This is a genomic window from Pseudomonas sp. 05L36, from assembly GCF_056398125.1.
The window spans coordinates 1-56446 of the sequence record NZ_JBFTOU010000014.1 but is presented as its reverse complement, the minus strand read 5'-3'; the positions used below and the strand labels follow the sequence as shown (position 1 = coordinate 56446).

The 56446-nt window shown below is 60.4% G+C and carries 54 protein-coding genes (1 of these 54 cut by a window edge); 27 read left to right on the top strand and 27 right to left on the bottom strand.

The window, feature by feature from the left end; translation table 11 throughout:
• The 4 genes from eutC to exaC all read right to left on the bottom strand — a co-directional run.
• On the bottom strand, positions 1 to 237 hold the 5' portion of the coding sequence (eutC, locus tag AC1DKH_RS16300; RefSeq protein ID WP_477798657.1) for an ethanolamine ammonia-lyase subunit EutC. It extends 588 nt beyond the left edge of the window; 237 of the gene's 825 nt are visible here — the first part of the coding sequence; its start codon is at positions 235 to 237; its stop codon lies beyond the left edge, outside the window.
• Positions 238 to 245: 8 nt separating this feature from the next.
• Positions 246 to 1640 (bottom strand): ethanolamine ammonia-lyase subunit EutB, encoded by a 1395-nt coding sequence (locus AC1DKH_RS16295; protein ID WP_477798656.1) that lies wholly within the window; start codon positions 1638 to 1640, stop codon positions 246 to 248.
• A 191-nt stretch (positions 1641 to 1831) separates the two neighbouring features.
• Positions 1832 to 3202, bottom strand: a complete 1371-nt coding sequence (gene eat / locus AC1DKH_RS16290) for an ethanolamine permease (protein WP_477756305.1) — start codon at positions 3200 to 3202, stop codon at positions 1832 to 1834.
• 248 nt (positions 3203 to 3450) lie between these two features.
• On the bottom strand, positions 3451 to 4971 hold the full coding sequence (gene exaC, locus AC1DKH_RS16285; RefSeq protein WP_095965731.1) for an acetaldehyde dehydrogenase ExaC: 1521 nt from the start codon (positions 4969 to 4971) through the stop codon (positions 3451 to 3453).
• A 299-nt stretch (positions 4972 to 5270) separates the two neighbouring features.
• Between exaC and AC1DKH_RS16280 the strand changes: the two genes are divergently transcribed.
• The 4 genes from AC1DKH_RS16280 to AC1DKH_RS16265 all read left to right on the top strand — a co-directional run bounded on the left by AC1DKH_RS16280 (position 5271) and on the right by AC1DKH_RS16265 (position 9609).
• The gene (locus tag AC1DKH_RS16280) at positions 5271 to 7187 is read left to right on the top strand and encodes a sigma-54-dependent Fis family transcriptional regulator (RefSeq protein ID WP_477764475.1); all 1917 of its coding nucleotides are present in this window, start codon (positions 5271 to 5273) and stop codon (positions 7185 to 7187) included.
• A gap of 166 nt (positions 7188 to 7353) precedes the next feature.
• Entirely contained in the window at positions 7354 to 8703 is a 1350-nt protein-coding gene (mpl, locus tag AC1DKH_RS16275; protein WP_477798655.1) for a UDP-N-acetylmuramate:L-alanyl-gamma-D-glutamyl-meso-diaminopimelate ligase, read from the top strand.
• A complete protein-coding gene (ubiX, locus tag AC1DKH_RS16270) occupies positions 8700 to 9332 on the top strand; it encodes a flavin prenyltransferase UbiX (RefSeq protein ID WP_477798654.1) in 633 nt (210 codons plus the stop codon). The genes mpl and ubiX overlap by 4 nt, the downstream gene beginning before the upstream one ends.
• Positions 9325 to 9609, top strand: coding sequence for a YceK/YidQ family lipoprotein (locus AC1DKH_RS16265; protein WP_108216327.1), 285 nt, complete (start codon positions 9325 to 9327; stop codon positions 9607 to 9609). Before ubiX ends, AC1DKH_RS16265 begins: the two co-directional genes overlap by 8 nt.
• Positions 9610 to 9725: 116 nt before the next feature.
• Here AC1DKH_RS16265 and AC1DKH_RS16260 read toward each other — a convergent pair whose 3' ends face one another.
• From AC1DKH_RS16260 to AC1DKH_RS16250, 3 genes are all read right to left on the bottom strand, one after another.
• Positions 9726 to 10367 carry an oxidoreductase gene (locus tag AC1DKH_RS16260; RefSeq protein ID WP_477754618.1) on the bottom strand — a complete coding sequence of 214 codons (642 nt, stop codon included), beginning with the start codon at positions 10365 to 10367 and terminating at the stop codon, positions 9726 to 9728.
• A gap of 27 nt (positions 10368 to 10394) precedes the next feature.
• Positions 10395 to 12113 (bottom strand): C13 family peptidase, encoded by a 1719-nt coding sequence (locus AC1DKH_RS16255; RefSeq protein ID WP_477798653.1) that lies wholly within the window; start codon positions 12111 to 12113, stop codon positions 10395 to 10397.
• A gap of 114 nt (positions 12114 to 12227) precedes the next feature.
• On the bottom strand, positions 12228 to 12683 hold the full coding sequence (locus AC1DKH_RS16250) for a MaoC family dehydratase (RefSeq protein ID WP_477754620.1): 456 nt from the start codon (positions 12681 to 12683) through the stop codon (positions 12228 to 12230).
• Positions 12684 to 12876: 193 nt separating this feature from the next.
• Between AC1DKH_RS16250 and AC1DKH_RS16245 the strand changes: the two genes are divergently transcribed.
• The 3 genes from AC1DKH_RS16245 to AC1DKH_RS16235 are packed head-to-tail and all read left to right on the top strand — an operon-like array spanning position 12877 to position 14554.
• Complete coding sequence (locus AC1DKH_RS16245; protein WP_223453604.1) at positions 12877 to 13239, top strand: CidA/LrgA family protein; 363 nt, start codon at positions 12877 to 12879, stop codon at positions 13237 to 13239.
• Positions 13236 to 13952, top strand: a complete 717-nt coding sequence (locus tag AC1DKH_RS16240; RefSeq protein ID WP_477798652.1) for an LrgB family protein — start codon at positions 13236 to 13238, stop codon at positions 13950 to 13952. The genes AC1DKH_RS16245 and AC1DKH_RS16240 overlap by 4 nt, the downstream gene beginning before the upstream one ends.
• Positions 13953 to 13963: 11 nt before the next feature.
• A complete protein-coding gene (locus AC1DKH_RS16235) occupies positions 13964 to 14554 on the top strand; it encodes an LON peptidase substrate-binding domain-containing protein (protein ID WP_223460883.1) in 591 nt (196 codons plus the stop codon).
• Positions 14555 to 14847: 293 nt separating this feature from the next.
• Here AC1DKH_RS16235 and AC1DKH_RS16230 read toward each other — a convergent pair whose 3' ends face one another.
• From AC1DKH_RS16230 to AC1DKH_RS16215, 4 genes are all read right to left on the bottom strand, one after another.
• A complete protein-coding gene (locus AC1DKH_RS16230; protein ID WP_477798651.1) occupies positions 14848 to 15057 on the bottom strand; it encodes a hypothetical protein in 210 nt (69 codons plus the stop codon).
• An 81-nt stretch (positions 15058 to 15138) separates the two neighbouring features.
• On the bottom strand, positions 15139 to 15342 hold the full coding sequence (locus AC1DKH_RS16225; protein WP_477754623.1) for a cold-shock protein: 204 nt from the start codon (positions 15340 to 15342) through the stop codon (positions 15139 to 15141).
• A 770-nt stretch (positions 15343 to 16112) separates the two neighbouring features.
• Entirely contained in the window at positions 16113 to 17429 is a 1317-nt protein-coding gene (locus AC1DKH_RS16220) for a bifunctional DedA family/phosphatase PAP2 family protein (RefSeq protein WP_477798650.1), read from the bottom strand.
• A 119-nt stretch (positions 17430 to 17548) separates the two neighbouring features.
• Entirely contained in the window at positions 17549 to 18244 is a 696-nt protein-coding gene (locus AC1DKH_RS16215) for a DNA-3-methyladenine glycosylase (RefSeq protein WP_477798649.1), read from the bottom strand.
• A 189-nt stretch (positions 18245 to 18433) separates the two neighbouring features.
• Here AC1DKH_RS16215 and AC1DKH_RS16210 point away from each other — a divergent pair, with 189 nt between their 5' ends.
• From AC1DKH_RS16210 to AC1DKH_RS16150, 13 genes are all read left to right on the top strand, one after another.
• On the top strand, positions 18434 to 19705 hold the full coding sequence (locus tag AC1DKH_RS16210; RefSeq protein ID WP_477754626.1) for a glutamate-5-semialdehyde dehydrogenase: 1272 nt from the start codon (positions 18434 to 18436) through the stop codon (positions 19703 to 19705).
• Between the two features lies 1 nt (position 19706).
• Positions 19707 to 20396 carry a nicotinate-nucleotide adenylyltransferase gene (gene nadD / locus AC1DKH_RS16205; protein WP_477798648.1) on the top strand — a complete coding sequence of 230 codons (690 nt, stop codon included), beginning with the start codon at positions 19707 to 19709 and terminating at the stop codon, positions 20394 to 20396.
• 73 nt (positions 20397 to 20469) lie between these two features.
• Positions 20470 to 20964, top strand: a complete 495-nt coding sequence (rsfS, locus tag AC1DKH_RS16200; RefSeq protein ID WP_008022922.1) for a ribosome silencing factor — start codon at positions 20470 to 20472, stop codon at positions 20962 to 20964.
• Between the two features lie 9 nt (positions 20965 to 20973).
• On the top strand, positions 20974 to 21441 hold the full coding sequence (rlmH, locus tag AC1DKH_RS16195) for a 23S rRNA (pseudouridine(1915)-N(3))-methyltransferase RlmH (protein WP_003185785.1): 468 nt from the start codon (positions 20974 to 20976) through the stop codon (positions 21439 to 21441).
• 10 nt (positions 21442 to 21451) lie between these two features.
• The gene (mrdA, locus tag AC1DKH_RS16190) at positions 21452 to 23347 is read left to right on the top strand and encodes a penicillin-binding protein 2 (protein WP_477798647.1); all 1896 of its coding nucleotides are present in this window, start codon (positions 21452 to 21454) and stop codon (positions 23345 to 23347) included.
• Between the two features lie 31 nt (positions 23348 to 23378).
• On the top strand, positions 23379 to 24482 hold the full coding sequence (gene rodA / locus AC1DKH_RS16185; RefSeq protein WP_477759730.1) for a rod shape-determining protein RodA: 1104 nt from the start codon (positions 23379 to 23381) through the stop codon (positions 24480 to 24482).
• Between the two features lie 17 nt (positions 24483 to 24499).
• The gene (mltB, locus tag AC1DKH_RS16180; RefSeq protein ID WP_477798646.1) at positions 24500 to 25510 is read left to right on the top strand and encodes a lytic murein transglycosylase B; all 1011 of its coding nucleotides are present in this window, start codon (positions 24500 to 24502) and stop codon (positions 25508 to 25510) included.
• On the top strand, positions 25510 to 26517 hold the full coding sequence (locus AC1DKH_RS16175) for a septal ring lytic transglycosylase RlpA family protein (protein ID WP_477798645.1): 1008 nt from the start codon (positions 25510 to 25512) through the stop codon (positions 26515 to 26517). The genes mltB and AC1DKH_RS16175 overlap by 1 nt, the downstream gene beginning before the upstream one ends.
• 183 nt (positions 26518 to 26700) lie before the next feature.
• Entirely contained in the window at positions 26701 to 27858 is a 1158-nt protein-coding gene (locus tag AC1DKH_RS16170) for a D-alanyl-D-alanine carboxypeptidase family protein (protein ID WP_477753833.1), read from the top strand.
• 87 nt (positions 27859 to 27945) lie between these two features.
• Positions 27946 to 28221, top strand: a complete 276-nt coding sequence (locus tag AC1DKH_RS16165; protein WP_007990615.1) for a DUF493 domain-containing protein — start codon at positions 27946 to 27948, stop codon at positions 28219 to 28221.
• Positions 28221 to 28868: a lipoyl(octanoyl) transferase LipB gene (gene lipB / locus AC1DKH_RS16160; protein ID WP_477753832.1), complete on the top strand. Its 648-nt coding sequence runs from the start codon at positions 28221 to 28223 to the stop codon at positions 28866 to 28868. The genes AC1DKH_RS16165 and lipB overlap by 1 nt, the downstream gene beginning before the upstream one ends.
• 25 nt (positions 28869 to 28893) lie before the next feature.
• Positions 28894 to 29892 (top strand): lipoyl synthase, encoded by a 999-nt coding sequence (lipA, locus tag AC1DKH_RS16155; protein WP_162276382.1) that lies wholly within the window; start codon positions 28894 to 28896, stop codon positions 29890 to 29892.
• 172 nt (positions 29893 to 30064) lie between these two features.
• Entirely contained in the window at positions 30065 to 31012 is a 948-nt protein-coding gene (locus AC1DKH_RS16150) for a S66 peptidase family protein (protein WP_477798644.1), read from the top strand.
• 95 nt (positions 31013 to 31107) lie between these two features.
• On the opposite strand, the gene AC1DKH_RS16145 is transcribed toward AC1DKH_RS16150, so the two are convergent.
• The 5 genes from AC1DKH_RS16145 to leuS all read right to left on the bottom strand — a co-directional run bounded on the left by AC1DKH_RS16145 (position 31108) and on the right by leuS (position 37217).
• Positions 31108 to 32430, bottom strand: coding sequence for a lytic murein transglycosylase (locus AC1DKH_RS16145; RefSeq protein WP_477753830.1), 1323 nt, complete (start codon positions 32428 to 32430; stop codon positions 31108 to 31110).
• A 62-nt stretch (positions 32431 to 32492) separates the two neighbouring features.
• Entirely contained in the window at positions 32493 to 32657 is a 165-nt protein-coding gene (gene arfA, locus AC1DKH_RS16140) for an alternative ribosome rescue factor ArfA (protein WP_025108699.1), read from the bottom strand.
• A gap of 183 nt (positions 32658 to 32840) precedes the next feature.
• On the bottom strand, positions 32841 to 33878 hold the full coding sequence (gene holA, locus AC1DKH_RS16135; RefSeq protein WP_477798643.1) for a DNA polymerase III subunit delta: 1038 nt from the start codon (positions 33876 to 33878) through the stop codon (positions 32841 to 32843).
• Positions 33879 to 33917: 39 nt separating this feature from the next.
• Positions 33918 to 34523: an LPS-assembly lipoprotein LptE gene (locus AC1DKH_RS16130; RefSeq protein ID WP_477753828.1), complete on the bottom strand. Its 606-nt coding sequence runs from the start codon at positions 34521 to 34523 to the stop codon at positions 33918 to 33920.
• Positions 34524 to 34610: 87 nt separating this feature from the next.
• Positions 34611 to 37217, bottom strand: coding sequence for a leucine--tRNA ligase (gene leuS / locus AC1DKH_RS16125; RefSeq protein WP_477753827.1), 2607 nt, complete (start codon positions 37215 to 37217; stop codon positions 34611 to 34613).
• A 281-nt stretch (positions 37218 to 37498) separates the two neighbouring features.
• On the opposite strand from leuS, the gene AC1DKH_RS16120 reads away from it, so the two are divergent.
• Positions 37499 to 37819 (top strand): hypothetical protein, encoded by a 321-nt coding sequence (locus AC1DKH_RS16120; protein ID WP_108216349.1) that lies wholly within the window; start codon positions 37499 to 37501, stop codon positions 37817 to 37819.
• Positions 37820 to 37923: 104 nt separating this feature from the next.
• A complete protein-coding gene (locus AC1DKH_RS16115) occupies positions 37924 to 38685 on the top strand; it encodes a YdcF family protein (RefSeq protein ID WP_477764488.1) in 762 nt (253 codons plus the stop codon).
• 82 nt (positions 38686 to 38767) lie between these two features.
• Here AC1DKH_RS16115 and lnt read toward each other — a convergent pair whose 3' ends face one another.
• From lnt to miaB, 5 genes are all read right to left on the bottom strand, one after another.
• The gene (lnt, locus tag AC1DKH_RS16110; protein ID WP_477753825.1) at positions 38768 to 40291 is read right to left on the bottom strand and encodes an apolipoprotein N-acyltransferase; all 1524 of its coding nucleotides are present in this window, start codon (positions 40289 to 40291) and stop codon (positions 38768 to 38770) included.
• A gap of 8 nt (positions 40292 to 40299) precedes the next feature.
• Positions 40300 to 41139, bottom strand: coding sequence for an HlyC/CorC family transporter (locus tag AC1DKH_RS16105; protein WP_027924283.1), 840 nt, complete (start codon positions 41137 to 41139; stop codon positions 40300 to 40302).
• A 5-nt stretch (positions 41140 to 41144) separates the two neighbouring features.
• The gene (ybeY, locus tag AC1DKH_RS16100; protein ID WP_477798642.1) at positions 41145 to 41639 is read right to left on the bottom strand and encodes an rRNA maturation RNase YbeY; all 495 of its coding nucleotides are present in this window, start codon (positions 41637 to 41639) and stop codon (positions 41145 to 41147) included.
• On the bottom strand, positions 41632 to 42639 hold the full coding sequence (locus AC1DKH_RS16095; RefSeq protein WP_008022966.1) for a PhoH family protein: 1008 nt from the start codon (positions 42637 to 42639) through the stop codon (positions 41632 to 41634). Before AC1DKH_RS16095 ends, ybeY begins: the two co-directional genes overlap by 8 nt.
• A 221-nt stretch (positions 42640 to 42860) precedes the next feature.
• Positions 42861 to 44186: a tRNA (N6-isopentenyl adenosine(37)-C2)-methylthiotransferase MiaB gene (miaB, locus tag AC1DKH_RS16090; protein WP_477798697.1), complete on the bottom strand. Its 1326-nt coding sequence runs from the start codon at positions 44184 to 44186 to the stop codon at positions 42861 to 42863.
• Positions 44187 to 44319: 133 nt separating this feature from the next.
• Between miaB and AC1DKH_RS16085 the strand changes: the two genes are divergently transcribed.
• Entirely contained in the window at positions 44320 to 44649 is a 330-nt protein-coding gene (locus AC1DKH_RS16085; protein ID WP_003185742.1) for a DUF1820 family protein, read from the top strand.
• 68 nt (positions 44650 to 44717) lie between these two features.
• Here AC1DKH_RS16085 and AC1DKH_RS16080 read toward each other — a convergent pair whose 3' ends face one another.
• The 4 genes from AC1DKH_RS16080 to AC1DKH_RS16065 all read right to left on the bottom strand — a co-directional run bounded on the left by AC1DKH_RS16080 (position 44718) and on the right by AC1DKH_RS16065 (position 48264).
• Complete coding sequence (locus tag AC1DKH_RS16080; RefSeq protein ID WP_103396533.1) at positions 44718 to 45272, bottom strand: tetratricopeptide repeat protein; 555 nt, start codon at positions 45270 to 45272, stop codon at positions 44718 to 44720.
• Positions 45273 to 45496: 224 nt separating this feature from the next.
• Entirely contained in the window at positions 45497 to 46780 is a 1284-nt protein-coding gene (hemL, locus tag AC1DKH_RS16075; protein WP_477753822.1) for a glutamate-1-semialdehyde 2,1-aminomutase, read from the bottom strand.
• Positions 46781 to 46811: 31 nt separating this feature from the next.
• Positions 46812 to 47435: a thiamine phosphate synthase gene (gene thiE, locus AC1DKH_RS16070; RefSeq protein ID WP_477753821.1), complete on the bottom strand. Its 624-nt coding sequence runs from the start codon at positions 47433 to 47435 to the stop codon at positions 46812 to 46814.
• A gap of 31 nt (positions 47436 to 47466) precedes the next feature.
• Positions 47467 to 48264 (bottom strand): hydroxymethylpyrimidine/phosphomethylpyrimidine kinase, encoded by a 798-nt coding sequence (locus AC1DKH_RS16065; RefSeq protein ID WP_057713171.1) that lies wholly within the window; start codon positions 48262 to 48264, stop codon positions 47467 to 47469.
• Between the two features lie 368 nt (positions 48265 to 48632).
• Between AC1DKH_RS16065 and AC1DKH_RS16060 the strand changes: the two genes are divergently transcribed.
• From AC1DKH_RS16060 to AC1DKH_RS16045, 4 genes are all read left to right on the top strand, one after another.
• Positions 48633 to 51017 (top strand): 7TM diverse intracellular signaling domain-containing protein, encoded by a 2385-nt coding sequence (locus AC1DKH_RS16060; RefSeq protein WP_477798641.1) that lies wholly within the window; start codon positions 48633 to 48635, stop codon positions 51015 to 51017.
• A gap of 74 nt (positions 51018 to 51091) precedes the next feature.
• Entirely contained in the window at positions 51092 to 52741 is a 1650-nt protein-coding gene (locus tag AC1DKH_RS16055) for an acyl-CoA dehydrogenase family protein (protein ID WP_477759721.1), read from the top strand.
• 117 nt (positions 52742 to 52858) lie between these two features.
• Positions 52859 to 54358 carry an AMP nucleosidase gene (gene amn / locus AC1DKH_RS16050; protein WP_477798640.1) on the top strand — a complete coding sequence of 500 codons (1500 nt, stop codon included), beginning with the start codon at positions 52859 to 52861 and terminating at the stop codon, positions 54356 to 54358.
• A 71-nt stretch (positions 54359 to 54429) separates the two neighbouring features.
• Positions 54430 to 55065, top strand: coding sequence for a pseudouridine synthase (locus AC1DKH_RS16045; protein ID WP_477753816.1), 636 nt, complete (start codon positions 54430 to 54432; stop codon positions 55063 to 55065).
• Here the strand turns inward: AC1DKH_RS16045 and AC1DKH_RS16040 are convergent.
• Both AC1DKH_RS16040 and AC1DKH_RS16035 read right to left on the bottom strand, forming a co-directional pair.
• Positions 55060 to 55269, bottom strand: coding sequence for a DUF2788 domain-containing protein (locus tag AC1DKH_RS16040; RefSeq protein WP_003185724.1), 210 nt, complete (start codon positions 55267 to 55269; stop codon positions 55060 to 55062). The genes AC1DKH_RS16045 and AC1DKH_RS16040 overlap by 6 nt on opposite strands.
• 225 nt (positions 55270 to 55494) lie before the next feature.
• Positions 55495 to 55974 carry an Lrp/AsnC family transcriptional regulator gene (locus AC1DKH_RS16035; RefSeq protein WP_007937367.1) on the bottom strand — a complete coding sequence of 160 codons (480 nt, stop codon included), beginning with the start codon at positions 55972 to 55974 and terminating at the stop codon, positions 55495 to 55497.
• Positions 55975 to 56446 lie beyond the last annotated feature (472 nt).

Below are 56446 nucleotides of genomic sequence, written 5' to 3'. Positions count from 1 at the left end.
CGTCGCCGCACTGTGCAGCAAAAGACACTGGCGATCACGTTCGGCCAATTGCGCGCCGAGGGAGGCATGGTCAAACGGTAAGTGCACCGCATCCCGCGCCTGAGCGTGGGCGTATTGGAAGTCCAGTTGTGCGCGAGTGGGAATGCTGGTGCCGGTGCGGCCCAGAGCGATTCGCGCCGGCGTCAGGCGCCGCAGCTCCAGCCAGGGGTTGTGTGGATCGAAGGGTAGTTTATCCATGTCAATGCTCATCCCAGTTGCGCCAAGGCCTGCCGGAAGGCTGGCGGCAGGCTGTCGCCGAAGAGAACCCTGCCATCGGCTTGAGTGAAGATGCCCATTTTTGCCAGCCACTGCTCGAACTCCGGTGCGGGCTTCAGGCCCAGGGTCTGCCGGGCGTAGAGCGCATCGTGGAACGAGGTGGTCTGGTAGTTGAGCATGATGTCGTCGGAGCCGGGGATGCCCATGATGAAGTTGATCCCGGCGACTCCCAGCAGGGTCAGCAGGGTGTCCATGTCATCCTGGTCGGCTTCGGCGTGGTTGGTGTAGCAGATGTCGCAACCCATGGGCACACCGAGCAATTTGCCGCAGAAGTGGTCTTCCAGGCCGGCGCGGATGATCTGTTTGCCGTTGTACAGGTATTCCGGGCCGATGAAGCCGACGACGGTATTCACCAGGAACGGTTTGAAATGCCGCGCGACGGCGTAGGCGCGGGTTTCGCAGGTTTGTTGATCGACGCCGTGATGGGCGTTGGCCGACAGGGCACTGCCCTGGCCGGTTTCGAAGTACATCAGGTTCTTACCCAGTGTGCCGCGATTGAGGCTCAATCCTGCGTCGTAACCTTCCTGCAATAAGTTGAGGTTGATGCCGAAACTGGCGTTGGCCGCTTCGGTACCGGCGATCGACTGGAACACCAGGTCCAACGGCACGCCACGATTGACTGCTTCGATCGACGTGGTGACATGGGTCAGCACGCAAGCCTGGGTCGGAATCTCGTAGCGCTGGATGATCGCGTCGAGCATTTCCAGCATGGCGCAGATCGAGGCGATGCTGTCGGTGGCCGGGTTGATGCCGATCATGGCATCGCCATTACCGTGCAGCAGACCGTCGAGAATGCTTGCGGCGATACCGGCCGGTTCGTCGGTGGGGTGGTTCGGTTGCAGGCGTGTGGACAGTCGACCGCGCAGGCCCAGGGTGCCGCGAAACTGTGTGACCACGCGGATTTTTTGCGCCACCAGCACCAGATCCTGCACACGCATGATCTTCGATACCGCGGCAACCATTTCCGGAGTCAGGCCGGGGGCCAGGGCGCGCAGGACCTGTTCGTCGGCGGCATCGCTGAGCAACCAGTCGCGAAAGCCGCCGACGGTGAGGTGGCTGACGACCGCAAAGGCTTGTTTGTCGTGGGTGTCGATGATCAGACGGGTGACTTCATCGGATTCGTAGGGGATCAGCGCTTCCTGCAGGAAGTGGCTTAGTGGAATGTCGGCCAAAGTCATCTGGGCCGCGACGCGCTCGCCGTCATTGAGGGCAGCGACGCCGGCGAGAAAATCCCCGGAACGCGCCGGGCTGGCCTTGGCCATCACATCCTTGAGGCTGTCGAAGCGGTAAGTCTGGGCGCCGACGGAATGGGCATATACGGCCATGGGGCGGGGCCTCCTGATCAATTTAAAATGCGATTCGCTTTTCTGTGGGAGCGAGCTTGCTCGCGATAGCAGTCTTACATCCGCCACATGTGCTGAATGACACACCGCCATCGCGAGCAAGCTCGCTCCCACAGGGGCCTCTGTGCACTTTGATAAGGCAGGCACCGGCAAAAATCCCGGTGCCGGTGCATTTAGATACCTTCGAGCATAGCGTCTGCCGGTGCCTCGGAACGTTGCTTGGCAGTCAGCTGGAAGTACAGGTAGCCGGCAGCCATGAAACCGAGGAAAATCAGGCCGATCAAGGTGTTGAACCACGCCATCGCCACGAGGCATACCACCGCCAGAAACAGTGCGATCCCCGGCACGATCGGATAGCCCGGGGCGCGGAAGGTGCGTTCCAGGTTCGGTTCGGTTTTACGCAGCTTGAACAGGCTCAGCATACTGATGATGTACATCACGATGGCGCCGAATACCGACATGGTGATCATCGCCGCCGTCAGGGTCATGCCTTGCAGGTTGACCAGGCCATCGCTGTAGATCGCCGCGATGCCGATCACGCCGCCGGCCAGAATCGCCCGATGCGGCGTCTGGAAGCGCGAGAGTTTGGCCAGCCCTTTAGGCAGGTAACCGGCGCGAGCCAGGGCGAAGAACTGCCGTGAATAGCCAAGAATGATTCCGTGGAAACTTGCCACCAGGCCGAACAGGCCGATCCATACCAGCATGTGCATCCAGGTCGAATTGTTGCCGACCACGGCTTTCATCGCCTGGGGCAGCGGATCGTTGATGTTCGACAGTTGACGCCAGTCGCCGACGCCGCCGGCCATCACCATCACGCCGATGGCCAGGAACACCAGGGTCAGAATGCCGCTGACGTAGGCCTTGGGGATGGTGCGTTTAGGGTCCTTGGCTTCCTCGGCGGCCATGGCCGCGCCTTCGATGGCGAGGAAGAACCAGATCGCGAAGGGAATGGCGGCGAAAATGCCGGGAATCGAGCCCATCGTGAATTCATTGGCGCCCGACCAGCCATTGAGCACAAAGTTGCTGAAGCTGAAGCCCGGGGCGACCACGCCCATGAACACCAGCAATTCGGCGACCGCCAGCACGGTAACTACCAGCTCAAAGGTGGCCGCGATGCTGACGCCTAGGATGTTCAGGCCCATGAACACGAAATAGGCGCCAACAGCGGCGATTTTCGGGTCCAGTTCCGGGTATTGCACGTTGAGGTAGGCGCCGATGGCCATGGCGATGGCCGGTGGTGCAAAGACGAATTCGATCAGGGTGGCGATGCCGGCAATCAACCCGCCTTTTTCGCCAAAGGCCCGGCGGCTATAGGCAAATGGCCCGCCAGCGTGGGGAATCGCAGTCGTCAGTTCGGTGAAGCTGAAGATGAAGCAGGTGTACATCGTCGCCACCATCAGTGCGGTGACGAGAAAACCCAGTGTGCCTGCGGTGCCCCAGCCGTAACTCCAGCCGAAGTACTCGCCGGAAATCACCAGGCCGACGGCAATGCCCCATAGATGCAGGGTGCCGAGTGTGGGTTTGAGCTGTGTGGAAGAAGTCATAAGTCCTCTCTGTCTTTTTTATTGTTTGATCTGTTGGACTTTCGGGTATGGCATTTATCTGTGATGCGGGCACGCAAAGCCCGTGCCAGAGCAGCAGGGCTATGTTTGGTATGTGAGTTGGAGCGCTTTACCTGTAGGAGCTGGCGAAGCCTGCGATCTTTTCAATCAGACGACTGGAGCCACCGACAAGCGAAGATCAAAAGATCGCAGCCTGCGGCAGCTCCTACGCCCGATTCAGATTCGTCGGCTTAGAAGAAGCCCAGCGGATTGATGTCGTAGCTCACCAGCAGGTTTTTGGTCTGTTGGTAGTGGTCGAGCATCATCTTGTGGGTTTCACGGCCGACGCCGGACTTCTTGTAACCACCGAACGCGGCGTGTGCCGGGTACAGGTGGTAGCAGTTGGTCCACACACGACCGGCCTTGATGGCGCGGCCCATGCGGTAGGCGCGGTTGATGTCGCGGGTCCAGAGGCCGGCACCCAGGCCGAACTCGGTGTCGTTGGCGATGGCCAGGGCTTCGGCTTCGTCCTTGAAGGTGGTGATGCTCACCACCGGGCCGAAGATTTCTTCCTGGAACACACGCATTTTGTTGGTGCCCTTGAGCAGCGTCGGCTGGATGTAGTACCCGCTCGCCAGGTTGCCCTCGAGTTTTTCCACCTTGCCGCCGGTCAGCAGTTCGGCACCTTCGCCCTTGGCGATTTCCAGGTACGAAAGGATTTTGTCGAATTGCTGCTCGGACGCCTGGGCGCCGACCATGGTGTCGGTGTCCAGCGGGTCGCCACGTTTGATTTGCAAGACCTTCTTCATCACCACTTGCATGAATTCGTCGTAGATCGACTCCTGCACCAGCGCCCGGGAAGGGCAGGTGCAGACTTCGCCCTGGTTGAAGAACGCCAGCACCAGGCCTTCGGCAGCCTTCTCGATGAAGGACGGTTCGGCCTTCATGATGTCTTCGAAGAAGATGTTCGGCGACTTGCCACCCAGTTCAACAGTGGACGGAATGATGTTTTCCGCCGCGCATTTCATGATGTGCGAGCCGACCGGGGTCGAGCCGGTGAAGGCAATCTTGGCGATGCGCTTGCTGGTGGCCAGCGCTTCGCCGGCTTCTTTGCCGAAGCCTTGCACAATGTTCAGCACGCCCGGTGGCAGCAGGTCGCCGATCAGCTCGACCAGCACGGTGATGCCTAGCGGGGTTTGCTCGGCGGGTTTGAGCACCACGCAGTTACCTGCGGCGAGAGCCGGGGCGAGTTTCCAGGCGGCCATCAGGATCGGGAAGTTCCACGGAATGATCTGCCCGACCACGCCCAGCGGTTCATGGATGTGATAGGCCACGGTGTTGCCGTCGATTTCGGCAGCGCTGCCTTCCTGGGCACGGATGCAACCGGCGAAGTAGCGGAAGTGGTCGGCGGCCAGCGGGATGTCGGCGTTAAGCGTTTCGCGCACGGCTTTGCCGTTGTCCCAGGACTCGGTGATTGCCAGCAGTTCGAGGTTCTGTTCGATGCGGTCGGCGATTTTCAGTAGCACCAGCGAGCGCGCCTGGGCGGACGTGGCACCCCATGCGTCGGCAGCGGCGTGGGCAGCGTCCAGGGCCTTGTCGATGTCTTCGGCCGTGGAACGGGGGAATTCGGCAATCGGTTGGCCATTCACTGGCGAGGTATTGGTGAAGTACTGACCTTTGACAGGCGCGACGAACTCGCCGCCGATGTAGTTACCGTATTTGGCTTTGAACGAAACGATAGCGCCTTCAGTACCGGGGTGAGCGTAACGCATGGTGGTCTCTCCTTGCTTTTGTGCTTATAGGGAGTCGCGCATGTGCGCTTGCTTTAAGCGTAGAGCAAGGGACGGGCCAGTGCGCTGCAGCTCAGGCAAATCAAGGCCTTGCGCTTTTTTTGTCGGACGGATGGAACATGCCTGTGACGCTTTCGGTACAGCCGGCGTGACACTTTGTACCGCTTCTGGCACAACCTGTGACTGGGTAGACTTGCAAGCATTGCAATGCAGGCCAGGCTGGAGGATGCTCGGCATCACCTCATGCACGGGACGCCGAGCCCCGGGGAGAATAATAAGAAATGCACGACAACCATTTGAGTCGCCATGCCCAGCAAGTATTGACCGTGACCCAGGGCAAGGCCCACCTGCACGGCCCTGGCAGCGATCCGTCCATCGCCCGTTCCTGGCTGCGTTGCCTTGAGGACTATCACCTCGATCCGGCCCTGAGCATCGCGCCGACGGTGCTGGAACATGGTCGCGTCCTCGAAAGCCGCGAACGCTTGCAGCAAGTGCTGCACATCGCCGGCAATGAAATGACCAGCCTGCACCAGCAGCTCTCCGGTGCCGGCCATGCGGTATTGCTGACCGACGCCCGCGGCGTGATCCTCAATTGCGTCACCGCGCCCGCAGAACGGCAGATTTTCGAGCGTGCCGGGCTCTGGCTCGGCGCCGACTGGAGCGAGGCCTGCGAAGGCACCAACGGCATCGGCACCTGCCTGGTGGAGCGTCAGTCGCTGACCATCCATCAGGACGAACACTTTCGCGGCCGCCACACCGGCCTGACCTGCTCGGCGAGCCCGGTCTTCGATCCCCATGGCGAACTGCTGGCGGTGCTCGACGTGTCGTCGGCGCGGCGCGATGTGTCGCGGCAAAGCCAGTTTCACACCATGGCGCTGGTCAATCTGTCGGCGAAGATGATCGAGAGCTGCTACTTCCTGCGCTGCTTCGACAACCAATGGTTGCTGCGTTTTCACTTGCAGGCCGAGTCCGTCGGTTTGTTCAGCGAAGGGTTGCTGGCGTTCGACGGAGAAGGGCGAATTTGCGCGGTCAACCAGAGTGCGCTGAACCTGCTGGGACATATTCGCGGCGGCTTGCTGGGTAAGCCGGTGGAGGCGTTTTTCGATTGCTCGCTCGATGAGTTGCTCGGTCGCGCGAGCACCAATGCCGCCGCCAGTTGGCCGTTGCGCACCCGCGATGGTCGCAAGCTGTTCGCGGTATTGCGCGGTGAGGCACGGCGGCCGCTGCCGATTCCGATGGTGCCAACTGCCAAGGTTGCACAAGTACCGCGCCTGTCGGGCATTTGCCTGGATGACGCGACGTTGCAGGCGGACTTCCGTAAGGCTTTGCGCGTCTACGAACGCGACGTGCCGCTGCTGATCAACGGCGAAACCGGGTCCGGCAAGGAGGCCTTTGCCAAAGCGGTGCACCACGCCAGCCAGCGGGCGGAAAAAGCCTTCGTCGCCCTCAATTGCGCGGCCATTCCTGAAAGCCTGATCGAAAGCGAGCTGTTCGGTTATCGCGGTGGCAGTTTCACCGGTGCGCGCAAGGAAGGCATGCGCGGCAAGTTGCAACAGGCCGATGGCGGCACGTTGTTCCTCGATGAAATCGGTGACATGCCACTGGCCCTGCAGACGCGCTTACTGAGGGTGCTGGAAGACCGGCAAGTGGTGCCGATCGGCGGCGAGCCGGAAGCGGTGAATGTGCGGATCATCAGTGCCACTCACCGCAACTTGCTGGGTCGCGTGGAGGACGGCAGCTTCCGTGAAGATTTGTATTACCGGCTCAACGGGCTGGAAGTCGCGTTGCCGGCCTTGCGTGATCGTAGCGACAAATCCCGGTTGCTCGACTTTCTGCTGGCCGAGGAGGCAGGCGCAGAAACTGTGTTGATCGACGGGCCGGCGCGGGAGGCCTTATTGGGGTTCGCCTGGCCGGGTAACGTGCGGCAGTTGCGAAATGTGCTGCGTACGTTGGCAGCACTGTGTGAGGACGGGCGGATCGGCCTGGAGGATTTGCCGGCGATGATTCGCCAGGCGCGGCCGGTGGCGGCGCAGGCTATCGAGGAGCCATCAGAGCATCCGCTGGATGATGCCGAGCGGCTGGCGTTACTCAATGCGCTGGAGCAGACGCGGTGGCACATGACGCATACGGCTGAGCAGTTGGGGGTCAGTCGAAATACCCTCTATCGGAAGCTGCGTAAACACGGCATCGCTCGGTAATTGCTACGTCGACCTGTAGGAGCCGGCTTGCCGGCGAAGGCGGTCTGGAGATTGTCTTCGCCGGCAAGCCGGCTCCTACAGGTTTTGCGCTGAGCGCCATTGAAACATCAGGTGCGATTTTCCCCTCCCTAAGCTAACCTGCGGCCATGTTTTACGAGGTCGACTAATGCACATTCATATTCTTGGTATCTGCGGCACTTTCATGGGGTCAATGGCGGTTCTGGCCAAGGAGCTGGGCCATCACGTGACGGGCTCCGATGCCAACGTCTATCCGCCGATGAGCACTCAGCTGGAAGCCCAGGGCATCGAATTGACCCAAGGCTACGACCCGGCGCAACTCGATCCGGCCCCCGATCTGGTGGTGATCGGCAACGCCATGTCCCGGGGCAACCCGGCGGTGGAGTACGTGCTGAACAAAGGCCTGCCTTACGTCTCCGGCCCGCAATGGCTGGCCGATCACGTGCTGCAAGGTCGCTGGGTGCTGGCGGTTGCCGGTACGCACGGCAAGACCACCACCAGCAGCATGCTGGCCTGGGTACTGGAGCACGCGGGCATGGCCCCGGGCTTCCTGATCGGCGGCGTGCCGCAAAATTTCTCGGTGTCGGCGCGCCTGGGCGATACGCCGTTCTTCGTCATCGAAGCCGATGAGTACGACAGTGCGTTCTTCGACAAGCGTTCCAAGTTCGTGCACTACCGTCCGCGCACGGCAATCCTGAACAACCTCGAATTCGATCACGCGGACATCTTCCCGGACCTGCCAGCCATCGAGCGACAGTTCCATCACTTGGTGCGGACCATCCCGAGCGAAGGCCTGGTGATTCATCCGACCACCGAGCCGGCCTTGCTGCGCGTTATCGAGATGGGTTGCTGGACTCCGGTGCAAACCACCGGTGCCGGCGGTCAGTGGCAGGTCAAGCTGCTCAGTGAAGATGGCTCGAAGTTCGAAGTGATGTTCGAAGGCGTCGCCCAAGGTGTGGTGGAGTGGGACATGACTGGCCAACACAACGTCGCCAACGCCCTGGCGACGCTGGCTGCCGCACGCCACGTCGGTGTGGTGCCGTCCATGGGCATCGCCGCGTTGAGCACCTTCAAAAGCGTGAAGCGGCGGATGGAGAAAGTTGCGGAAGTCCGTGGCATCACCATCTATGACGACTTCGCTCACCACCCGACCGCCATCGCCACCACGCTGGATGGTCTGCGCAAACGCATCGGCGACGCACCGCTGATTGCGATCATCGAACCGCGCTCCAACTCCATGAAGCTTGGTGCGCATCGTGACGGTTTACCGGAAAGCGTGGTCGATGCCGATCAGGTGATCTGGTATGCGCCAGCCAACCTCGGCTGGGACCTGGCGGGTACTGCGGTGCTGTGCACTGTGCCGTCGATTGTCAGCGATTCCCTTGAGGGCATCATCGAGCGCGTGAAGAGCCAGGCCCAACCCGGCACTCATGTGGTCATCATGAGTAACGGCGGCTTCGGCGGCCTGCACGGCAAACTGGCCGAGGCGCTCAAATGAACAACGGCCCGGACCGCATCACCCTGGCGATGACCGGCGCTTCAGGCGCCCAATACGGTTTGCGCCTGCTCGACTGCCTGGTGCGGGAGGATCGTGAAGTGCACTTCATGATTTCCAGGGCCGCGCAGTTGGTGATGGCCACCGAAACTGACGTCACGCTGCCGAACAAACCGCAGATGATGCAGGCGTTCCTCACCGAATACACGGGCGCTGCCGCCGGGCAGATTCGGGTGTACGGCAAGGAAGACTGGATGTCGCCAGTGGCTTCGGGCTCCGGCGCGCCAGCGGCGATGGTGGTAGTGCCGTGTTCCACGGGCACTTTGTCGGCCATCGCCACGGGTGCCTGTAACAACCTGATCGAGCGTGCCGCCGATGTGACGCTGAAAGAGCGTCGGCAGCTAATTCTCGTGCCTCGTGAGGCGCCGTATTCGAGCATTCACCTTGAACACATGCTCAAGTTGTCGAACATGGGCGTGACAATCCTGCCGGCATCACCGGGCTTTTATCATCAGCCGCAAACCATCGACGACCTGATCGATTTCGTCGTGGCACGGATTCTCAACCTGCTGAATATTCCTCAGGACATGTTGCCGCGCTGGGGCGAGCATCATTTGACCAGCGATGAATAAGCTGCTGGTGATGGTACTGGCGCTGCAATTGGTCGGGTGCGCCACGGCGCGCACGCTCGATGCGGCGAAGCCGGGGGCACCGGTGGTGTACTCGGGGACTCGTCTGGATTTGTACGCGATGAACGGTGGGTGCTGCGCCAAGGACCGTTTTGGCGCGGAAGCACCGAGCTATCCAGGCGTCGACCTGCCGGCCAGTGCGTTGCTCGACACGCTGCTGCTGCCGCTGTCATTGCTGACGGTGATCGGGGTCAGCTTTCAGGCGACAGGTGGGTTGTAAGAGAGCGCTTCGCGCTCTATCGCGAGCAGGCTCGCTCCCACATTGGATTTGTGAACGACGCAGATCAATTGTAGGAGTGAGCCTGCTCGCGATGAGACCCACTCAGGCACCACAGGCTACTTGCCCAACTTCCTCAGCTCATCCGACTCGACAATCCTGACCCCGTCCTGCTCTTCCAGCGCCAGGCGCCACATTGCCCGGGCCAGTTGGCAGGCCTCGATACCATGGTATTTGCCAGGGATCAGCCGTGACAACGGGCCGGCGACTTTCTCGCCCAGTCGCGGTTCGGTGCGTTCGCCCAGCAACAGCGAAGGGCGGCAAATAGTCAGCTGCGGCCAGTCCTGCGCGCGCAGTGCGTACTCCATCTCGCCTTTGACCCGGTTGTAGAAAATCGAGGATCTGCGATCGGCTCCGAGAGCACTGATCACGATCAAATGCCTTGCGCCCAACTCCCGTGCGCGTTTGGCAAAGGCCACGACCATGTCCAGGTCCACCGCGCGGAACGCCTGTTCCGAGCCTGCCTGTTTGATGGTGGTGCCCAGGCAGCAGTAGGCGATGTCGACACGACCGTTCAACTCTTGCAGAAACTCCGCCGGGTCGCCGACCGGGTTTTCAAGGTGGGGGTGCTTGGCCAAGGGCCGGCGTGAGGGGGCCAATACCCGGGTAATCGTTGGCTCGTTAAGCAGGCGATCAAGCAGGTGTTCACCCGTCAAACCGGTGGCTCCGGCAAGCAACACGTGCTGAGGCGTCAAGTACATAGTGTTTCTCCCTTGATACTGTTCAGCTTAGTTGCTGTTTGCATCCTTGCTTTCCATAGACGCACTTTGCAGGGCTTTTCGTGCCTGCTGTTTGCGCAGTAGTTGCCAATGCGAGAGGACGGTTTTCGGTGCCCAGATCTGTGGTTCGGAGGCTTCGAAACCGTCCGCCAGTTCACGTTCGGCGACAGTGGCCTTGGCCAGTTTGAAGGCTTGTTCCAGATCATCGGTCTGGTTCAGGGCCTGGGCGAACAGGGCATCGCCGAAGTAGGTGAAGTTGGCTTCCTCCGAGCAACCGAAGGACACTCGGTCGGCCCGCGAGGCCGTCATGATCAGGGTCCGTTCATCTTTGAGGGCGGGGATGAAACCGCCGGAGTAGCAGGACGAGATCACGATGATCTTGTCGCGGTTTTTCAACGGGGCGAGAACAGCCGCCATTTCGTCGGCTGGCAGGTCGGCCAACTCCATGCGTGGCTGGTCAAGCACCAGTTCGTGTTCGCTGGTGCCATGGCTGGTCAGGTAGATGAAAATCAGGTCTTCCGGCCCGCTGCGTTCGGCCAGCGTCAGGGCGGCACGGCGCAGGTTTTCCCGAGTCGCCATCGGGCGGTCGGCGAGGTGATCGCGATGGTTCACCAGGCGGATCTGGCCGAAAGCGCCAAAACGGCTGGTGAGCATATTGGCGACGTAGTCGGATTCGCGCAGAAACACGCTTTGCTTGCCATCACCGCCCAGGGTCAACGAATACAGTTCCACCGCCGGGGTCGAGGGCGGAATGTTGGCCAGCGCTGCGTCGAGCAGGCGCCCCTGGGCCAGCAGGCCGAGCTCCAGGGTGTCGGGCAACAATTTGCCCTCGGCGTCGCGTACGCGCTGGCCGTTGATCCAGGTGCCGCTGAGCACGGTGCCATCGGTCAACACCAATGTGCCGCGCCCCTGGTAACTGTCGTTGTCGAACTGGCCTGTGTAAAAACTGCCGTCAGACAGGTTCAGTCGGCCCTGGCCGGAAAAGCGCCAGTCATTGAACTGGCCGATGTAGTGGCTGCCGTCAGTGCCGATCAACTCGCCCTTGCCGTTCAGCGAGCCTTCCTTGAACTGGCCCAGCCAGACATCGCCGTCGGCGTTTTCGTAACGGCCTTTGCCGTGCAGTTGATTGTTCTTGAAGCTGCCGACATAGATGTCGCCATCGGCACTGTTGAACGTGCCGTTGCCTTCCAGTTGGCCGTCGACGAAGTGCCCGGTGAACTGATTGCCGTTGCCGTCACTGCGCTGGCCTTCGCCATTGGGTTTGCCGTGGGCGAACTGGCCCTGATAGGCGCTGCCGTCTTCGAGTTCGAGGCGACCCAGGCCGGCGTATTGATCGGCCTTGAACTCGCCGCGATAGCTCATGCCGTTTTCTTTGAGGGTGCCTTCGCCGTTGCGCCGGCCGGCCTTGAAGCCGCCGCTGTAGCTGCTGGCGTTGGTGGTCAGCGCCCCCTGGCCGTCGAACAGTCCCTGATTGAACTGCCCGCGATAGACCTCGCCGTTGCTGCCGTGCCATTCGCCCTGGCCATGCCACTGGCCTTTGTCGAATTCGCCGGCGTACCAGCTGCCGTTCGGGTAGTCGATGCGCCCCTTGCCTTGCAGCAAGCCATTGACCAGGTCACCGCGATAGCGTCCGCCATCCGGCAGGCGGGCGTCGGGGGCCAAAAGCGATTCGCCGTCGCCGCAAGCGGTGAGCATCAGGGTCAAGGCAAAGAGTGCAAGTGGGCGCATAGCGGATTCCGGGCAATTAGGCGAGGGAGTATGCCGCAGCTATGTGTCCTTATATAGGGTGAGGTACCGCGAGAAGGCGCGAAACAGCATGAGCTGCTTCGCATCCGGGAAGGTTTATACGAAGCACAGGGACAGGGGTTCGGCGATGTATGCCGGCTTGTCCGAACCTTCGATTTCCAGGGTGGTGGTGGCCTTGAGCAGCCATTGGCCGGGTTTTTTCTCGGTGACTTCGGTCAGGTCGACCTTGAGTCGCACTTTCGAATTGACCTTGACCGGCTGAATGAAGCGCACGCTGTCGAGGCCGTAGTTGACCACCATCTTCAAGCCTTCGGGCATGACGAGGATGTCTTCCATCAGTTTCGGGATTAGCGACAACGACAGAAAGCCGTGAGCGATGGTGCTGCCAAATGGCGTTTGCGCGGCCTTGACCGGGTCGACGTGGATGAACTGAAAATCCCCTGTGGCTTCGGCGAACAGGTTGATGCGCTCCTGATCGATAGTGAGCCATTCGGAACGTCCAAGTTCCTTGCCGACATAATCTTTGAGCTCTGCAACTGGAACATAGGGCATTGAGACTCTCCTTGGGTTCATCGGTTTTATAGATTTGGCTTGCGGGGATTTAACCTCCCGGCTTACCACTTTAGATCAACATGGCCAAACGCTCCGGTCAACCGAACATGCTTTTGGCGAATGCCGGTCTATAGCGCGGGCGTGCTTATAATGCCCGGCCAATGCGGGTGACGGATTTTGCGGGGGATCAACAATGTTGCTACGAGGTCTGACGTGGCTGGTGCTGTTCCAATTGCTCGGCACGGCGATCAATCATTTGTTTTTGCCCGTGCTGCCGGGGCCGATTGTGGGGTTGCTACTGTTGTTGGTGTACCTCATCTGTCGCGGACAGGTCGGCGAGCCACTGAACCTGGCGGCCAGCAGCCTGTTGCGCTACCTGCCGCTGTTGCTGGTGCCGCCAGCCGTGGGCGTGATGGTCTATGCCGCTGACATTGCGGCGGATTTCTGGGCCATTGTCGGTGCGCTGGTGTTGTCGCTGCTGCTTTCGATGGCCTTCGCCGGGGTGCTGATGCAGCGCATGGTCAAGCGTCACGCTCACTCCGAGGACAGCCAATGATCTTCGACTGGCACGGCGCCTGGACGTCGGTGATTCACCATCCATTGTTCGGCATAGGCATTACCCTTGGCGCCTATCAGCTCGTCCTGGCGGCATTCGAGAAAACCCGCTGGATCTTTTTGCAACCGGTGCTGGTCTCCATGTTACTGGTGATCGGCGTGCTGGTGGGCTGCGGTCTGACCTACGCCGAGTACCGCAAGAGCACCGAGATCCTGAGTATCCTGCTCGGCCCGGCCACTGTCGCGCTGGCGGTGCCGCTTTACCTCAACCTGCGACGGATTCGGCAGTTGTTCTGGCCGATATTTACTACGCTGGTGATAGGTGGTGTCGTGGCCACGGGCATGGGCGTGCTGCTGGGCTGGTGGTTCGGTGCCGAGCACATGATCCTGATGACCATGGCGCCGAAGTCGGTAACTTCGCCGATTGCCATGTTGGTGGCTGAGCAGATCGGTGGTGTCGCGGCGCTGGCAGCGGTGTTCGTCTTGATTACTGGTGTGATCGGGGCGATTTTCGGCCCGGCCCTGTTGACCCGGCTCGGCGTGCACAGCCCGGAAGCCAGGGGGATGGCGCTGGGCATGACGGCCCACGCTGTCGGCACGGCGGTGGCGATGCAGGAAAGTGAAGAGTGTGGCGCCTTCGCGGCGCTGGCGATGAGTCTGATGGGTGTGGCCACGGCGGTATTGCTGCCGTTGGCGGTGTCGATGGTGGTGTAAAGGAAATGTCTATGAGTCTGCCGCTTTTCCCACTGAACACAGTGCTGTTTCCCGGTTGCATCCTCGACTTGCAGATTTTCGAGGCGCGTTACCTGGACATGATCGGCCGCTGCATGAAACAGGGCGGTGGTTTCGGCGTGGTGTGCATCCTCGAGGGTGAAGAGGTCGGGATCGCCCCGGCCGGCTACGCGCTGGTGGGTTGCGAAGCGCTGATCACCGATTTCAATCAACAGGACAACGGCCTGTTGGGGATTCGGGTTCGAGGCGGACGGCGTTTCCATGTATTACGATCGGAGATCCAGCGCGATCAGTTGACCGTCGCCGAGGTCGAGTGGCTGGAAGACGAACCGGAGCAGCCACTGCAGGACGAGGACGCCGACCTGGTGGCATTGCTCAAGGCCCTGGCGGAACACCCGATGGTTGAAGCCTTGAACATGGGCACTGAAGCGACCGGGCAACAGTCACTGGCCAATCAGTTGGCGTACCTGTTGCCCTTCGCTGAACTGGACAAAATCGACCTGCTGCAACTCGATGATCCGCAGCAACGACTGGATGCGATTCAGGCGTTGCTGGATGAATTGCAGGGCGAGTTGTTTGCCTGAAAGCATTCTTCAGAACTCAATGCGGTAAATTACCATAATTACTATGGGGCTAGCGGCAGCGGACAACCACCACGTATGCGCCCGACCTGGTTTCTGGTGGTGTTGTTTGGCTTTTTCATTTTACGACATCTGTGGGATGCGAAATCAAGGTTTTTTGCCATTAAACCAGTTTGGGGTCAATGGCAAAATTCCGATACTCTGCCTTCCCTGTCTTCCCTCGGGGTTATCAAAAATGGCGCGACCATCCTGCATCCAGGAACTACAGTAACAAGGCCACGGCATGCGCACCTCTGCTAACTTTCTTCTTCATCAACGACTTCAAGATTGATTGCGTAGTACCGACCATTATCCCCCCGGCATAAATCGTAGCTCACCATTTGGCCAGCCTTGATTTTTAGAGCTTCGAGTTCAGCTGGGTCGAGGGAAAAAAAGACATTCTGCTCATTGAGCTCCTCCGAGGGGGTATTAATGTCAGCAGAATTATTTTGACTCCATTCTTTCATGTCTCCTCCAAAGGCAAGCCAGCTCCCACAAAAAACGGCGCAGGGCTTGCCCGAAAATCAGTTATTATTAACAGGTTGTGTCTATATAAGACTTACGTCTTCTGCCTGCATTCCTTTTGGTCCGGGAACGGGCTTGAAGGTCACTTTTTGTCCCTCTTTAAGGCTTTTAAAGCCCTCGGCCTTTATTGCTTTGAAGTGAACAAAGAGGTCCGCGCTACCATCATCAGGTGTGATAAACCCAAAACCCTTCTCATCATTGAACCACTTGACTGTTCCTGCTTTCATTTTATTTTCCGCTTACTAATTAACATGAAACAAAGTCACACCATTTCGCATATGGACCTTGTTGACTGACGACAGAGAAACACCCTTGGTGGGAGCAACGTTTGAGGAGCTCAGGATGATTTTCAGATCTCACATCACGGAACGTGATGCGATGTTCAAAAAACTAATACAAACAGCCCAGCGCCGCAATGAATGCACTACTGCAAAACTGCGACTGAATGCGACTGAATGCGACTGAATGCGACTGAATGCGACTGAATGTTTTAGCTTTTTTCAAAGACACAAAATGTTTACCTGATCAGGGAGCCTACGTTATTTGCACCACTTATAACGACCCGGCCGGATGTTCGAGCCGATACCGCCGGTCGCCATCAATCACAACAGTAGCGCCTCTTGCAAGAGTCAGAATAAGGCTGGTGGTAGTTGTGATAAGTTGGCTGGCTTGTGTGTTAGTTGATATTTGTAATGCTGGTATCGTTTTTAAATAAATTGAAAGATCTCTAATATGTTTGTTTTAAGTTAAATGGCTATATTTTGCGTGCCTGCAGGAGTAGGCATGAAAGCGATATGGGGAGTTGTTGATTGGAAGTTTTAATGGCGCAGGGCGTTCGTTGTGGGTTGGGTAATAAAGAATGCCGATACTGCTGTCTTTCAGTATCGCGTGCGTGAGCGTTCTGACTTGCCATTGCCCAGCTTTAATGGGGTCTGATAAAAAAACCGCTTCACTCTTAATGGTGAAGCGGTTTTTTTGCTACTGGGTTCCCAGCCAACTAATAGGCATAACGCAACATTGTATGTGGCAAGTGGCGCAATACGAAGAGCGCGAACAACGCCATCATCGCCGGCAGTATCAGCCACCAGGCCTTGGGTGACAGTGCCTTGAGCGGCTCCCTTCGCTGGACCAGGTACAGGCTGGCCGCGCAGACGCACGCTGCCAACATCGTGCCGGCCATTACATCCGTTGGCCAGTGCGCGCCGAGGTACACTCGGGAAAGGGCAATCGCCATCGCCGGCAAACAGGCCACCAGTAACCAGGTCAGGCGCATGCGTGGTGGCTGTCCGCGGCCAGCCAGAACCGCGAGGGTCAGGAACAGTGCGAACGAGCCCGATGCATGGCCGCTGGGCATGCTGTAGCTGGACAGAGGGTCGCTCAGCACTTCCGGCCGTAGGCGGGCGAAAAAAAGTTTGGTCGCGGTGTTGGCCAGTGCCGTGAACAATAATGTGCTGATGGCGAAGATCGCCTGCCGCCACTGTCGGGTAATTAGCAGCAGTCCTGCCAGCAAAGCACTGAACAGCAGCATGTTGCGGAATTCGCCAATCAGCGTGAAGACCACCGCGACCTCATCGAGCATCGGGCTGCGATGTTCCTGCACCAGGGTCATCAGCCCTTGATCGAGGGCGTTCAGGTACGGATAGCCGATGAACAGCCCTGCCAGAATGAGAAAGCTCATGCCGGCGATTAACCCTGTAGCCCTGCGATGCTGGCGCAAGCTACTGGTGGCGCTCAGCCCGACCATCACGGCAATGCTGCCGGCAACGATTCCTGTCTGAGGCCAGAAACCTTCAGGCAACGGCAAGCGAATCGCCGCACCGGTGGCCCAGCCAGGCAGCAAATAAGCCACCGACCACCCCGCACCGGCCAGCAGGCTGACGGCGATGAAGCGTGGGAAGGGCATGTCGCACATGCCGGCGACCATGGGCAGCATCGGCCGCAACGGCCCGATAAAACGCCCGACCAGCAGGCTGGCGATGCCATAGCGCTGAAAATAGGTCTCGGCCCCGGCAATCCATTCCGGGTGATGGCGCAAGCCGGGCAGGCGCCGGATGTTCTGATGAAAATGCCGCCCGAGGAAATACGAAACCACGTCACCCAACACACCGGCGAGGAAGCCCAGCAGCAAGGTTTCACTCAACGGCAACGCACCGCTGCCGGCCAACACCGCAACGGTGAATAGTAAAACCGTGCCGGGGACGATCAGCCCGGCAATCGCCAGGCATTCCACAAAAGCCACCAGAAATATTGCCGCCGCCAGCCATTGCGGGTTGACCGTCAACCAACCGGTCACGCTATCGAGCCATTGGCCCATAAATCCAACTCCGTTTTCATTGGTTGCCCCTGTAGGAGCTGCCGCAGGCGGCGATCTTTTGCCTTTCAAAGATCAAGATCAATAGATCGCCGCCTGCGGCAGCTCCTACAGGATTGTGTTCATAGCAGGATGTAATCGCGCCCTTCGGTCTGCCCCCGTCGCAGCGGATTTCGCGTGCAGTACGGCGCATAAGCCGCATCGACAAAGCGGTACATCAGGTGCTCATCGCGCCCGTGGGGGATGCCCAGGCGTGTAGTCTGGATGATGTGGGCGGGCGTCTGGCCGACGTGCTCCACCAGCAGCACTTCATGGTCAAAGCGTTTGGCGTCCCACACCGGCACTTTCAGGCCCAGCGCCTTGCAGAGCAGGGTTTGCCCGGCGCAGAGTTGTTGTGACGGGCGAGGGTGGCCCTGGGCGTCGGGATTGTTCAATAGCATCTGTGCCAGGCTGGCCGGCCCGCTCAATTCATCGACCCACGGGTAGGCGGACTTGATCAGCACGGCGTTACCGAGCCCTTGGGCGCTGAAATTAAGGGAATCGCCGCCCCGGGCGTAATACATATAGATGTGGCCGCCATCCAGAAACAATGCCTTACGCTTTTCTGTGTAGCCGAGGGACGCGTGGCTGCCTTTTTCCGCGCAGTAATAGGCTTCGGTCTCGATGATTCGGGCGCTGAGCCACAGGTCGCCGACCCGATGGCGTATGACTTTGCCCAGTAAATCCCGAGCCAGAATTTGCGCGTCGCGGTCGAAAAACGCGTCCGGCAGGCCCGTGGGCAGGCTCGCAGCGGATGCTCGAACAGTCAGGTTGGACATGATGAACGACGTTTATCAGGGCTGATTGAGTCGTGATGATAACAATTTGCAGCTTAATCCCGGCTGAACGTCAACAAATTGCCCTCCATTTCGACCATCCGCCCGTCACCGCTGTTAGTCCCGGGACGCGACAGCTATAATCTGCCGCTTTACTCTTTACCAAGACCTTATCAAAGACCACGCCAGACCATGACTGAGTCCGTTCTTGACTACATGACCCGCCTGGGTTGCGCTGCCCGCGAAGCTTCCCGCGTGATCGGCCGCGCCAGCACCGCGCAGAAAAACCGCGCCCTGCAGGCTGCCGCCAATGCGCTGGACGCTGCCCGCGCCGAGCTGACGGCGGCCAATGAGCTGGATTTGGCCGCCGGCCGCGCCAATGGTCTTGAGCCGGCTCTGCTGGAACGTCTGGCGCTGACCCCGGAGCGCATCGACGGCATGATCGTCGGCCTGCGTCAGGTTGCGGCGCTGCCGGACCCGGTCGGCGCGATCCGTGACATGAGCTACCGCCCGTCCGGTATTCAGGTCGGCAAGATGCGCGTGCCACTGGGCGTGATCGGAATCATCTACGAGTCGCGGCCAAACGTGACCATCGATGCCGCCAGCCTATGCCTGAAGTCCGGTAACGCGACCATCCTGCGTGGCGGTTCCGAGGCCATTCATTCCAATCGAGCCATCGCCGCCTGCATTCAGCGCGGCCTGGCCGAGGCCGGCCTGCCGGCCGCCGTGGTGCAAGTGGTCGAAACCACGGATCGCGCTGCCGTCGGCGCGCTGATCACCATGCCTGAATACGTCGATGTCATCGTGCCGCGCGGCGGCCGTGGCCTGATCGAACGCGTCAGCCGTGACGCCCGCGTCCCGGTGATCAAGCACCTGGACGGCATTTGCCACGTTTACGTGAGTGAACACGCCGATCTGGCCAAGGCACAGCGCATCGCGTTCAACGCCAAGACGTACCGTTATGGCATCTGTGGTGCCATGGAAACGCTGCTGGTGGATCACACCGTTGCCAAGGATTTCCTGCCGGCGATGGCGGCACAGTTCCGCGAAAAAGGCGTCGAACTGCGCGGTTGCGAGCGTACCCGGGCAATCATCGATGCCGTGGTCGCTACCGAAGAAGACTGGAGCACCGAGTACCTGGCGGCGATTCTGTCGATCCGCGTAGTCGACGGACTGGGCCAGGCCATCGAGCACATCAATCATTACGGTTCCCATCACACCGATTCGATTGTCAGCGAACACCAGGGCGACACCCGGCGTTTCGTGGCTGAAGTCGACTCCTCGTCGGTGATGATCAATACCCCGACATGCTTCGCCGATGGCTTCGAATACGGATTGGGTGCCGAGATCGGCATTTCTACTGATAAGCTGCACGCCCGCGGCCCGGTGGGCCTCGAAGGGTTGACCTGCGAGAAGTACATCGTGGTCGGCGACGGGCAGTTGCGCGGACAGGAGCCGGCCTGACTTGGGCGACTTAGACCCGCCAGCCCCGGCCACCGTCAGCGAGCCAGTCCCTTGCCGCATTGGCGTGCTGGGCGGAACGTTCGACCCGGTGCACATCGGCCATTTGCGCAGTGCGCTGGAAGTCGCCGAAACACTGGCGCTCGATGAACTGCGGCTGACACCGAGTGCCAGGCCACCCCATCGGAATACGCCGCAGGTGTCAGCCAAAGACCGGCTGGCGATGGTCGAGTGCGCGGTGGCCGGTGTGGTGCCGTTGGTGGTGGACGCCCGCGAATTGCAGCGGGACAAACCGTCCTACACCATTGATACCCTGGAGCTGATGCGCGCCGAACTGGCCGCAGAAGACCAGGTTTTTCTGCTTTTGGGCTGGGACGCTTTTTGCGGCCTGCCCACTTGGCACCGCTGGGAAGAGTTGCTCCAGCATTGCCATATCCTGGTGTTGCAACGCCCGGATGCCGACAGCGAACCGCCGGATGCCTTGCGCAACCTGCTGGCCGCGCGCTCGGTGAGCGACCCGCTGGCCCTCAAGGGGCCGAGCGGACAGATTGCATTCGTCTGGCAGACACCGCTCGCGGTATCCGCCACCCAGATCCGTCAACTGCTGGCCAGCGGTAAGTCGGTACGTTTCCTGGTGCCCGACGCGGTCCTGGCCTACATCGATGCGCACGGACTCTACCGTGCGTCGAACTGAATAGGAGTGCCTCAAGGCACGTAGCAACAACGTGTATTGAAGCGCCCGAACATACGAGCAAAACGAGTTTTATATGACGAACAACGACGTAAACAAAGTTAAGCGCAAAGGCACGTTCAAGAGTGCCCCGCTGCCGGAAAAGGTACTCGCTGCCGAGCCGCCTAAAGGCGACGAACTGGTCAAGATCGCCGTAGCCGCCCTGGAAGACGTCAAGGCCCAGGACGTGCTGGTCATCGATGTTCGCGACAAGCAGAGCATCACTGACTACATGATCATCGCCACCGGTACGTCCAACCGCCAGATCGGCGCGATGCTGGACAAGGTCCGAGAGGCCGTCAAAGCCCTGGGCATCAAGCCGCTGGGTGAAGAAGGCAAGGGCGACAGCGACTGGGTTCTGCTGGACATGGACGACGTGATCGTCCACATGATGACTTCCAATGCACGCCAGTTCTACGACCTGGAGCGCCTGTGGAAGGGGGCCGAGCAGAGCCGTGCAGCCGATGGCAAACACCACAGCCCTGAAGTTGGTCACGAGCACTTCAACAAGCTCAACAAAGACCAGGAATAAGGGACTGCTGTGCGACTGCGACTGATCGCCGTCGGTTCACGCATGCCCAAATGGGTGGAAGAAGGCTGGCATGAATATGCCAAGCGTCTTCCGTCCGAGCTGGCGCTGGAACTGGTGGAAATACCGCTCAATACCCGTGGCAAGAACGCCGACGTGGCCCGCTTCATCCGTCAGGAAGGCGAAGCCATGCTGGCCAAGGTCGGGCCGAACGAGCGGATTGTCACTCTCGAAGTCCACGGCAAGCCCTGGAGCACCGAGCAACTGGCGGTCGAGCTTGATCGCTGGCGGCTGGACTCGCGTACGGTCAACTTCATGGTCGGCGGCCCCGAAGGGCTGGCGCCGGAAGTCTGTGCCCGGGCTGACCAGCGCTGGTCGTTGTCGCCGCTGACCTTGCCGCACCCGCTGGTGCGGATCCTGATCGGCGAACAGTTGTACCGTGCCTGGACCGTGCTGTCCGGTCACCCTTACCACAAGTAGCTCTGCCCTCATGTCCCAGCCGATCCGCATCAAGGACCACGAAAAAGACGCCCGTCTGGTGCGTGGCCGCGTCGTGTTCGGGGCCATTGCAGTGGTGACGCTGATTGGCGTGCTGATCGCGCGCCTGTATTTCCTGCAGGTGATCCAGTACGAGTACCACTCGACCCTGTCGGAAAACAACCGCGTCCATGTGCAGCCGATTCCGCCGCCCCGTGGCTTGATTTTCGACCGCAATGGCGTGGTGATTGCCGATAACCGGCCGAGTTTCAGCCTGAGCATGACCCGCGAGCGTTCTGGCGACTGGCAGCAGGTGCTCGACGTGATCGTCGAAGTGCTGGAACTGACGCCCGAGGACCGGGTGATCTTCGAAAAGCGCATGCGTCAGGGCCGCCGGCCGTTCGAGCCGGTGCCGATCCTGTTTGAACTGACCGAAGAGCAGATTGCGCGCATCGCCGTGAACCAGTTCCGCCTGCCGGGTGTGGAAGTGGTCGCGCAATTGGTTCGTCACTACCCGCAGGGCGCGCACTTTGCGCACTCGGTGGGCTACATGGGGCGGATCAACGAGAAAGAGCTGAAGACCCTGGATCCGGTGAGTTACAGCGGCACCCATCAAATTGGCAAAACCGGCATCGAGCGTTTCTACGAGCCTGAATTGCACGGCCAGGTGGGTTACGAGGAAGTCGAGACCAACGCCCGGGGCCGCGTATTGCGCGTGCTCAAGCGTACCGATCCGATTCCCGGCAAGGACATCGTCCTGAGCCTGGACATCAAATTGCAGGAAGCCGCCGAAGCTGCGCTCGGTGGTCGTCGTGGTGCGGTGGTAGCGCTGGACCCGAAAACCGGTGAAGTGCTGGCGATGGTCAGCCAGCCGAGTTTCGACCCGAACCTGTTCGTCACCGGCATCAGCTCCAGGGCCTATTCCGAGCTGCGCGATTCCATCGACCGGCCGTTGTTCAACCGCGTGCTGCGTGGCTTGTACCCGCCGGGCTCGACCATCAAGCCGGCGGTGGCGATTGCCGGCCTGGATTCCGGCGTGGTGACCGCTTCGACCCGAGTGTTCGACCCCGGTTACTACATGCTGCCCAACTACGACCACAAATACCGTAACTGGAACCGTACCGGCGACGGTTTTGTCGACCTCGATACGGCGATCATGCGCTCCAACGACACCTACTTCTATGACCTGGCCCACAAGCTGGGGATCGATCGGTTGTCGTCGTACCTGTCCAAGTTCGGCATCGGTCAGAAGGTTTCCCTGGACATGTTCGAAGAGTCGCCGGGTCTGATGCCGACCCGCGAATGGAAGCGCGCGACCCGCCGCCAGGCATGGTTCCCGGGTGAAACGCTGATTCTGGGGATCGGTCAGGGCTACATGCAATCGACTCCGTTGCAACTGGCTCAGGCCACCGCACTGGTGGCCAATAAAGGCATCTGGAATCGTCCGCACCTGGCCAGGACCATCGAAGGCGAGAAGCCGGTGGACCCTAACCCGATGCCGGACATTATCCTGCGCGACCCATCGGACTGGACCAAGGTCAACCACGGCATGCAGCAGGTTATGCATGGTGCCCGGGGTACGGCGCGCAAAGCCTCGATCGGCGCGCAATACCGAATCGCCGGCAAGTCGGGTACGGCCCAGGTGGTCGCGATCAAGCAGGGTGAAAAGTACGACCGCTCCAAGGTCCAGGAGCGTCACCGTGACCACGCCTTGTTCGTCGGCTTCGCGCCGGCCGACGACCCGAAAATCGTGGTGTCGGTGATGGTCGAGAACGGCGAGTCCGGCTCCGGCGTCGCCGCGCCAGTGGTGCGTCAAGTCATGGATGCCTGGCTCCTGGACCAAGACGGTCGGTTGAAGCCCGAATACGCCAGCCCTATCAGTGCAGAGGCTACCGCCCGTGATGAATAACTTCGATCGCATGCTCTCCAGCGAGGATGTGATGCGTCGCCGTGCGACGCTGCTGCAACGCCTGCACATCGACGGCCCATTGTTGATCCTGCTGCTGACTCTCGCCGCCGGCAGCCTGTTCGTGCTGTATTCGGCCAGTGGCAAAAGCTGGGATCTGCTGGGCAAGCAAGCCACTTCGTTCGGCATCGGCCTGGTGTCGATGGTCATCATCGCCCAGTTCGAGCCGCGCTTCATGGCGCGCTGGGTGCCGCTGGGCTACGTGGTCGGGGTAATGCTGTTGCTGGTGGTGGACATCATGGGCCACAACGCCATGGGCGCCACCCGCTGGATCAACATTCCCGGGGTGATCCGTTTCCAGCCCTCGGAATTCATGAAAATCCTGATGCCGGCGACGATCGCCTGGTACTTGTCCAAACGCACCTTGCCGCCCCAGCTCAAGCATGTGGGCGTCAGCCTGATGCTGATCGGCGTGCCGTTCATTCTGATCGTGCGTCAACCGGACCTCGGCACTTCGCTGCTGATCCTGGCCGGCGGCGCTTTCGTGTTGTTCATGGGTGGCTTGCGCTGGCGCTGGATCCTCAGCGTACTGGCCGCCGCCGTGCCCGTGGCGGTTGCCATGTGGTTCTTCATCATGCACGACTATCAGAAGCAGCGAATTCTGACGTTCCTCGACCCGGAGAGCGACCCGCTCGGTACGGGCTGGAACATCATCCAGTCCAAGGCCGCCATCGGTTCCGGCGGTGTGTTCGGCAAGGGCTGGTTGCTGGGGACCCAGTCGCACCTGGACTTCCTGCCGGAAAGCCACACCGACTTCATCATTGCAGTAATGGGTGAAGAATTCGGCCTGGTGGGGATCTGCGCGCTGTTGCTGATCTACCTGCTGCTGATCGGCCGCGGACTGGTGATTACCGCCCAGGCGCAGACATTGTTCGGCAAGTTGCTCGCGGGCAGCCTGACCATGACGTTTTTTGTTTATGTTTTCGTCAACATCGGTATGGTCAGTGGCCTGTTGCCGGTGGTGGGGGTGCCGTTGCCGTTCATTAGCTACGGAGGAACTTCGCTGGTGACGCTGCTGTCAGCGTTTGGGGTTTTGATGTCGATCCATACCCATCGCAAGTGGATCGCGCAGGTTTGAATAAGGTGAAACTTTCAATGCAAGTAATGCGTGGCTGGGCGACTCGGTATGCGCCATGGGTCGGCCTGGTAAGCATCCTTGGCACCGTGCAGGAAGCGTTGGCCGGCGACTACGAAGGATCACCCCAGGTGGCCGAATTCGTCGGTGAAATGACCCGCGACTATGGTTTCGCCGGTGAACAATTGATGGGTGTGTTCCGCGAAGCCGAGCGCAAGCAGTCGATTCTGGACGCCATCTCGAAACCCGCCGAACGGGTCAAACAGTGGAGCGAATATCGCCCGATGTTCATCACCGATGCGCGCATAGCCCGGGGTGTGGATTTCTGGCGTCAGCACGAAGCAGTGTTGGCCCGTGCCGAGCAGGAATACGGCGTGCCGGCCCAGGTGATAGTCTCGATCATCGGCGTTGAAACCTTTTTCGGCCGTAATACCGGAAATTTCCGGGTGATCGATGCCTTGTCGACCCTGGGTTTCGACTATCCTCCCCGTGCCGAGTTTTTCCGCAAGGAATTGCGTGAGTTCCTGCTGCTGGCCCGCGAAGAGCAGGTCGATCCATTGACGCTCAAAGGCTCCTACGCCGGCGCAATGGGATTGCCGCAATTCATGCCGAGCAGTTTCCGCGCCTATGCGGTGGATTTCGACGGTGATGGCCATATCAACATCTGGACCAACCCGGACGATGCCATTGGCAGTGTCGCCAGTTACTTCAAGCGTCATGGCTGGGTCGCCGGCGAAACGGTAGTCAGCCGCGCCGATGTCCGTGGCGATCAGGCCGACGAGGGTTTGACCACAGGAATCGAACCGACAAAAACCGTCGGGGAGTTGCGAGCCCTGGGGTGGTCAAGTCATGATGCGCTGCGCGATGATATGCCGGTTACCGCTTTCCGCCTGGAAGGCGACAATGGCCCCGAGTACTGGATGGGCCTGAAGAATTTTTACGCGATCACGCGTTATAACCGCAGCGTGATGTACGCCATGGCCGTACATCAACTGTCTGAACAGCTGGTCCAAGCACGGGGCGTCAAGTAATGCGGGCATTGCCTATCGATAAACCCCTGAAGCTGATGGCATTCGCCGCGTTGACCGTGTTGGTCGCCAGTTGTTCGACCAGCCGCGCGCCGGCCCAGAAGTCCACCACCGCCGTGCGCTCCACGCCGGGGCTGGACATCAACCGCGCCCACAAGGATGGCGCGCCATGGTGGGATGTCGATGTTTCGCGCATCCCGGACGCCACGCCGACCCTGCACACCGGCCCGTACAAGGCTAACCCGTACACTGTGCTGGGCAAGACTTACTTTCCGCTGCAAGAGTCCAAGACCTACGTGCAGTCGGGTACGGCGTCCTGGTACGGCACCAAGTTCCACGGTCAGAACACCGCCAACGGCGAAGTGTATGACCTGTACGGCATGAGTGCCGCGCACAAGACATTGCCACTGCCGAGTTACGTTCGGGTGACCAACCTGGACAACAACAAGAGCGTGATTCTGCGGGTCAACGATCGCGGGCCATTCTATTCGGACCGGATCATCGACTTGTCCTACGCGGCGGCCAAAAAGCTCGGTTATGCCGAAACCGGCACCGCGCGGGTAAAGGTCGAAGGCATCGACCCGCAAACGTGGTGGGCAGCCAAAGGCCGTCCGGCGCCTTTGATGCTCAACGAACCGCAAGTCGCGCAGAATAGCGCCCCGGTGATCACGGCTTCGGCCGGCACCGTCGAGCAATGGACACCGCCGCCGCAGCAACACGCCGCCGCAGCGGTGCCTGTGCAGCTCGATGCTAAAAAAAACGCTTCTGTACCAGCCTCTGGCCAGTATCTGCAGGTGGGCGCGTTCGCCAACCCGGACGCTGCAGAACTCCTGAGATCGAAGCTCAGCGGGATGGTGAGCGCTCCGGTGTTCATCAGCTCGATCGTGCGCAATCAGCAGACCCTGCACAGGGTTCGCCTGGGGCCGATCGGTTCGCCGGGTGAGATTGCCCAGGTACAGAACAGCGTGCGCCTGGCCAACCTTGGTTCGCCAAGTGTGGTCACCGAGTAATACGTAGGACTTGATTGACGATTCACCAGCGATTGGGGGGTGAATCAGGTTGTTGGCTCGTCGAAGAACAAAAGCCCGGCAAGGGTGACTGGAGTGAGCAACTGAACACGCGATGACTCGTTAGAAAGTCATCTGATTTAATTTTGCCTTCGGGCAGTTTCCATTAGCGATTTCGAGAGACGGATGAACATCACCACCTTTGCCAAACGCCTGTGTCTGCTAGTCCCGCTGCTCCTCTCGCCAGCCGCCTTCGCGGCCGAGATGATGCCGTCGCCACCACAACTGGCTGCCAAAGCCTACGTTCTGATGGATGCCAGCAGCGGCAACGTGCTGGTCGAGAACAACGGTGACCAGCGTCTGCCGCCGGCCAGCCTGACCAAGCTGATGACTGCGTACATCGCGACCCTGGAAATCCGTCGTGGCCAGATCGGCGAAAACGATCCGGTGACCGTCAGCGAAAACGCCTGGCGTACCGGTGGTTCGAGGATGTTCATCAAGGTCGGCTCGCAGGTCACCGTCAGCGACCTGCTGCACGGCATCATCATCCAGTCGGGCAACGACGCCAGCGTCGCGCTCTCCGAGCACATCGCCGGCAGCGAAGACGCCTTCGCCGACCTGATGAACAAGACTGTTGCCGACCTGGGCATGACCAACACCCACTTCATGAACCCGACCGGCCTGCCGAACCCTGAGCACTACTCGTCGGCTCACGACATGGCTGTGCTGGCCCGCGCGATCATCCACGAAGACCCGGCTCACTACGCGATCTACTCGCAGAAAGAGTTCTTCTGGAATGGCATCAAGCAACCGAACCGTAACCTGCTGCTGTGGCGCGACAAGACCGTCGACGGCCTCAAAACCGGCCACACCGACGAAGCCGGCTACTGCATGGTGTCTTCGGCCGTACGTGATGGCATGCGTCTGATCGCCGTGGTGTTCGGCACCAACAGCGAAGTGGCCCGTGCCGCCGAAACCCAGAAGCTGCTGACCTACGGTTTCCGCTTCTTCGAAACCCAGACCTTCTATCAGAAGGGCGCCGAACTGGCCCAGGCACCTGTCTGGAAAGGCTCCACCAATCAAGTCAAGGCCGGCCTGGCTGAAGACCTGACCATGACCCTGCCGAAAGGCCAGCTGAAAAAGCTCGCCGCCAGCATGACAATGAACCCGCAGCTGGTCGCGCCAATCGCCAAGGGCGACGTGATCGGTAAAGTCGAAGTGAAGCTGGACGACAAGGTGGTGCACAGCGCTGATCTGATCGCTCTGGACGCTGTCGAGGAAGGTGGTATCTTCCGCCGCATGTGGGATAGCATCCGTCTATTCTTCTACGGCTTGTTCAACTGAATTTAGTGTGCACCTGCATGGCTCCGCGCTGAACTGGCGCGCAGCCATGCCCGTCGCCACGGCTTACGCTTACGAGGCCGTTACGCCATGACCGATACCGAAGTAAAGGCGCCAAAGATCGAATTCCCGGTCACTGACTATCCCGTTAAGGTAATCAGCGATACCGGTGTGGGCAACAAGGACAAGATCATCAAGATCGTCGAGAAACACGCCAAGATCAACGATGAGCGTGTTGACGAGCGCCAGAGCAGCAACGGCAAATACACCACCATCCAGTTGCACATCGTCGCGACCGACCAGGACCAGCTGTACAACATCAACAGCGAACTGCGGGCCACCGGTTTCGTGCACATGGTGCTGTGATGTCCGGTGTGCTGGGCTTTCGCGAGCTCGGCCAGATGGCTTACGAGCCGGTCTGGCATGCCATGCAACGCTTCACCAACGAACGCGGCAGCGATGCCGCCGACGAGATCTGGCTGGTAGAGCATCCACCGGTGTTCACCCAGGGCCAGGCGGGCAAGGCCGAGCATTTGCTGCTCCCCGGTGATATTCCGGTGGTGCAGGTCGATCGTGGTGGTCAGGTGACTTACCACGGGCCTGGCCAGTTGGTGGCTTATCTGCTGCTGGACGTGCGCAAGCTCGGGTTTGGTGTGCGCGATCTGGTCACCCGGATGGAGCAGTGCCTGATCGAGCTGCTGGCCAGTTACGGCGTCACCGCCGTGGCCAAACCCGATGCACCGGGTGTCTACGTCGACGGGGCGAAAATCGCCTCGCTGGGTCTGCGGATCCGCCATGGCTGCTCCTTTCATGGCCTGGCCCTGAACGTGGACATGAACCTGGAACCGTTTCGACGGATTAATCCCTGCGGCTATGCCGGGCTGGCGATGACCCAGCTTAGCGATCACGCAGGATCGATTGAATTTGCCGAGGTAAGTGCCCGGCTGCGCGCGCAGCTCGTCAAACACCTCGACTATGCTGAGCAGACGACCCTGACGGGCGGAATCGACTGATATGACTACTGATGCAGTGCAAACCATGATCCCGACGCTCGATGTCACCGAGCGCCCGGCCCCGCGTCCCAAGGTAGAAGCCGGCGTCAAGCTGCGCGGCGCCGAAAAGGTTGCACGCATCCCGGTGAAGATCATTCCGACTACGGAATTGCCGAAAAAACCGGACTGGATTCGTGTCCGCATCCCGGTTTCACCGGAAGTCGACCGCATCAAGGCCCTGCTGCGCAAACACAAGCTGCACAGCGTGTGCGAAGAGGCTTCCTGCCCTAACCTGGGCGAGTGCTTCTCCGGCGGCACCGCAACCTTCATGATCATGGGTGACATCTGCACCCGTCGTTGCCCGTTCTGCGACGTCGGCCACGGCCGTCCAAAGCCGCTGGACGTCAACGAGCCGGAAAGCCTGGCCATCGCCATCGCCGACCTGAAACTCAAGTACGTGGTAATCACCTCGGTGGACCGTGATGATCTGCGTGACGGCGGTGCCCAGCACTTTGCCGACTGCATCCGCGAAATCCGCAAGCTGTCGCCGAATGTGCAGCTCGAAACCCTGGTCCCGGATTACCGTGGCCGCATGGACATCGCGCTGGAAATCACTGCTGCCGAGCCGCCGGATGTGTTCAACCACAACCTGGAAACCGTGCCGCGCCTGTACAAGGCTGCGCGTCCGGGCTCGGACTACCAGTGGTCGCTGACCCTGCTGCAACGTTTCAAGCAGATGATGCCGCACATTCCGACCAAGTCCGGTTTGATGCTGGGCCTGGGCGAGACCGACGAAGAAGTCATCGAAGTCATGAAGCGCATGCGCGAACACGACATCGACATGCTGACCCTCGGCCAGTACCTGCAACCGTCCCGCAGCCACTTGCCGGTGCAGCGCTTCGTGCACCCGGACACCTTCGCCTGGTTCGCCGAGGAAGGCTACAAGATGGGCTTCAAGAACGTGGCGTCCGGTCCGTTGGTACGCTCTTCGTATCACGCTGACGAGCAGGCCAAGCTGGTCAAGGCCGAGCTGATGTCGTCCTGATTCTGCGCTGTGAAAAGTGCCCGCAAGGTTTAATCGGCCTTGCGGGCTTTTTTTGCCCGTCTGACAGTGATTTCGGCCCTTTCCTGCGAACGACGGGACGATTGATCCCCTTCTGTTTGTCGCCGTTCCTGACTAATGTGTGCTTGACGCTTCTACGCTGGGAGATCCATGGATGACCGCAAGACCTGACCCCACGCTCATGCCTCACACGCCCGTACCGGCGTTGCCGATGCAAGGGTTGATAGCCGTGATCGCGCCTGCCGGCCCAGCAGCGCTGGACACCGACAAGGCCATCGCCTGGATGCGCGCACGTGGTTACTCGCTGCGGATATTTCCCGGGGTGTTCGAGAAGGATGGCTATCTCGCCGGCAGCGACGATGTACGACTCAATGACTTGCACGCCGCGTTCACCGACCCGGAGGTCGATGCCATCATTTGCCTGCGCGGGGGATACGGCACGCCTCGGTTGCTTGATCGCATCGATTTCCAGTTGTTGCGCCACCACGCCAAGCCATTCATCGGTTACAGCGACATCACCGCGCTGCATTTGGCGATCAGCCGTTATGCGGGTTTTGTGACCTTCCATGGCCCGTTGCTCAACGCCGATCTGCTGGGTGAGCGACTGCCACCTACCGAATCCTCTTTTTTTAATATGCTCAGTGGGCAATGCAGGGCCGGTAGCGTGCTCAAGCATCCGATTGGCCGCCCATTGACGACGATCGTACCGGGTGTCGCTCATGGGCGCCTGCTCGGTGGCAACCTGTCGATGATCGCCGCGACGATGGGTACGCCCTACCAGATCGATGCCGAGGGCGTCATTCTGTTCATCGAAGATATCAACGAGCCACTGTATCGCATCGACCGGTTGCTGACCCATCTACGTCTTGCGGGGACCCTGCACAAGCTGCATGGGGTGCTGGTGGGGGACATCGCGGGAGTTGAGGTGGTCGCGCTGGAGCGTTTGCTCAAGCAGACCTTCGAACTATTGCCGATTCCGGTGCTGTCCGGCTGGCGCAGTGGGCATTGCAACCCGAACCTGACGTTGCCGATGGGGGCGTTGGTGCGGCTGGATGCGGGGAACAAGGAATTGGTTTTGGAACAGGATGTGGTAATCAGATAAGTCGCGAATATCTTGAAAAGATCGCAGCCTGCGGCAGCTCCTACGGGGTTTTGTGTACACCCGTAGGAGCTGCCGCAGGCTGCGATCTTTTGCTTTTAGCGGTTACGCAAGCCTTCCAGCAATTTGTGCGTCGGATACCCGTCCGCCGGCCAGCCAAACGACTGTTGGGCGCTGCGGATCGCCTTGCGCGTGTTGGCACCAATGATCCCGTCGGCGGTGCCGGCATCGTAGTTTTGTGTGCTCAGCAAGTTTTGCAGCTCGATCCGCTCGGTACGGCTCAGTGGCAGGTCATCCTTTGGCCACGTGCCGCTGATCAGTCCCGCGCCATTGAAGCGTTCGGACAACAGGCTCACCCCCAAGGCGTAGGACGACGAGTTGTTGTACTTGAGGATCGCCCGGAAGTTATCGAGCACCAGGAACGCCGGTCCACGGTAACCGGCCGGCAGCAGCAGGGCGGCGGACAGTTGCTCGGAGCCGGCCGGGACCTGGCCACCATTGGGCAGCGTAATCCCCAGTTGCCGCCATTCGGCGACGCTCTTGCGAGTCGTGCCGTCGGCCAGCACGTAGTTGAACCCGCCTGGCAACTGCACCTCGAAGCCCCACGGCTGGCCTCTCTGCCAGCCTGAGCTTTGCAGGTAATGCGCGGTCGAGGCCAGGGCATCGGCCGAACTGCCCCAGATATCGCGGCGCCCATCACCATCGAAGTCGACGGCATGGGTGTTGTAGGTGGTCGGAATGAACTGGGTCTGGCCCATGGCGCCGGCCCAGGATCCGAGCATCTTCTCGGGTTCGATATCGCCTTGTTGCAGGATTTGCAGGGCGGCAATCAATTGTGCGTGGGCGAAACCGGGACGACGGCCTTCGTAGGCCAGGGTCGCCAGCGAGTTGATCACCGACTTGCTGCCCTGGAACTGGCCAAAGTTGCTTTCCATGCCCCACACGGCCACCAACGCCTGACGATCAACGCCGTAACGCTGCTCGATGCTTTGCAGGATGTCGGCGTACTGGTTGACCAGCGACTGGCCTTTGCGTACCCGCAGCGGCGACAAGGCGCCGTCGAGGTATTCCCACACCGGTTTTGCGAATTCCGGTTGGCTGCGATCGGCACGAATCACACTGGGGTCGAAGCTGACATCGGCGAAAGCGCGATCAAACAGATCGGCGCGGATACCGGCGGCCAAGGCATCCTTGCGGAAACCCGCCTGCCACTCGGCGAAGGTCTGGGTGGGTTGGATGTCGAGGTTTTCACCGTTCGGAACCACAGGTGGAACAACCGCCGGGGCGGTGGCGACAGGGAGGGTCTGAAGCGGCTGGGCGTCGGCGGCGGTAGGTTTTTCCGCGCAGGCGACTAGCAAAACGAGGCTGGAGGCAGCAATCAATTGGCGCAAGTGCCAACGACGGGAAAGACAAAAGGGCATGCACGGGTCCAGGGAATACGGATCAGGTGCAAACCTTAACATGTTGAGCGGATGCTTGCCTTTCAGGCCGCCAGAAAGCAAGAAGCCTCCCAGCTGTCAGACTGGAAGGCTTCGCGGCGGTAACTGCCTTTGCCCTTGGTGGGGCGTTCCTGGCGGCTGCGGAACAATGGCTGGGCGATGATGGATTTGGCTTTGTTGGGGCCATGCTTCGATGGCTTTTTGCTCATGATGATTTCTCGCAAGTGAGTGGATTTTGCGGGGCAAATCATCGGCCGAAGTTGGGGGGCTGTCTATAGGGCAAATGGATTTGAGTTTTGTAGGAAAAAGATCAAGAGATCGCAGCCTTCGGCAGCTCCTACAGGTATACGCAATCTCATGTAGGAGCTGCCGAAGGCTGCGATCTCTTGATCTTATTCGGCAGGCAACGCCAGTTTTTGCCCGGCCATCAACAACGTCAACCGACTCAGGCTCATCCACGGCGAACCCGCAGCCTGGCCCTTGATCTGTGCGTCGATACGCTGTGCTTCGAGCAAAAGTTGCGCCCAGCGTTGCGCCGAGTAGCGTTGCAGGGCTTTGCTCATCAACGGTTTACGTTTGTCCCAGACCGGTGGTTTAGCCTGGCTGAAGGCCTTGTCCAGCGGCGTGCCCTGACTGTATTGCAGGGAAATATTGGCCAGCAGGCGCAACTCCCGGGCCAGGGCCCAGAGAATCACCGGCGGCTCGACGCCTTCGCCGCGCAATCCTTCGAGCATGCGCAACGCATGGACTGCTTCACCATTGAGCACCGCATCGGTCAGCCCAAAGACGTCGAAGCGCGCACTGTCGGCCACCGCCGCCTGTACGGTTTCAACGGTGATCTGACCTCCTTCGGCCATCAGTTTGAGCTTTTCGATCTCCTGGGCGGCGGCCAGCAAGTTGCCCTCGACCCGCGCGGCGATCAGCTCAACGGCGTCCTGGCTGGCGGAAAGCCCGGCCTGGGACAAACGTTGGCGGATCCAGCTTGGCAACTGGGCGACATCGACTGGCCAGATCTGCACGAACTGGGTCTGTTGTCCTTCGACCAGCGCTTTGCCCCACTTGGTTTTCTGCGCACTACCATCGAGTTTCGGCAGGCTGATCAGCAGTATGGTGTCGTCGGCCGGGCGCGAGCAGTACTCGATCAGCGCGGAGGCACCTTTGTCGCCGGGTTTGCCGGAAGGCAAGCGCAGTTCCAGCAGGCGCTTTTCGGCGAACAGCGACATGCTGGCACCGGCTTGCAGCAGCGTCCCCCAGTCGAAACTGGCGTCGGCGGCAAACACCTGGCGTTCATCGAATCCCTGCTGACGGGCGGCAGTGCGAACAGCGTCGGCCGCCTCCTGGCACAACAACGGGTCATCGCCGCTGATGATGTAGACCGGCGCAAGGGCGCCTTGCAGGTGTTTGGCGAGTTGGGCGGGGGCGAGCTTCATAAGAGAGGGCGAACGGGGCGCCTGAACGCCCCGTAAGTCTTACTGCCGCGGCAGTTCGACAGGCGACTGGCGCGGGGTATCCGCTTCAGCCTTCTTTGCCGCTTCCAGTGCCGCGGCATCAGCCTTGGCCTTGGCTTCGGCAGTCTGTTGCAGCTGATCCAGTTGACCTGGGCTCAGTTGTTGCAGGCGCAGCATCATGCGTTGAACCAGCTCGCGGCGAGCTTCTGTCCGGGCCGTTGCGGCTTCCTGGTCGGAACCCATCAGGTTGTTGCCGTCGTGCAGGTAGATTTTCTGCACTTCAAGCTTGTCGCTCATCAGTGGGAGGTCACCGCGACCACGGATGTCGTAGTTCAACACGGTGGTCACCTGGTACTCGCCAGCACGACCGGCACCTGCGTAGCTGAGGATGCGTTGGCTTTCCTGCTCATTGGTCAGCACCAGTTTGTAAGGTGCGCCGTTATAGACCTTGACGCCGTTGCCTTCCAGTACCTGACGCAACTGGGTCACGGTTGGACCGTAGGCGTTACGGGCGCTCAGGTCGAGTTCCTTGATCGCCAGTTCGTCGGTGCCGGTGCCGCGCAGCTGGAAACCGCAGGCGCTCAACAGAACCGCGAGGCCCATCACCAGTAGATTGCGTTTGATCATCTTGTTGCTCCCCTTGAAACCATGTGGGCCGATCAAGCGGCCCGAAAGGTTTTACTCGGCGCCAGGCTCGCCTGGCGCCTGATCCAATTAGCTGGCGACGATATTGACCAGTTTCCCGGGCACTACGATCACTTTACGGATGGTCAGACCGTCGACGAAGCGCAGGACGTTCTCGTTGGCGCGGGCGGCTGCTTCGACTTCTTCGCGGCTGGCACTGGCGGGCATTTCGATCTGGCCACGCAGCTTGCCGTTGACCTGGATGACGAGCGTCAGGCTGTCCTGCACCAGTGCGCTGTCGTCCTGCACCGGCCAACCGGCGTCGATCACAGGATCAGCGTGACCCAATTGATTCCATAGTTCGTGGCTGATGTGCGGCGTGATCGGAGCCAGCAGCAGAGTCACGGTTTCCAGACCTTCGTGAATCAGTGCGCGATCCTGCTCGGTGCCTTGCGCGGCTTTTTCCAGCACGTTCATCAGTGTCATCACCTGGGCGATGGCGGTGTTGAATTTGTGGTTCTGGCCGACGTCCTGGCTGGCCTGCTTGATGGCCAGGTGGATCGAGCGACGAACGGCTTTCTGCTCGTCATTCAGGCTGGCGACGTCCAGTTTGCCCGGCAGGCCCTGGGTGACGTGCGCTTGAGCCAGACGCCAGACACGCTTGAGGAAGCGGTGCGAACCTTCCACGCCGGAGTCAGACCATTCCGCGCTCATGTCAGGCGGCGAGGCGAACATCATGAACAGGCGGCAAGTGTCTGCACCGAACTGGTCGATCATCGACTGTGGGTCGACACCGTTGTTCTTCGACTTGGCCATCTTCTCGGTGCCGCCGATTTCCACCGGCAAGCCATCAGCTTTCAACTTGGCGCTGATCACCTTGGCCTTGCTGTCACGCTCAAGCTCGACGTCCGCCGGGTTGAACCAGGTGTAAGCGCCATTGGCTTCGCGACGATAGTAAGTCTCGGCGATCACCATGCCCTGGGTCAGCAGGTTCTTGAACGGCTCGTTGGAGCTCACCAGGCCTTCGTCACGCATCAATTTGTGGAAGAAGCGCGCGTAGAGCAGGTGCAGGATCGCGTGTTCGATACCGCCGATGTACTGATCCACCGGCAGCCAGTGGTCGGCTGCGGATTTCTCCACGAGGCCGCCTTCAAAGTGCGGCGAGGCGTAGCGGGCGTAGTACCACGACGACTCGACGAAGGTGTCCATGGTGTCGGTTTCACGCTTGGCAGGCTGGCCACATTTAGGGCAGCTGCACTCGTAGAACTCAGGCATGCGCGCCAGTGGCGAGCCGGCGCCGTCCGGCACCACGTCTTCCGGCAGTACGACCGGCAATTGATCTTCCGGTACCGGCACATCACCGCAGGTGTTGCAGTGGATGATCGGGATCGGGCAGCCCCAGTAGCGCTGACGGCTGATGCCCCAGTCGCGCAGGCGGAACTGGGTGCGCGAGGCGCCCAGTTCTTTCTTGATCAGCGCAACTTCGATGGCGTCGAAGGCACCCGCGAAGTCGAGGCCGTCGAACTCGCCGGAATTGATCAGCGTGCCGTACTCGCCATAGGCGTCTTGCCATGGCGTCGGGTTGCTATCACCGGAACTGGTGCGCACGACCGATTTAACCGGCAGGTTGTACTTGTGGGCGAACTCGAAATCGCGCTCGTCGTGGGCTGGAACCGCCATCACCGCGCCATCGCCGTAGTGCATCAGCACATAGTTGGCGACCCATACCGGCAGTTTTTCGCCGGTCAGCGGGTGCTCGACGAACAGGCCGGTCGGCAGGCCTTTTTTCTCCTGGGTGGCGACGTCGGCTTCAGCCACGCTGCCGCCCTTGCATTCAGCGATGAACGCTTGCAGCTCAGGATTGTTCTGTGCAGCGAGGGTGGCCAGGTGGTGCTCGGCGGCCACGGCGACGTAGGTCGCGCCCATCAGGGTGTCCGGACGGGTGGTGAAGACTTTCAGCACGCCCGCTTCGCCGATGGAATCGACGTTGTACGGGAACTGCACTTCCATGCCGCGGGATTTGCCGATCCAGTTGCGCTGCATGGTCTTGACCTGTTCAGGCCAGCCCGGCAGGTCGTCGAGGCTCTCCAGCAGCTCATCCGCGTAGGCGGTGATCTTGAAGTAGTACATCGGGATTTCGCGCTTTTCGATCAGCGCGCCGGAACGCCAGCCGCGACCGTCGATCACTTGCTCGTTGGCCAGGACGGTCTGGTCGATCGGGTCCCAGTTCACGGTGCCGCTTTTTTTGTAAATCACACCTTTTTCGAACAGGCGGGTGAACAGCCATTGTTCCCAGCGGTAGTAATCCGGCTTGCAGGTGGTCACCTCGCGCGACCAGTCCACCGCCAGGCCCAGGCTGCGCAGCTGGGTCTTCATGTAGGCGATGTTTTCGTAGGTCCACTTGGCGGGCGCGACGTTGTTCTTCATCGCGGCGTTTTCCGCCGGCATGCCGAAGGCGTCCCAACCCATGGGTTGCAGAACGTTCTTGCCTTGCATGCGCTGGTAGCGGGAGATCACGTCGCCGATGGTGTAGTTGCGCACGTGCCCCATGTGTAGCTTGCCGCTGGGGTAAGGGAACATCGACAGGCAGTAGAACGTCTCCTTGCCTGGCTGTTCACTGACTTCAAAGGACTTTTGCTCGTCCCAGAACGACTGGGCGGCGGCTTCGATTTCACGGGGCTGATATTGTTCGTGCATGGCTACTTTTGAACTGAATAGGGGTGGCCTAATCCTCTTCAATGCAACGCTGGACGGTGAACACGCCACATTGGCGTTTTCGAGGCCCAGCCGAGCTGGAAGTGGAGTTACAGGAAGCGCCGTAGCATACATGACCGCGCTCTACCGAGGGAAACCCTGATTGCTGCCACACGTCCTGCAAAAACCGCTGCGAGGGCCGTTGGTCGCGGCGTTCAGCCGGTTTGTTCATGGAAGCTAAGCTCTAACTGGGGAGTAGGTCTTATCTTCCAATGAGGTGAGGGATGGTTGAGTCTCAGCAAAAAGCTACAAAACCGGAGCTGTACGAAAGGCTGATCGATCGTTTGGCCTTGGCCCTGGATGCGGCAAGGACCGCTGGCCGGTTGCGCGACGAACACCCTCTGGAACTGGAACTGCGTGGTCTGAGCCCCGCAGAGTTTGCACTGGTCAAGGCGTATCTGGATCGCAGTGAGCGTGAGACACACGGATGCTTGTCAGAGGCGGTAAAGCAACTCGACGTACCACGTTCGGCCAAGATTATCTGGCTCAAGGACAAGGTTCCCGGCAGAGACGCGGTAAAGGTCCGGTCTTTCCAGTTCAAATAGGGCACAGAGCCGTACTCCATGGTTTTTTGAAGCATAGTCCTCCTGTATTGATTGTCGCATTGCGCGAACCCACTTAGGCTTCGGGCATCTCCGGGAGATGCTCGATGCCTTTTCGTTATTTCGTGAAACAACTTCTTTTGCCACCCGGCATTCTATTGCTGCTGCTTTTGCTCGCCTGGTGGTTGCGCCGCTCAAGGCCAAGGCTTGCCGGTGCGTGCTTTGCTCTGGGGCTGGGTGGTTTCTGGCTGATGAGCCTGCCGGTGGTGGTGCAGTGGAGTGCCGGCCTGCTCGAGCGGGAGCCACCGCTGGCCCGCGATGAATGGGCAATTCTGGGGCAGCGCGCGGACGCGATCGTGGTCCTCGGCTCGGGGCGCGAGCGTGGTGATGTGGCCTGGGGCGCCGACCAGCCCACGGGTATAGGCCTGGAACGCCAGCGCTTTGCCGCGCGGCTGGCCAAGGCTTCCGGCCTGCCGGTATTGACCAGCGGCGGCCTGCATTACGGCACGCCGCCCAGCGAAGCGCAGATGATGGCTGACTCCTTGCGCGACGATTTTGGCGTGAGCGTGCGTTGGCAGGAAGGGCGCAGCCGCACGACCTGGGAAAATGCACAGTTCAGCGCCGAGGTGCTGCTGCCACAGGGCATCAAGCGTGTGGTGCTCGTGACTCATGCCGCGCATATGCCACGAGCGGTCTGGAGTTTTCGCAAGGCCGGGTTTGAGGTGGTGCCGGCGCCGGTAGGGTTTCTGGGCGGCGACAACGCGCGGCCACTGGGTGGCTGGCTGCCGGAGTTCAAGGCGATCTGGCAGAACGGGCAATTGATGAACGAGGCGGTGGGGCAGATCGGTTATTCGTTGTTTTACCGGTAAAGATCAAAAGATCGCAGCCTGCGGCAGCTCCTACAGTTGGAATGCAATCCCCTGTAGGAGCTGCCGCAGGCTGCGATCTTTTCTAGACGGTCTTGGCCATCCGGCTCGCAATCAGCGCCCAACCGAACAACAACACGCAGACAATGAGCAATGGCCACGAACGCCATTGCAGGTACGGCGTGAGGTTGTGCATCGGTACCACTTCGCCATACAGGATGCCACGTTCGAACTGCGGGATCTGATCGGTAATCTGGCCGAACGGGTTGATCAGGCCGGACACACCGTTGTTGGTGGCGCGGATCATCCAGCGGCCGGCCTCCAGTGCGCGCATTTGCGCCATCTGCAGGTGTTGCAGGGGGCCGATAGAGGTACCGAACCAGGTGTCGTTGCTGATGGTCAGCAGCAGGTCGCTGCGGGCGGCAAGGCTGGCGGCGAACTCCGGATAAACCACTTCATAGCAAATGAACGGCGCGATCTGATAACCCTTGGCCTGCAGCAACGGCTGGTCAGCCGGGCCGCGAGCGAAGTCCGACATTGGCAGGTCGAAGAAAGCGATCAGTCCGCGCAGCATGTCCTGCAAGGGGACATATTCACCAAACGGCACCAGTTTTTGCTTCAGGTAAGTGCCGTCGCCTTCACCGGTAACGGTGATGCCATTGAAGAAACGCTTCTCGTGGCGTACTTCCATGCGCACCGGGACACCGGTAATGAACGCCGACTTACGTTCGGCCGCGAAGCTGCCCATCATGTTCAGGTAGCCCTCGGCGGACTCCTTGAGCACCGGAATCGCGGTTTCCGGCCAAATGAGAAGGTCGGCTCGCCTGGAGCTGAAACTCATGTCGCGGTACAACGCCAGTTGCGCGTTGAGCTGCGCCGGGTCCCACTTCATGCTTTGTTCGACGTTGCCCTGTATGGCGGCGACGCTCAGTGGCGGGCCCGACGGGCTGGTCCAGGCGTGGTGCTTGAGCGCCATACCGACCAGCCATGGGCCGACCAGCAGCAATATACCGGCAGCGATGAAGCCTTTACGCCCCGTGCGAACCAGGCGCAAGCCGTTGTAGATCAGCGCAGCTGTCAGGGCCAGGGTAAAGGAAATCAGCCACATCCCGCCGATGGGAGCAAGCCCGGCCAGCGGGCCATCGAGTTGGCTGTAACCGGAATACAGCCACGGGAAACCTGTCAGGAACCAACCACGGAAAGCTTCCTGGCCAACCCACAGTGCAGCGAAGGCCAGCGCGTCGGCCAGCGGTGCCTCATTGCGACGCAGCCAGCGCGCCCAAATCCAGGCGGGCAGGGCAAAGAACCAGGCAATCGCCGCTGTGAAGATCAGCATCAGGAAGCCGGCCAGCAGCATTGACGCGCCGCCGAAGTGGTGAATGCTGTAGTAGATCCAGCTGGTGCCGGCACCGAACAGGCCGAAACCGAAACACCAGCCGCGACCCAGCGCCTGGCGTGGGCTCAGTTCGCGCAAACCGGCATAGAACAGGCCGACGGCGAGCAGTGCCAGTGGCCAGATATCGAACGGCGCCAGGGCCAGGGTGGTGATTGCACCGGCCGCCACGGCCAGCAGGTTACCGGGCCAGCCGGGGCGGGTTGTCCAGCGCATTTCAATCCTTAGCGAGCAATGGGCGTCAGGCGAAGCAAGTGAATCCGACGGCTGTCGGCGTTCAGGATGCGGAAGCGGTACGGGCCGATTTCAGTGATTTCGTTACGTTTTGGCAAATGCCCGAACGCGCTCATCACCAGGCCGCCAACTGTGTCGAACTCATCGTCGGAGAACTCGCTGTCGAAAAATTCGTTGAAGTTCTCGATCGGTGTCAGGGCCTTGATCAGGAAATCACCGCTGGGCAGCGGCTTGATGTAGCTGTCTTCTTCGACGTCGTGTTCGTCTTCGATGTCGCCGACGATTTGCTCCAGCACGTCCTCGATGGTCACCAAACCGGCCACGCCGCCGTACTCGTCGATGACGATGGCCATGTGATTGTGGTTGGCGCGGAATTCGCGCAGCAGCACGTTAAGGCGCTTGGATTCCGGCACGAAGGTGGCCGGACGCAGCAGGTCCTTGATGTTGAAGCTGTCGCCGTTCTCCTTGAGGATCAACGGCAGCAAGTCCTTGGCCAGCAACACGCCCATCACGTCATCGTGGCTTTCGCCGATCACCGGGTAGCGGGAGTGGGCCGAGTCGACCACGGCGGGCAGGAACTCGCGGGGTGTCTGGGTCGCCTTGATGCTGACCATTTGCGAGCGCGGGACCATGATGTCCCGAACCTGCAAGTCAGCCACCTGGATCGCACCTTCGACGATGGCCAGCGCTTCGCTGTCCAGCAGTTTGTTCTGGTGTGCATCGCGCAGCAGCTCCAGCAGCTCCTGGCGGTTTTTCGGCTCGTGGGCAAAAGCCTGGGTGAGCTTACCCAGCCATGACTTCTGCCCGTTGCTCGATCGATCTTCGCTCATAGCGATTACTCTGAATCCTTTGTTGTTTCGGTAGGGGATGAATCGGTTTCGTCGTCCGCGTACGGATCGGGAAAGCCCAGTTCTGCAAGCAACGTTCGTTCCAGTGCTTCCATCTCTTCGGCTTCGTCGTCATCAATATGGTCGTAACCGAGCAGATGCAAGCAGCCGTGAATCACCAGGTGTGCCCAATGAGCCTTGAGCTCCTTGCCCTGTTCAGCGGCTTCGCGCTCGACCACGGCCACGCAGATCACCAGATCGCCCAGCAGCGGGATGTCGAGGAACTCATCCGACACATCGGCCGGGAATGACAAGACGTTAGTTGCGTAATCCTTTTGCCGCCAGGTGTGGTTCAGCTCGCGGCCTTCGGCTTCGTCGACCAGGCGAATGGTCATCTCCGAATCGGCGGTGCGCTGGCGCAAAGCCAGTTCGCACCACTGGCGGAATTCGGCTTCGCTGGGGGCGGGGGCTTGGGTGGCGATTTGCAGGTCAAGCTCAAGCATCGCGGCGGCTATCCTTGGCGGCTGCATCATCGGCCGCTTTGGTTTCGAAGCGCTCATAGGCTTCGACAATGCGCTGTACCAGCGGATGACGCACGACGTCCTTGGGCTGGAAGTGCGTGAAGCTGATGCCCGGCACGTCTTTCAACACTTCGATCACGTGGTGCAGCCCGGACTTGGTGCCGCGAGGCAGGTCGACCTGGGTGATGTCACCGGTGATGACGGCCGTGGAGCCGAAGCCGATCCGGGTCAGGAACATCTTCATTTGCTCGACCGTGGTGTTCTGGCTTTCGTCGAGGATGATGAAGCTGTTGTTCAGCGTACGGCCGCGCATGTAGGCCAGCGGCGCGACTTCGATCACCTGGCGCTCGATCAGCTTGGCGACGTATTCGAAGCCGAGCATTTCGTAGAGTGCGTCGTAGAGCGGACGCAGGTACGGGTCGATTTTTTGCGACAGGTCGCCGGGCAGGAAGCCGAGTTTTTCACCCGCTTCGACCGCCGGACGCACCAGCAGGATGCGGCGAATCTGCTCGCGCTCCAGTGCATCCACCGCGCAGGCCACAGCCAGGTAGGTCTTGCCGGTACCGGCCGGGCCGATGCCGAAGTTGATATCGTTACCGAGGATTTCCTTCACGTAGCGCAGCTGATTCAAGCCGCGGGGGCGAATCATGCCTTTCTTGGTGCGCAGGGCCACGGACGGTTCGGCGGGAGAGTGGTTGTCCAGCTGCTCGACGGCCGATTCCTGCAGGAACAGGTGCACCATGTCCGGCGACAGCTCGGTACCCTTGGTTTCCCGATACAGGCGGCGCAGGAGGTTTTCCGCGGAGGTGGTGTGTTTGGGTTCGCCGATCAGCTCGAACTGGTTTCCGCGATTGCGGATCTCGATGGTCAGGCGCTGTTCGATCAAGCGCAAATGCTCGTCGAATTGCCCGCAGAGATTGGCGAAGCGACGAGCTTCAAAAGGCTCGAGGATGAAACGATGTGGTTCTATGGGTGCGTTCAAGGTCGTATTTAGCCGCCCTGGGGCAATAGTGATGAATCAAGGATAGCGCCAGTGGCGTGGGCGCGAAAGCTCTTAAATGAGGCAACCCGATTCCTGCCTCTGGCGCGGACTCTGTAGGAGCGAGCTTGCTCGCGAAGGGCTTGAATGCCCCTCGTTCATTCAGGATGCACGCGTCATCGTTGACGACCATCGTCGGAACGCCGCCAGGAGCAAGCTCGCTCCTACACCAGCGACCCCCGCAGCGAATGCGGCTGCGCGGCATCGATGTGCACGTCCGCGAACTGGCCGATCAGGGTCGGATTGTCGCAGCGAAAGTTGACGATCCGGTTATTCTCGGTCCGGCCTTGCAGCTCGCCCGGGTCTTTTTTCGAGTAATCGGTTACCAGGATCCGCTGGATCGAACCGACCATTTGTCGGCTGATCTCGAAACCTTGCTGGTTCAGGCGATGCTGCAGGGCATTCAGCCGCTCTTTTTTCAGCTCTTGCGGCGTGTCGTCGGCCAGATCGGCGGCCGGTGTGCCCGGGCGCTGGCTGTAGACGAACGAGTAGGAAAAGTCGAAGCCGACGTCGGCAATCAGCTTCATGGTTTGCTCGAAATCTTTCTCGGTTTCGCCCGGGAAGCCGACGATGAAGTCCGAACTGATGCTGATCCCCGGCACGGCGGCGCGCAGTTTGCGCAGTTTGGATTTGTATTCCAGCGCGGTGTGATTGCGTTTCATCGCAGCGAGGATGCGGTCCGAGCCCGATTGCACCGGCAAGTGCAGGTGCTTGACCAGCTCCGGCACGTCGGCGTGCGCCTGGATCAGGCTGTCGGAGAATTCCAGCGGATGCGACGTGGTGTAACGGATGCGTTCAATGCCGTCGACCGCGGCGACCACACGGATCAGCTCGGCCAGATCCGCCAGGCGCCCGTCATGGGTCAGGCCGCGATAGCCGTTGACGTTCTGCCCCAACAGCGTCACTTCACGCACGCCGTTTTCGGCCAGGTGGATGATCTCGGCAATCACGTCGTCGAACGGCCGGCTGACCTCTTCACCGCGGGTGTAGGGCACCACGCAGAACGTGCAATATTTGCTGCAGCCTTCCATCACCGACACGTAAGCGCTCGGGCCGTCGATGCGCGGTTCGGGCAGATGGTCGAATTTTTCGATTTCCGGGAACGAGACGTCGACTTGCGGCAGCTTGCTGATGCGCGCGGCGTCGATCATTTCCGGCAGGCGGTGCAGGGTCTGCGGGCCGAAGACCACGTCGACGTACGGCGCGCGATCGCGGATGGCCGCGCCTTCCTGGCTGGCCACGCAACCGCCGACGGCGATCACCATGTCCGGGTTGGCCAGCTTCAGTTCGCGCCAGCGACCGAGCTGGGAATAGACACGGTCCTGTGCACGTTCGCGGATCGAGCAGGTGTTGAGCAGGATCACGTCGGCGTCTTCAGCGCGGGCGGTGACTTCCAGGGCCTGATGTTCGCCCAGCAGATCGACCATGCGCGAGCTGTCGTACTCGTTCATCTGGCAACCGTGGGTTTCGATGTAAAGCTTCTTGGCCATGGAAAGAGTCATCACCTGATTCAAAGAACCGCGCATTATAGGGGACATGTCCCATGGTTCCTACCGTTGTGCGTCCGGCGGCTGTGCTATAGTTCGCGCCCTCATTTTTACCCCGATGTGTTACCCGCCCACCATGACTAAACGTGAAGCTCCAATCTACAAGGTGATTTTCCTCAACCAGGGCCAGGTGTTCGAAATGTACGCCAAGCAGATCTATCAAAGTGATCTGTGGGGCTTTCTGGAAGTGGAAGAGTTCGTCTTTGGCGAGCGCACGCAAGTGGTTGTTGATCCGAGCGAAGAAAAGCTCAAGGCTCAGTTCGAAGGCGTGGTGCGCAGCTTTGTGCCGATGCATTCGATCGTGCGTATCGACGAAGTCGAGCGTCTGGGGACACCGAAAATCAGCGAAGCCCGTGGCGCGGTTGGCAATGTCATGCCGTTTCCGATGCCGATGCCTGAGAAGTAAGTTCCAGTATCGAGTTGCCCCCAATCGCGAGCTTGCTCGCGATTGGGGAAGTCAGAACACAGCAGAAATCAGGGCAGTGGTGCGAAAGGCGTACGCCCGTCAGCGCTCTGCAACTCCATCAAATATTTACGGAAAATTTGCCCGAGCACCTGGGTGGCGACTTCGAGTTCTTCGCGGGGCATTTTTTCGGTGACTTCGTCGGCGGTGTCCAGGGCATCTTCGGCGCCGTTGACCGCCGCCATCTTCAGCAGGATGTACGCCTGAACGTTATTGGCCGGCACGCCTTCGCCGTGGAAGAACATGGTACCGAGCTTGAATTGTGCCTGGGCGTGGCCTTGCAGCGAGGCTTTTTCGAAATAGCTCAGGGCTTGATTGAGGTCGCGCGGCGCGTTTTTGCCTTCGTAGTAGAACTCACCCAACTCGTATTGCGCTTGCGCATCCCCTTCATCCGACGCTTTCTGGCAGGCGGCGAGCGCCTGTTCCAGGTCTTGCGGCTGGGTATTGAGGGTGCAGCGACCCATCGCTGGGATTAACAACGAGTTGCCGCCTGCTTGTGCGTGCGCGAGCAGGGGCTGAAGAAGCAACAGGCAGCCCAGTGCAAGGGTGCGGCCGGTGCGGTTCATGGGAATCGACTTACCTCTGAAGGGCGCGCGGACCCATCGAGGGATCCAATAAGCGCGCATTATGAAATAAGCAGGGGCAACCTTACAAAGTCTTTACTCGTTTTTCTGCTGCGCGGGAAATATATCACCCGTTTTGCGAGGGATTTTTGCTGAAACTGTAGGAATACAGGCGGGCGTGTAGGTGAAAGCTGACGCCGGCAATGGCCAACGTCAGCGCCACAGCGTTATTTCAAGGCAGCGAAGGCGCGCTCGGCGGCGTCCAGGGTCAGTTTCAGCTCGGCTTCGCCATGAGCGATCGAAGTGAAACCGGCTTCGAAGGCGCTCGGTGCCAGGTAGACGCCCCCTTCCAGCATCAGATGGAAGAAGCGACCGAACAGGGCAGCATCGCTGGCCATGACGTCATCGAAGGTGACGATGTCGTCGGCGCCGCTGAAATACAGGCCGAACATGCCGCCGGCCTGGGTGGTCACGAACGGAATGCCGGCCGCATCGGCGCGCTGTTGCAGGCCGTCGAGCAGGCGAGTGGTGTAGTCGGTCAGCTCGGCATGGAAGCCCGGGCGGCTGATCAGGCGCAGGGTGGTCAGGCCGGCGGCCATCGCCAGCGGGTTACCGGACAGCGTGCCGGCCTGGTAGACCGGGCCCAGCGGAGCGATGCGCTGCATGATTTCGCGCTTGCCGCCGAAGCAGCCGACCGGCATGCCGCCACCGATGATCTTGCCGAAGGTGGTCAGGTCCGGTGTCACGCCGTAGTACGCCTGGGCACCGCCGAGGGCGACGCGGAAACCGGTCATCACTTCGTCGAAAACCAGCACCACGCCGTGCTTGTCGCACAGGGTCCGCAGGCCTTCGAGGAAACCCGGTGCCGGCGGCACGCAGTTCATGTTGCCAGCCACTGGCTCGACGATGATGCAGGCCACATCCTGGCCGACTTCGGCGAGCATGCTTTCAACGGCGTCGATGTCGTTGAACGGCAGGGTCAGGGTATGTTTGGCGAACGCTGCCGGTACACCGGCCGAACTCGGTACACCCTGGGTCAGTGCGCCGGAGCCGGCCTTGACCAGCAGGCTGTCGGAGTGACCGTGGTAGCAGCCTTCGAATTTGATGATGCTGTCGCGGCCGGTGAAACCACGGGCCAGGCGAATGGCGCTCATGGTCGCTTCGGTGCCGGAGCTGACCATGCGCACCATTTCCATCGACGGCACGAGCGAGCAGACCAGGTCGGCCATCTGCGTTTCCATCTCGGTCGGGGCGCCGTAGGACAAACCGTGCTCAAGCTGTTTGCGCACGGCGTCCAGCACGTCCGGGTGGCTGTGGCCGAGGATCATCGGGCCCCAGGAGCCGACGTAATCCACATAGCGCTTGTTGTCTTCGTCGGTGACGTAGGCGCCTTCGGCATGCTTGAAGAACAACGGCGTGCCGCCGACGCTCTTGAACGCGCGAACCGGCGAGTTCACGCCACCGGGAATGTGTTTTTGGGCATTGGCAAACAGCGTTTCGGAACGAGACATGATCGGGCTCTCAAATCAGATTTTAAGCTACTTAAATAGAAAACAATTCGTTGAAGGCGCGGGCACGACGGGTCACTTGCGTCGTGCTCTCGGCGCCAAACAGGCCATGCACCACCGCCAGCAGATCGACGCCATGGGCCACCAGTGGGGCGGCGTTATCCAGGGTGATGCCGCCGATCGCGCAGATCGGCAAGTGCAACTGCTTGCGGGCCTGGTCGAGCAGGTCGAGGCTGCAGGTCGGTGCGCCGGGCTTGGTGTTGGAATTGAAGAAGCGGCCGAAGGCGACGTAACTGGCGCCTTCTTTTGTCGCTTGTTCGGCCAGTTCGAGTTGCGCGTGGCAAGTCGAGCCGATGATGGCTTTGGAGCCGAGCAGGGCACGGGTCGGTGACAGAGGGCCGTCGGCCTGGCCCAGGTGCACGCCCACGTTCAGGCGGGCGGCCAGTTCGGCGTCGTCGTTGATGATCAACCGGGTCTTATAGCGCTCGCACAGCTCGCGCAAGGCTTCGGCCTCACGCAGGCGCCGGGCCTCGTCGCTGCTCTTGTCGCGGTATTGCAGCAAGGTGACGCCGCCTTCCAGCGCCGCCTCCACGTACTTGAGCAACTTGCCGTCCAGCAAATGACTGTCGGTAATGGCGTATAGACCACGTAGTTTCATCGGACAAGCCTCACCGCATTACAAATGGAAGTTACGAACAGAAATCCAGTGGCAAACGGCGCGGCACAAACTGGCCTTTGCCCAGCTGCTCGGCATCACGCAGGGTGCGCCATGTGTAGTTAAGCGCGGTCTGTACCGCACTGGCGAGGTTTTCGCCCTGGGCCAGACGACCGGCCAGCGCACTGGCCAGGGTGCAGCCGGAACCGTGATAGCTGCCCGGCAAGCGCTGACAGGTAAAGGTTTCGCGCAGGCCGTCGCGGCTGTACAGGCGATTGTGGATTTCGGTTTCGTCGCCATGGCCACCGGTGATCAGCAGGTGTTTGACGAACGGCAGGAGTTTTTCAGCGCACTCGTCCGCGGTGCCTTCAGGCAGTTCGGCGAGGATCCGGGCTTCGGGAAGGTTGGGGGTCGCAATGATCGACAAGGGCAGCAGGCGTTCGCGCATGGCATAGCCGACTTCGTCCTTGCCCAGGCGTCCGCCGCCGCCGGCGCGCAGCACCGGATCGCAGACCACCGGCAAGTGCGGGTGCGCCGAAAGCAGTTCGACCACGGTGTCGACCATTTCCAGGGAACCGAGCATGCCCAGTTTGACCGCCGCGACTTCGGAATCGTTGAGCACGGCGTTGGCCTGGGCCAGTACCCACTCACGGTCGAGGACGCGGAAGTCAGTGACATTGACGGTGTCTTGCACGGTCAGGGCGGTGACGGCCGGAGCCGCATGGCAACCCTGAGCGAGCAGGGCTTCGATATCTGCCTGCAAGCCGGCGCCACCACTTGGGTCGTGGCCGGAGAGACAGAGGACAACGGGGCGAGAGCTGTAGATATTCATGGTGCGCGAGCTTACCACCAAACATGTTTTTTCGGTGTGCGCACGTATCGGAGCCGATTGCGCAGCGAGCAAAAGATCGCAGCCTGCGGCAGCTCCTACATGGACCGTGGATCGATGCAAATCCGTAGGAGCTGCCGAAGGCTGCGATCTTTTGATCTTTCTGACCAAGCCAACAGCTCTAACTCAATACATGGCGCTGTAACGCCCGTCCTAGAGCCTTTGTAGGAAAAATTTCAATGGTGTTTAATGGCTATCAACGGCTATGCTAGAGTGGATCCAAACCAATAACAGGTAATATCGGTTTTACGTCTGCTCAAAAGGAATGGGGGGCTTCCTGACAGAACCGGACAGGCCACGCTGGGGCTTCAATGCACTATTTGCTGATGTTGCTGTTGTGTTTGCCCCTCCTGGCAAACGCCGTCGAGTTCGATGAGTTCACTCAAAGCCTCCCCTTGGGCCGAACCCTGCAGGTCTATGAGGACGCAGGTGGTCAGGCGACCATTGCGGATATCCGTGCGCAAGCGGCGGCCGGAAACTTCAAACCGCACCACAAGGACACGCTCAACGCCGGGTACTCGCGTTCGGTGTTCTGGCTGAAAATCGACCTGCATTACCGTCCGGCCAATCCGGCGGCGCAACGGACCTGGCTGCTGGAACTGGCCTATCCGCCCCTCGATCATCTTGATCTCTATTTGCCTGATGCGGCCGGCAACTATCAGCGGGTCAGGCAGACCGGCGATGCCTTGCCGTTCGCCAGCCGCGAGATTCGTCAGAACAACTATTTGTTCGACCTGACGTTCAAACCGGACCAGGCCGAAACCGTATTCCTGCGATTGCAAAGCGAAGGCTCGATCCAGGCACCGGTAACCCTGTGGTCGAGCACCGCCTACCTCGAAGAGCAACCCGTGCGCCTCTACGTACTGGGGCTGATCTACGGTGTGCTGCTGGGGATGCTGGTCTACAACCTGTTCATCTACCTCAGCGTGCGCGACACCAGTTACCTCTACTACATCTTCTATATCGCCTCGTTCGGCTTGTATCAGCTGTCGGTAAACGGTGCGGCCGTGCAGTATTTCTGGCCGGAAAACCCTTGGTGGGCCAACGCCGCGACGCCGTTTTTCATCGGCTGTGCGGGGTTGTTCGGCAGTCAGTTCGCCCGCAGTTTCCTGCAAATGGCTACCCACAGTCGCTGGCTCGACCGCTTGTTGCTGGCGCTGGTTGCCTTCGGTGTACTGGTGGTCGGACTGTCGTTGATGAGCAGTTACGCCCTGGCCCTGCGCCTGGCCACGGCGCTGGCGCTGGCGTTCACCGTGGTGATTTTTGCCGCCGGGATCTTTGCCTGGCTGCGGGGGCTGCGGGTGGCGCGGTATTTCATTATTGCCTGGTCGGCGTTTTTGCTCGGCGGCATCGTCAATACGCTGATGGTGCTGGGCTACCTGCCGAACGTGTTCCTGACCATGTATTCCAGCCAGATCGGCTCGGCCATCGAAGTGGCGTTGCTGTCCCTGGCGCTGGCCGACCGTATCAACGACATGCGCGAACAGCAGGCGCAAACGCTATTCGACGCCAGTCAGAAGCTTGAAGTGCTCAACCAGCAACTGGCTCGCAGTAACAAGCTCAAGGACGAGTTCCTTGCCACCCTGACCCACGAACTGCGCACGCCGATGAACGGTGTGATCGGTTCGCTGGAGCTGATGCAGACGGTCGAAATGGACCCGGAGCTCGAGCAGTATCAGCAGACGGCTGCGGGATCGGCGCGGGACATGATGCGTATGGTCAACGGCATCCTCACCCTCACCGAACTGCAGGCCGGCAAACTCAAGGCCTCGGCCGATACCTTCAGCTTGCGCGGCATGGTCGAGGCACTGCGCATGCAGTTCGAGGGCAACGCATCAAGCAAATCGCTGGACTTCAAGGTCGATATCGCGCCAGGTGTGCCGGATCGCTTGCACGGCGACAACGTCAAGATCGCGCAGTGCCTGGAATGTCTGCTGGATAATGCCATCAAGTTCACCAGGATCGGCGGCCTGGCCCTGCGGGTGACCGGCAAGGCCATTGAGCCCGACCGGCTGGCGTTGACCTTTGCGGTGATCGATACGGGCATTGGCTTCACTGATTTGGGGGAGGCCAAGATGTATCAACGGTTCTTCCAGCTCGATGCCTCGATGACCCGTGAATATGGTGGCCTGGGTGTTGGCCTGGCGATTTGCCGACAGTTGGTCGAATTGCTCGGTGGACGCCTGACGCATCGCACCGAGCCAGGACGCGGCAGCCGGTTTCAGCTTGATGTGGAAGTCGGACTGGCGGTGGCCGAACGCCCGGTGACGCCGTTGATGTCCCGGGATTTTCCGCGCCTGCGCTTGCCTCAGGATTGTGCCGTGCTGTTGGTGGATGACAACAGCATCAGTCAGTTGGTGATGCGCGGCATGTTGCTCAAGCTGGGATTCCGCGTGCGTACGGCCGACAGCGCCGACGTCGCGCTCGATCTCTTGCAGCGCGAAGGGTTTGATGCGGTGCTGGTCGATTCTCAGTTGCCGCTGCAGGGCGGTGAGTCGGCGTGCTGCCAGATCCGCGCTTTGCCGGGTTATGCCGAACTGCCGCTGTTCGTGATTGCCCTGGGCGGTGACCGTGAGCGCTGCCCGACCGGTGCGGTGATTGATCACTTGAGCAAACCGGTGAAATTCGAAGACTTGCAGGCCGCGCTCTACCGCCGTGTGCTCTGCTCGCAACAGGGCGAAAGCGCCGACAGTTAGGCGTATATGACACTTTGTTCGGCCGAGGGGTGGTGCTTAACTGAAGTCCCTTGGCCGACCAAAGGAGCCCTGTCATGAACCTGCATCAGTTCGCCGAAACCCACGAAGTCACCAACCAGCCACCGTCACTGGATGGCGCCAACCTGTACCGCATCGATTTGCCGTTGCAGGAATGGTCGCGGCGGTTCGGGGCCGGTTGGGCCGAATCGCGGATCGATGCCTACGGCGCACTGGCCGGTGGCCCGTTGATGGAAGCCGGGTTCCTGGCCAATCAGAACAAGCCGGTGTTCAACAGCCATGACCGGTTTGGTCATCGTATCGATCTGGTGGAATTTCATCCGGCCTATCACCAATTGATGCGCGCTGCGGTCGAGCACGGCTTGACCTCGCTGCCCTGGGCGCACCCGCAGGACGGCGCCCATGTCGCCCGAGCTTCGATGTCGTATCTGCACAGCCAGGCCGAAGCCGGCAGTGGCTGCCCGTTGACCATGACCTTCGCCAGCGTTCCGGCCATGCGTCTACAACCGGACCTGGCTGAAAAATGGCTGCCGAAAATCCTCGCCACCGAATACGATCCGCGCAACGTCGGCATGGCCCACAAGGCCGGGGTCACCATCGGCATGGCCATGACCGAGAAGCAGGGCGGCACCGATGTGCGGGCCAATACCACCAAGGCGTATCCGGTCGGTGCCAGCGGTCCGGGCCAGGCCTATGAACTGGTGGGGCACAAGTGGTTTTGCTCGGCGCCGATGTGCGACGCGTTCCTGACACTGGCGCAGACCGACAAGGGCCTGACCTGTTTCCTGTTGCCGCGTCACCGCCCGGACGACACACGCAATCAGTTCTACATCCAGCGCCTGAAGAACAAGCTCGGCAACTGCTCCAACGCCTCCAGCGAAGTGGAGTTCCGTGGTGCGCTGGCGTGGATGGTCGGTGAAGAGGGCCGGGGTGTTCCAACGATCATCGAGATGGTCGCCATGACCCGCTTCGATTGCATGGTCGGGTCCAGTTCACTGATGCGTCAGGCGCTGACTCAGGCCAGCCATCACTGCGCTCACCGTTCGGTTGGCGGCAAACTGCTCAGCGAACAGCCGTTGATGCAGAACGTGTTGGCGGATCTGGCGCTGGAAAGCGAAGCCGCCCTGGCCTTGAGCCTGCGCATGGGCCGCGCGCTGGATCATCTGGATGATTCACAGGAAGCCAAATTCGCCCGGCTGGTGACGGCAGTGGGCAAGTACTGGATCTGCAAGCGGGCGCCGGCCATGATCAACGAAGCCGCCGAATGCATGGGCGGCGCGGGTTATGTCGAAGAGAGCATCCTGCCGCGGCTTTACCGCGAGGCGCCAGTGAATTCGACGTGGGAAGGCTCCGGCAACGTGCAATGTCTCGACGTGCTGCGTGCCCTGTCGAAAGAACCGGGTGTGCTCGACGCGCTGTTCAGTGAGTTGGGCGATGGCCATGGTGACAAGCGCCTGGCTGCGCACATCCATCAATTGCAGGCGGCATTCAAGGACTCCAGCGACATTCAGTACCGCGCCCGGCAGTTGACCGAGGACATTGCGCTGGGGCTGCAGGCCAAATTGTTGCTGGAAGCCGGGAATGCGGTGGTCAGTGATGCCTTCATCGCCAGTCGTCTGGAGGGTGGCGGGCGAGTGTACGGCGCGTTGCCACGAGGCCTGGACGTGGAAGCCATTGTCGCCCGCTCGACTCCACAAGGATTCTGATTGGTTAGAAGATCGCAGCCTGCGGCAGCTCCTACGGGTGCACGACGAGCCCTTGTAGGAGCTGCCGCAGGCTGCGATCTTTTTTGGCTGTTCCCGTGAAGCGACGATGCAGGCAAGATGAAGGTCTGCAAGTCAGAACACAGGATGCTGATCGTGACCGAAGCTTTTATTGTCGTTCAAACCGCCGAGCAAGCCGTGGATCGGCTTGCACTCTTGCACAATCGTGCAACCACCGCGCTGAGCCAGGCGCTCAAGCGTTACCTCAAGGATCGCGTCGAGCCTGATGCCGAGCAGCGAGCGCAGTTCCGTTATCCCGAGCTGCGCCTGACCTACCTTTGCCAGGGCGAAGTCCCGCAGACCACCCGTGCCTACGCCAAGGTCCAGTTGCCGGGCACCTACAGCGTCACCGTCACCCATCCATCGGCTTTCCGTAAATACCTGCTGGAACAGCTCGTTCCGTTGATGCACGACTTCACCGTGACCGTGGAAGTCGGTGTCAGCGAGCAGAACATCCCGTATCCGTATGTGGTCGAGCAGGGCGATGAGCTCGCGGGTTCCGGCGTCACCGCTGCCGTGCTGGCGCGGGTGTTCCCGAGTACCGACCTGTCGGCCGCGACCGATGGCATTGCCGACGGTTTGTACGACTGGGAAAACACCGATCCGCTGCCACTGGCCCTGTTCGATGCCGCACGGGTGGATTTCTCCCTGCGCCGGCTGGTGCATTACACCGGCAGTGACTGGCGGCATGTGCAGCCGTGGATTCTGCTGACCAACTACCACCGCTATGTCGACCAGTTCATCGTCCATGGTCTGGAGCAGTTGCGCAGCGATCCGCGTTTTGTGCGCATGGTGCTGCCGGGCAACGTGATCATCGAAAAGAGCATGGATCACGGCGAAGCCTCGGCGATTGCCGCCGGGGTGGTCTGGCACCGCTACCAGATGCCGGCCTACCACCTGATCGCCAGTGACGGCCACGGCGTGACGCTGGTCAACATCGGCGTCGGCCCGTCCAACGCCAAGAACATCACCGACCATCTTGCCGTTCTGCGTCCGCATTGCTGGCTGATGATCGGCCACTGCGGCGGCCTGCGTCAGTCGCAAACCATCGGCGACTATGTGCTGGCCCACGCTTACATGCGCCGCGACGGCATTCTCGACCGGGTGGTACCGCCGAACATTCCGATTCCAGCCCTGGCCGAAGTGCAGCTTGCGCTTCAGCAAGCGGCGGCCAACGTCACTGGCGAGAAGGGCGACGAACTGAAGAAACGCCTGCGTACCGGTACCGTGCTGACCTACGACGACCGTAACTGGGAACTGCGTTGGGCCCAGGAACGTCCGCTGATCAATCTGTCCCGCGCCGTGGCGGTGGACATGGAAAGCGGCACCATCGCCGCCCAGGGTTATCGCTTGCGGGTACCGTATGGCACGTTGTTGTGCGTCTCGGACAAACCGCTGCATAGCGAAATCAAGTTGCCGGGATCGGCCAACGCCTTCTATGAGCGTGCGGTCAGCCAGCACTTGAAGATCGGTATCGAGGCGGTGGATCTGTTGCGTACCGAGCTCAACTCATTGCACTCGCGCAAACTGCGCAGCTTCGACGAGCCACCGTTCCGCTAACGGTTGTCGTGGTCATTTGGCGGTCGGGGCACTAGCATTAGCAGCCCTGATCGTTAGATGTTCACTTCGCCATGTCCCGTCCTCAACACCCCATTTCCCGCCGCCCTGGCGCGAAGCCCTCTCCTTCAGCCCCGCGCCGTGTCGCCAAGGCACCGCCGGCCGAGCCGAAACTGATCCTGTTCAACAAACCGTTCGATGTGCTGACGCAATTCAGTGATGGCGAAGGGCGCGCGACGCTCAAGGACTACATCGATGTACCGGGAATCTATCCGGCCGGACGACTGGACCGCGACAGCGAAGGCTTGTTGCTGCTGACCAACGACGGTCAGCTTCAGGCGCGGATCGCCGATCCGAAACACAAACTGGCCAAGACCTATTGGGTGCAGGTCGAGGGCGAACCGAGCGCCGAGCAATTGCAGCGCTTGCGTGACGGCGTGGAATTGAATGACGGCATGACCTTGCCCGCCGAGGCGCGGCAACTGGACGAACCCGAGCTGTGGCCGCGCAATCCGCCGGTGCGCTTTCGTAAAAGCGTGCCGACCAGTTGGCTGGAGTTGGTGATTCGCGAAGGGCGCAACCGCCAGGTGCGGCGCATGACCGCTGCGGTGGGTTTGCCGACGTTGCGCCTGGTACGGGTCAGAATCGGTGACTGGACGATCGAAGGGCTCGATCAGGGACAGTGGAAAGAAGTACCGGCGCGCTTATAAGGCGCCGGATTCGATCAGGCCGATCACCACGCTCTTGATCACGAACGCCGCCACACCCAGGCCCAGCACGAAGAACAGAATGAACGAGCCAAAGCGCCCGGCCTTGGACTTCTTCGCCAGATCCCAGACGATGAAACCCATGAAAATGATCAGGATGCTGACCAGGCCGGTCATCATCCACTCTTCGAAAACGGCAGGATCCATCGAACATCTCCAGCGCGGGCGTGGCTAAAAGGGCGCGGGGAGTATACGCCTCACCGAACTCGCGCAGCATGGATCTGCGGCGGTGTGTCGCAGTCATTCGTCGCCCGGCCTGCTCTTGTAGGAGCTGCCGAAGGCTGCGATCTTTTGATGTTGCTTCTTATGGACGATCAAAAGATCGCAGCCTCGTTTCACTCGACAGCTCCTACCAGCTCCTGCGAAAGTCCATCAGCTACGCAGATGAGTCAAAGGCAGTTCGGTGCTGTTCAACACCTGATTCAACACAAAGCTCGAACGCACACTGGTCACCCCTTCAATCCGCGTCAGATGCCCCAGCAGCAGCTTCTGGTAGTGATCCATGTCCGGCACCACGACCTTGAGTTGATAGTCGGCATCCATCCCGGTCACCAGGCTGCATTCAAGCACTTGAGGCAGGGTGCGGATGGCCGCTTCGAAATTCTCGAAACGCTCCGGCGTGTGACGGTCCATGCCGATCAGCACATAGGCCGTCAGGCTCAGGCCGAGCATTTTGCGGTCGAGCAGGGCGACCTGGCGGGAAATGTAGCCGTCGTCTTCCAGTTGCTTGACCCGCCGCGAGCACGGCGAAGGCGACAGGCCGATGCGCTCGGCCAGCTCCTGGTTGGAGATGCGTGCGTCGCGCTGCAATTCCGCCAAAATACTCAGGTCGTAACGGTCGAGCTTGCTCATCAAACGGTCCTTTGTCGTAACTATTGCTGAGGATTATGTGTCAGGGGTTAAAAATTGCGCAAGTGATGTTTAATTCAGCAATCTTCGCAATCCTCTGCCGGTGCTCCCGGCCTATTCTTATCACCAGAATCACTGCTCGGACAAACAGTCCAGTGCGGCTCGCCGAATCAGGCCCGCCGCGGTCGCCACCCCCACCGGGGATGTGCCGGCCCCCGAGCTACACACTGTCCAGAAGACGGCGTGAGGTGAGCCGGCGCCACAAGCGTCGAGCCAGGACGAAGTTCTCTAAGGGGAGGCCGACGGGTCTCCCCTTTTTCTTGCGTGTGTTCCGTCCTGAATAAGGTTTACACCTTCTGACCCATTCTCAGGAGGGAGTAATGAACGCGGGAGAAAGGCGCAGTCAGCGTGATTACACGCTGACCTTTAAATTGTCGGTCGTCGATCAGGTCGAAAAAGGCGAGTTGAGTTATAA

Bases quoted from the DNA above. Each gene is read 5' to 3' on its own strand.
- AC1DKH_RS16105 (WP_027924283.1), bottom strand. From the start codon at position 41,139: ATGAGCGAAGATCGATCGAGCAACGGGCAGAAGTCATGGCTGGGTAAG.
- ybeY (WP_477798642.1), bottom strand. From the start codon at position 41,639: ATGCTTGAGCTTGACCTGCAAATCGCCACCCAAGCCCCCGCCCCCAGC.
- AC1DKH_RS16245 (WP_223453604.1), top strand. From the start codon at position 12,877: ATGTTGCTACGAGGTCTGACGTGGCTGGTGCTGTTCCAATTGCTCGGC.
- AC1DKH_RS16170 (WP_477753833.1), top strand. From the start codon at position 26,701: ATGAACATCACCACCTTTGCCAAACGCCTGTGTCTGCTAGTCCCGCTG.
- thiE (WP_477753821.1), bottom strand. From the start codon at position 47,435: ATGAAACTACGTGGTCTATACGCCATTACCGACAGTCATTTGCTGGAC.
- AC1DKH_RS16280 (WP_477764475.1), top strand. From the start codon at position 5,271: ATGCACGACAACCATTTGAGTCGCCATGCCCAGCAAGTATTGACCGTG.
- AC1DKH_RS16040 (WP_003185724.1), bottom strand. From the start codon at position 55,269: ATGGATCCTGCCGTTTTCGAAGAGTGGATGATGACCGGCCTGGTCAGC.
- miaB (WP_477798697.1), bottom strand. From the start codon at position 44,186: ATGGCCAAGAAGCTTTACATCGAAACCCACGGTTGCCAGATGAACGAG.
- AC1DKH_RS16295 (WP_477798656.1), bottom strand. From the start codon at position 1,640: ATGGCCGTATATGCCCATTCCGTCGGCGCCCAGACTTACCGCTTCGAC.
- AC1DKH_RS16255 (WP_477798653.1), bottom strand. From the start codon at position 12,113: ATGCGCCCACTTGCACTCTTTGCCTTGACCCTGATGCTCACCGCTTGC.
- amn (WP_477798640.1), top strand. From the start codon at position 52,859: ATGAAGGTCTGCAAGTCAGAACACAGGATGCTGATCGTGACCGAAGCT.
- AC1DKH_RS16085 (WP_003185742.1), top strand. From the start codon at position 44,320: ATGACTAAACGTGAAGCTCCAATCTACAAGGTGATTTTCCTCAACCAG.
- AC1DKH_RS16065 (WP_057713171.1), bottom strand. From the start codon at position 48,264: ATGAATATCTACAGCTCTCGCCCCGTTGTCCTCTGTCTCTCCGGCCAC.
- lnt (WP_477753825.1), bottom strand. From the start codon at position 40,291: ATGCGCTGGACAACCCGCCCCGGCTGGCCCGGTAACCTGCTGGCCGTG.
- mpl (WP_477798655.1), top strand. From the start codon at position 7,354: ATGCACATTCATATTCTTGGTATCTGCGGCACTTTCATGGGGTCAATG.
- mltB (WP_477798646.1), top strand. From the start codon at position 24,500: ATGCAAGTAATGCGTGGCTGGGCGACTCGGTATGCGCCATGGGTCGGC.
- AC1DKH_RS16055 (WP_477759721.1), top strand. From the start codon at position 51,092: ATGAACCTGCATCAGTTCGCCGAAACCCACGAAGTCACCAACCAGCCA.
- AC1DKH_RS16220 (WP_477798650.1), bottom strand. From the start codon at position 17,429: ATGGGCCAATGGCTCGATAGCGTGACCGGTTGGTTGACGGTCAACCCG.
- arfA (WP_025108699.1), bottom strand. From the start codon at position 32,657: ATGAGCAAAAAGCCATCGAAGCATGGCCCCAACAAAGCCAAATCCATC.
- AC1DKH_RS16230 (WP_477798651.1), bottom strand. From the start codon at position 15,057: ATGAAAGAATGGAGTCAAAATAATTCTGCTGACATTAATACCCCCTCG.
- AC1DKH_RS16080 (WP_103396533.1), bottom strand. From the start codon at position 45,272: ATGAACCGCACCGGCCGCACCCTTGCACTGGGCTGCCTGTTGCTTCTT.
- AC1DKH_RS16210 (WP_477754626.1), top strand. From the start codon at position 18,434: ATGACTGAGTCCGTTCTTGACTACATGACCCGCCTGGGTTGCGCTGCC.
- AC1DKH_RS16250 (WP_477754620.1), bottom strand. From the start codon at position 12,683: ATGCCCTATGTTCCAGTTGCAGAGCTCAAAGATTATGTCGGCAAGGAA.
- AC1DKH_RS16130 (WP_477753828.1), bottom strand. From the start codon at position 34,523: ATGATCAAACGCAATCTACTGGTGATGGGCCTCGCGGTTCTGTTGAGC.
- AC1DKH_RS16175 (WP_477798645.1), top strand. From the start codon at position 25,510: ATGCGGGCATTGCCTATCGATAAACCCCTGAAGCTGATGGCATTCGCC.
- holA (WP_477798643.1), bottom strand. From the start codon at position 33,878: ATGAAGCTCGCCCCCGCCCAACTCGCCAAACACCTGCAAGGCGCCCTT.
- AC1DKH_RS16060 (WP_477798641.1), top strand. From the start codon at position 48,633: ATGCACTATTTGCTGATGTTGCTGTTGTGTTTGCCCCTCCTGGCAAAC.
- AC1DKH_RS16260 (WP_477754618.1), bottom strand. From the start codon at position 10,367: ATGTACTTGACGCCTCAGCACGTGTTGCTTGCCGGAGCCACCGGTTTG.
- ubiX (WP_477798654.1), top strand. From the start codon at position 8,700: ATGAACAACGGCCCGGACCGCATCACCCTGGCGATGACCGGCGCTTCA.
- AC1DKH_RS16215 (WP_477798649.1), bottom strand. From the start codon at position 18,244: ATGTCCAACCTGACTGTTCGAGCATCCGCTGCGAGCCTGCCCACGGGC.
- AC1DKH_RS16265 (WP_108216327.1), top strand. From the start codon at position 9,325: ATGAATAAGCTGCTGGTGATGGTACTGGCGCTGCAATTGGTCGGGTGC.
- AC1DKH_RS16240 (WP_477798652.1), top strand. From the start codon at position 13,236: ATGATCTTCGACTGGCACGGCGCCTGGACGTCGGTGATTCACCATCCA.
- hemL (WP_477753822.1), bottom strand. From the start codon at position 46,780: ATGTCTCGTTCCGAAACGCTGTTTGCCAATGCCCAAAAACACATTCCC.
- AC1DKH_RS16235 (WP_223460883.1), top strand. From the start codon at position 13,964: ATGAGTCTGCCGCTTTTCCCACTGAACACAGTGCTGTTTCCCGGTTGC.
- AC1DKH_RS16150 (WP_477798644.1), top strand. From the start codon at position 30,065: ATGACCGCAAGACCTGACCCCACGCTCATGCCTCACACGCCCGTACCG.
- rodA (WP_477759730.1), top strand. From the start codon at position 23,379: ATGCGTCGCCGTGCGACGCTGCTGCAACGCCTGCACATCGACGGCCCA.
- AC1DKH_RS16115 (WP_477764488.1), top strand. From the start codon at position 37,924: ATGCCTTTTCGTTATTTCGTGAAACAACTTCTTTTGCCACCCGGCATT.
- AC1DKH_RS16045 (WP_477753816.1), top strand. From the start codon at position 54,430: ATGTCCCGTCCTCAACACCCCATTTCCCGCCGCCCTGGCGCGAAGCCC.
- AC1DKH_RS16120 (WP_108216349.1), top strand. From the start codon at position 37,499: ATGGTTGAGTCTCAGCAAAAAGCTACAAAACCGGAGCTGTACGAAAGG.
- AC1DKH_RS16225 (WP_477754623.1), bottom strand. From the start codon at position 15,342: ATGAAAGCAGGAACAGTCAAGTGGTTCAATGATGAGAAGGGTTTTGGG.
- eat (WP_477756305.1), bottom strand. From the start codon at position 3,202: ATGACTTCTTCCACACAGCTCAAACCCACACTCGGCACCCTGCATCTA.
- AC1DKH_RS16145 (WP_477753830.1), bottom strand. From the start codon at position 32,430: ATGCCCTTTTGTCTTTCCCGTCGTTGGCACTTGCGCCAATTGATTGCT.
- exaC (WP_095965731.1), bottom strand. From the start codon at position 4,971: ATGCGTTACGCTCACCCCGGTACTGAAGGCGCTATCGTTTCGTTCAAA.
- mrdA (WP_477798647.1), top strand. From the start codon at position 21,452: ATGTCCCAGCCGATCCGCATCAAGGACCACGAAAAAGACGCCCGTCTG.
- lipB (WP_477753832.1), top strand. From the start codon at position 28,221: ATGTCCGGTGTGCTGGGCTTTCGCGAGCTCGGCCAGATGGCTTACGAG.
- AC1DKH_RS16035 (WP_007937367.1), bottom strand. From the start codon at position 55,974: ATGAGCAAGCTCGACCGTTACGACCTGAGTATTTTGGCGGAATTGCAG.
- lipA (WP_162276382.1), top strand. From the start codon at position 28,894: ATGATCCCGACGCTCGATGTCACCGAGCGCCCGGCCCCGCGTCCCAAG.
- leuS (WP_477753827.1), bottom strand. From the start codon at position 37,217: ATGCACGAACAATATCAGCCCCGTGAAATCGAAGCCGCCGCCCAGTCG.
- AC1DKH_RS16165 (WP_007990615.1), top strand. From the start codon at position 27,946: ATGACCGATACCGAAGTAAAGGCGCCAAAGATCGAATTCCCGGTCACT.
- rsfS (WP_008022922.1), top strand. From the start codon at position 20,470: ATGACGAACAACGACGTAAACAAAGTTAAGCGCAAAGGCACGTTCAAG.